Origin of the sequence: Peribacillus kribbensis DSM 17871 (assembly GCF_000430765.1) — a bacterium.
Taxonomy (GTDB): Bacteria; Bacillota; Bacilli; order Bacillales; family DSM-1321; genus Paraperibacillus; species Paraperibacillus kribbensis.
In genome coordinates this window covers 1-56790 of sequence record NZ_AUMQ01000038.1, presented here as the reverse complement: position 1 = coordinate 56790, position 56790 = coordinate 1, and the positions used below count along the sequence as shown (strand labels likewise).

51 protein-coding genes and 1 pseudogene are annotated in these 56790 nt (G+C 45.2%); 36 read left to right on the top strand and 16 right to left on the bottom strand.

Annotated elements, in window-relative coordinates; genetic code table 11:
- Positions 1-270: 270 nt before the first annotated feature.
- Together H539_RS0108370 and H539_RS0108365 are read right to left on the bottom strand one after the other, a co-directional pair.
- Complete coding sequence (locus tag H539_RS0108370; protein WP_026693136.1) at positions 271-3165, bottom strand: DEAD/DEAH box helicase; 2895 nt, start codon at positions 3163-3165, stop codon at positions 271-273.
- Complete coding sequence (locus H539_RS0108365) at positions 3155-4768, bottom strand: hypothetical protein (RefSeq protein ID WP_026693135.1); 1614 nt, start codon at positions 4766-4768, stop codon at positions 3155-3157. Before H539_RS0108365 ends, H539_RS0108370 begins: the two co-directional genes overlap by 11 nt.
- Before the next feature lie 182 nt (positions 4769-4950).
- Here H539_RS0108365 and H539_RS0108360 point away from each other — a divergent pair, with 182 nt between their 5' ends.
- Positions 4951-5331, top strand: coding sequence for a hypothetical protein (locus tag H539_RS0108360; protein ID WP_155889973.1), 381 nt, complete (start codon positions 4951-4953; stop codon positions 5329-5331).
- A 484-nt stretch (positions 5332-5815) separates the two neighbouring features.
- Here H539_RS0108360 and H539_RS0108350 read toward each other — a convergent pair whose 3' ends face one another.
- From H539_RS0108350 to H539_RS0108340, 3 genes are read right to left on the bottom strand one after another with little or no spacing between them, the layout of a single operon-like run.
- Positions 5816-7063 (bottom strand): efflux RND transporter periplasmic adaptor subunit, encoded by a 1248-nt coding sequence (locus tag H539_RS0108350; protein ID WP_026693133.1) that lies wholly within the window; start codon positions 7061-7063, stop codon positions 5816-5818.
- Positions 7064-7077: 14 nt separating this feature from the next.
- Positions 7078-7734 carry a hypothetical protein gene (locus H539_RS0108345; protein ID WP_026693132.1) on the bottom strand — a complete coding sequence of 219 codons (657 nt, stop codon included), beginning with the start codon at positions 7732-7734 and terminating at the stop codon, positions 7078-7080.
- Positions 7731-8645, bottom strand: coding sequence for a helix-turn-helix domain-containing protein (locus tag H539_RS0108340; RefSeq protein ID WP_026693131.1), 915 nt, complete (start codon positions 8643-8645; stop codon positions 7731-7733). The genes H539_RS0108345 and H539_RS0108340 overlap by 4 nt, the downstream gene beginning before the upstream one ends.
- A 752-nt stretch (positions 8646-9397) precedes the next feature.
- Here H539_RS0108340 and H539_RS0108335 point away from each other — a divergent pair.
- The 5 genes and pseudogenes from H539_RS0108335 to H539_RS0108320 all read left to right on the top strand — a co-directional run bounded on the left by H539_RS0108335 (position 9398) and on the right by H539_RS0108320 (position 14536).
- The gene (locus H539_RS0108335; protein ID WP_026693130.1) at positions 9398-10015 is read left to right on the top strand and encodes a cell wall hydrolase; all 618 of its coding nucleotides are present in this window, start codon (positions 9398-9400) and stop codon (positions 10013-10015) included.
- Positions 10016-10555: 540 nt separating this feature from the next.
- Positions 10556-12766, top strand: coding sequence for an alkaline phosphatase D family protein (locus H539_RS0108330; protein ID WP_026693129.1), 2211 nt, complete (start codon positions 10556-10558; stop codon positions 12764-12766).
- A gap of 456 nt (positions 12767-13222) precedes the next feature.
- A complete protein-coding gene (gene gpGT, locus H539_RS33420; protein WP_425414701.1) occupies positions 13223-13378 on the top strand; it encodes a phage tail assembly chaperone GT in 156 nt (51 codons plus the stop codon).
- A 180-nt stretch (positions 13379-13558) separates the two neighbouring features.
- Positions 13559-13823, top strand: a pseudogene (locus H539_RS32790) (HIT domain-containing protein); the annotation flags it as partial.
- Positions 13820-14536 carry an alpha/beta hydrolase family protein gene (locus tag H539_RS0108320; protein WP_026693128.1) on the top strand — a complete coding sequence of 239 codons (717 nt, stop codon included), beginning with the start codon at positions 13820-13822 and terminating at the stop codon, positions 14534-14536. The pseudogene H539_RS32790 and the gene H539_RS0108320, both read left to right, overlap by 4 nt.
- A 223-nt stretch (positions 14537-14759) precedes the next feature.
- Here H539_RS0108320 and H539_RS0108315 read toward each other — a convergent pair whose 3' ends face one another.
- From H539_RS0108315 to H539_RS0108295, 4 genes are all read right to left on the bottom strand, one after another.
- Positions 14760-17474, bottom strand: coding sequence for a glycoside hydrolase family 70 protein (locus H539_RS0108315; RefSeq protein WP_035322188.1), 2715 nt, complete (start codon positions 17472-17474; stop codon positions 14760-14762).
- A 629-nt stretch (positions 17475-18103) separates the two neighbouring features.
- Entirely contained in the window at positions 18104-18271 is a 168-nt protein-coding gene (locus H539_RS31405; protein WP_155889970.1) for a hypothetical protein, read from the bottom strand.
- Positions 18272-18297: 26 nt separating this feature from the next.
- The gene (locus H539_RS30690; protein WP_245602145.1) at positions 18298-18444 is read right to left on the bottom strand and encodes a TetR/AcrR family transcriptional regulator; all 147 of its coding nucleotides are present in this window, start codon (positions 18442-18444) and stop codon (positions 18298-18300) included.
- Between the two features lie 155 nt (positions 18445-18599).
- Positions 18600-18896 carry a DUF3159 domain-containing protein gene (locus H539_RS0108295; protein ID WP_026693126.1) on the bottom strand — a complete coding sequence of 99 codons (297 nt, stop codon included), beginning with the start codon at positions 18894-18896 and terminating at the stop codon, positions 18600-18602.
- Positions 18897-19248: 352 nt separating this feature from the next.
- Between H539_RS0108295 and galE the strand changes: the two genes are divergently transcribed.
- The 6 genes from galE (at position 19249) to H539_RS0108265 (ending at position 28677) form a co-directional block, all read left to right on the top strand.
- Positions 19249-20259, top strand: a complete 1011-nt coding sequence (gene galE / locus H539_RS0108290; RefSeq protein ID WP_026693125.1) for a UDP-glucose 4-epimerase GalE — start codon at positions 19249-19251, stop codon at positions 20257-20259.
- Between the two features lie 63 nt (positions 20260-20322).
- Positions 20323-21111 (top strand): ABC transporter permease, encoded by a 789-nt coding sequence (locus H539_RS0108285; RefSeq protein WP_026693124.1) that lies wholly within the window; start codon positions 20323-20325, stop codon positions 21109-21111.
- 23 nt (positions 21112-21134) lie between these two features.
- A complete protein-coding gene (locus tag H539_RS30105) occupies positions 21135-22772 on the top strand; it encodes an ABC transporter ATP-binding protein (protein WP_051348510.1) in 1638 nt (545 codons plus the stop codon).
- 437 nt (positions 22773-23209) lie between these two features.
- The gene (locus H539_RS30100) at positions 23210-24379 is read left to right on the top strand and encodes a glycosyltransferase family 4 protein (protein ID WP_051348509.1); all 1170 of its coding nucleotides are present in this window, start codon (positions 23210-23212) and stop codon (positions 24377-24379) included.
- On the top strand, positions 24376-27039 hold the full coding sequence (locus tag H539_RS30095; protein WP_051348508.1) for a bifunctional glycosyltransferase/CDP-glycerol:glycerophosphate glycerophosphotransferase: 2664 nt from the start codon (positions 24376-24378) through the stop codon (positions 27037-27039). Before H539_RS30100 ends, H539_RS30095 begins: the two co-directional genes overlap by 4 nt.
- Before the next feature lie 99 nt (positions 27040-27138).
- A complete protein-coding gene (locus H539_RS0108265; protein ID WP_245602146.1) occupies positions 27139-28677 on the top strand; it encodes a glycosyltransferase family 2 protein in 1539 nt (512 codons plus the stop codon).
- Between the two features lie 228 nt (positions 28678-28905).
- On the opposite strand, the gene H539_RS0108260 is transcribed toward H539_RS0108265, so the two are convergent.
- The gene (locus H539_RS0108260; protein WP_051348507.1) at positions 28906-30543 is read right to left on the bottom strand and encodes an alkaline phosphatase; all 1638 of its coding nucleotides are present in this window, start codon (positions 30541-30543) and stop codon (positions 28906-28908) included.
- A gap of 380 nt (positions 30544-30923) precedes the next feature.
- On the opposite strand from H539_RS0108260, the gene H539_RS0108255 reads away from it, so the two are divergent.
- The gene (locus tag H539_RS0108255) at positions 30924-31280 is read left to right on the top strand and encodes a DUF4064 domain-containing protein (RefSeq protein WP_026693121.1); all 357 of its coding nucleotides are present in this window, start codon (positions 30924-30926) and stop codon (positions 31278-31280) included.
- 270 nt (positions 31281-31550) lie between these two features.
- Here the strand turns inward: H539_RS0108255 and H539_RS0108250 are convergent, their stop codons facing one another.
- Both H539_RS0108250 and H539_RS30090 read right to left on the bottom strand, forming a co-directional pair.
- Entirely contained in the window at positions 31551-31898 is a 348-nt protein-coding gene (locus H539_RS0108250) for a YjgN family protein (protein ID WP_051348506.1), read from the bottom strand.
- 27 nt (positions 31899-31925) lie between these two features.
- Positions 31926-32681, bottom strand: coding sequence for a hypothetical protein (locus H539_RS30090; protein ID WP_051348505.1), 756 nt, complete (start codon positions 32679-32681; stop codon positions 31926-31928).
- Positions 32682-33164: 483 nt separating this feature from the next.
- Between H539_RS30090 and H539_RS30085 the strand changes: the two genes are divergently transcribed.
- Positions 33165-33377 carry an MBL fold metallo-hydrolase gene (locus tag H539_RS30085; protein WP_026693119.1) on the top strand — a complete coding sequence of 71 codons (213 nt, stop codon included), beginning with the start codon at positions 33165-33167 and terminating at the stop codon, positions 33375-33377.
- A gap of 16 nt (positions 33378-33393) precedes the next feature.
- Positions 33394-33639 carry a ComEC/Rec2 family competence protein gene (locus H539_RS30080; protein ID WP_026693118.1) on the top strand — a complete coding sequence of 82 codons (246 nt, stop codon included), beginning with the start codon at positions 33394-33396 and terminating at the stop codon, positions 33637-33639.
- Between the two features lie 202 nt (positions 33640-33841).
- Here the strand turns inward: H539_RS30080 and H539_RS0108225 are convergent, their stop codons facing one another.
- The gene (locus H539_RS0108225; protein WP_218970914.1) at positions 33842-35020 is read right to left on the bottom strand and encodes a YeeE/YedE family protein; all 1179 of its coding nucleotides are present in this window, start codon (positions 35018-35020) and stop codon (positions 33842-33844) included.
- Positions 35021-35290: 270 nt separating this feature from the next.
- Here H539_RS0108225 and H539_RS0108220 point away from each other — a divergent pair, with 270 nt between their 5' ends.
- On the top strand, positions 35291-36628 hold the full coding sequence (locus tag H539_RS0108220; protein WP_026693116.1) for an MFS transporter: 1338 nt from the start codon (positions 35291-35293) through the stop codon (positions 36626-36628).
- Between the two features lie 409 nt (positions 36629-37037).
- On the top strand, positions 37038-38162 hold the full coding sequence (locus H539_RS28130; protein WP_035322183.1) for an SH3 domain-containing protein: 1125 nt from the start codon (positions 37038-37040) through the stop codon (positions 38160-38162).
- Positions 38163-38891: 729 nt separating this feature from the next.
- Here the strand turns inward: H539_RS28130 and H539_RS31400 are convergent.
- Positions 38892-39035, bottom strand: a complete 144-nt coding sequence (locus tag H539_RS31400; RefSeq protein ID WP_155889969.1) for a hypothetical protein — start codon at positions 39033-39035, stop codon at positions 38892-38894.
- A 117-nt stretch (positions 39036-39152) separates the two neighbouring features.
- Here H539_RS31400 and H539_RS31395 point away from each other — a divergent pair, with 117 nt between their 5' ends.
- From H539_RS31395 to H539_RS28120, 3 genes are all read left to right on the top strand, one after another.
- Positions 39153-39329: a hypothetical protein gene (locus H539_RS31395; protein WP_155889968.1), complete on the top strand. Its 177-nt coding sequence runs from the start codon at positions 39153-39155 to the stop codon at positions 39327-39329.
- 432 nt (positions 39330-39761) lie between these two features.
- Positions 39762-39983 carry a hypothetical protein gene (locus tag H539_RS28125; protein ID WP_035322180.1) on the top strand — a complete coding sequence of 74 codons (222 nt, stop codon included), beginning with the start codon at positions 39762-39764 and terminating at the stop codon, positions 39981-39983.
- Positions 39984-40115: 132 nt separating this feature from the next.
- On the top strand, positions 40116-40370 hold the full coding sequence (locus H539_RS28120; RefSeq protein ID WP_051348504.1) for a hypothetical protein: 255 nt from the start codon (positions 40116-40118) through the stop codon (positions 40368-40370).
- A gap of 56 nt (positions 40371-40426) precedes the next feature.
- On the opposite strand, the gene H539_RS0108195 is transcribed toward H539_RS28120, so the two are convergent.
- Positions 40427-40732 (bottom strand): sensor histidine kinase, encoded by a 306-nt coding sequence (locus H539_RS0108195; protein WP_026693114.1) that lies wholly within the window; start codon positions 40730-40732, stop codon positions 40427-40429.
- 466 nt (positions 40733-41198) lie between these two features.
- On the opposite strand from H539_RS0108195, the gene H539_RS0108185 reads away from it, so the two are divergent.
- The 16 genes from H539_RS0108185 (at position 41199) to H539_RS0108100 (ending at position 56329) form a co-directional block, all read left to right on the top strand.
- Positions 41199-42746, top strand: a complete 1548-nt coding sequence (locus H539_RS0108185) for an N-acetylmuramoyl-L-alanine amidase family protein (RefSeq protein ID WP_026693113.1) — start codon at positions 41199-41201, stop codon at positions 42744-42746.
- A gap of 350 nt (positions 42747-43096) precedes the next feature.
- Positions 43097-44059, top strand: coding sequence for a 2-hydroxyacid dehydrogenase (locus H539_RS0108175; protein WP_026693112.1), 963 nt, complete (start codon positions 43097-43099; stop codon positions 44057-44059).
- 186 nt (positions 44060-44245) lie between these two features.
- Positions 44246-46654: an Ig-like domain-containing protein gene (locus tag H539_RS30075; protein WP_051348503.1), complete on the top strand. Its 2409-nt coding sequence runs from the start codon at positions 44246-44248 to the stop codon at positions 46652-46654.
- Between the two features lie 163 nt (positions 46655-46817).
- Positions 46818-47798, top strand: coding sequence for a quinone oxidoreductase family protein (locus H539_RS0108165; protein ID WP_026693111.1), 981 nt, complete (start codon positions 46818-46820; stop codon positions 47796-47798).
- A complete protein-coding gene (locus H539_RS0108160; RefSeq protein ID WP_342664003.1) occupies positions 47795-48379 on the top strand; it encodes a kinase in 585 nt (194 codons plus the stop codon). Before H539_RS0108165 ends, H539_RS0108160 begins: the two co-directional genes overlap by 4 nt.
- Positions 48380-48677: 298 nt before the next feature.
- Positions 48678-49475 carry a class I SAM-dependent methyltransferase gene (locus tag H539_RS28105; RefSeq protein WP_035322175.1) on the top strand — a complete coding sequence of 266 codons (798 nt, stop codon included), beginning with the start codon at positions 48678-48680 and terminating at the stop codon, positions 49473-49475.
- Entirely contained in the window at positions 49472-50011 is a 540-nt protein-coding gene (locus H539_RS0108150) for an HAD-IIIA family hydrolase (protein WP_026693109.1), read from the top strand. The genes H539_RS28105 and H539_RS0108150 overlap by 4 nt, the downstream gene beginning before the upstream one ends.
- Positions 50012-50025: 14 nt before the next feature.
- Positions 50026-50199: a hypothetical protein gene (locus tag H539_RS31390; protein WP_155889967.1), complete on the top strand. Its 174-nt coding sequence runs from the start codon at positions 50026-50028 to the stop codon at positions 50197-50199.
- Positions 50200-50214: 15 nt separating this feature from the next.
- Entirely contained in the window at positions 50215-50682 is a 468-nt protein-coding gene (locus tag H539_RS0108140) for an NUDIX hydrolase (RefSeq protein ID WP_026693108.1), read from the top strand.
- A 550-nt stretch (positions 50683-51232) separates the two neighbouring features.
- Positions 51233-51934 (top strand): response regulator transcription factor, encoded by a 702-nt coding sequence (locus H539_RS0108130; RefSeq protein WP_026693107.1) that lies wholly within the window; start codon positions 51233-51235, stop codon positions 51932-51934.
- The gene (locus tag H539_RS0108125; protein ID WP_026693106.1) at positions 51935-52864 is read left to right on the top strand and encodes a sensor histidine kinase; all 930 of its coding nucleotides are present in this window, start codon (positions 51935-51937) and stop codon (positions 52862-52864) included.
- A gap of 100 nt (positions 52865-52964) precedes the next feature.
- Positions 52965-53888, top strand: a complete 924-nt coding sequence (locus H539_RS0108120; RefSeq protein ID WP_026693105.1) for an ABC transporter ATP-binding protein — start codon at positions 52965-52967, stop codon at positions 53886-53888.
- Complete coding sequence (locus tag H539_RS0108115; RefSeq protein ID WP_026693104.1) at positions 53881-54555, top strand: ABC transporter permease; 675 nt, start codon at positions 53881-53883, stop codon at positions 54553-54555. The genes H539_RS0108120 and H539_RS0108115 overlap by 8 nt, the downstream gene beginning before the upstream one ends.
- 20 nt (positions 54556-54575) lie before the next feature.
- A complete protein-coding gene (locus H539_RS0108110) occupies positions 54576-55028 on the top strand; it encodes an ASCH domain-containing protein (RefSeq protein WP_026693103.1) in 453 nt (150 codons plus the stop codon).
- Positions 55029-55157: 129 nt separating this feature from the next.
- Positions 55158-55481: a helix-turn-helix domain-containing protein gene (locus tag H539_RS0108105; RefSeq protein ID WP_026693102.1), complete on the top strand. Its 324-nt coding sequence runs from the start codon at positions 55158-55160 to the stop codon at positions 55479-55481.
- Positions 55478-56329: an IS3 family transposase gene (locus H539_RS0108100; RefSeq protein WP_035322170.1), complete on the top strand. Its 852-nt coding sequence runs from the start codon at positions 55478-55480 to the stop codon at positions 56327-56329. The genes H539_RS0108105 and H539_RS0108100 overlap by 4 nt, the downstream gene beginning before the upstream one ends.
- 246 nt (positions 56330-56575) lie before the next feature.
- On the opposite strand, the gene H539_RS28100 is transcribed toward H539_RS0108100, so the two are convergent.
- Positions 56576-56790, bottom strand: a 215-nt coding sequence (locus H539_RS28100; protein WP_035322168.1) for an IS3 family transposase, incomplete at its 5' end; no start/stop codon positions are given.

The window sequence follows — 56790 nt, the reverse complement described above, 5'->3', positions numbered from 1 at the left end:
TCCTACCTAGGGAAACATTTAGTTTATACAAAACAAGCCATCATTTTAAAAGTTATCCTAAAATTAGTGTCCACTTTCTTGACGGAAGTCCAAACTTCCCCTTATTTTTCCTGAAATGGGCTCCATCCAGCAAATAATGGGAAAATCTCCCCTTATTTTGATTTTGCGGGTAACTCAATGTACTCCTAATAAAGAGACTCGCCATCGTTGGCGAGTCTCACATTTCATTTCGGCAAAGCACCTGAAAACGGCCAGCCCTTTCCGATAACACTAAGAAAGAGCAACAAGGTCAAGCAGTTCCTTGTCGGACAGTTCGGTGAGCCAGGTTTCGCCCTTGAGGATTTCTTCGTTCAAGGCCTGCTTTTTCTCAAGCATAGCATCGATTTTTTCCTCGAGTGTCCCTGTGGAGACGAGCTTATGGACATGGACGAACTTCTTCTGGCCGATCCGGTAGGCACGGTCTGTTGCCTGGTTCTCAACGGCCGGGTTCCACCAGCGGTCATAGTGGATGACGTGATTGGCTGCCGTCAGATTGAGCCCTGTTCCGCCAGCCTTTAAGGATAGGATGAAGATCGGGAATTTTCCTTCCTGGAAGTCGGCAATGAGTTCATCCCGTTTGGCCTTCGGCATGCTTCCGTTCAGGAAAGGCACATCCAGGCCGAAGCGTTCCTGCAGCAGATTCTTCATCATTTCTCCCATTCCGATATACTGGGTGAAAATGAGGCAGCTTTCCTTTTGATCCTGGACTGCATCAATCAGCTCGACCAGCTTCTCGAGCTTTCCGGAACGTGCCGCTTCATGCTGCTCCACACCTTCCTTCAGATAGAGAGAAGGATGGTCACAAAGCTGCTTAAGCTTGCCTAATAGAGAAAGGATCATGCCCTTTCTTTCCATCGCAGACAGCTTTTCGATCTGGGAGAAGGTATCCTGGACTAGCTGTTCATACAGGGAAGCCTGCTCGCTTGTCAGTGGAACAAATTCCTTCTGCTCCTGCTTATCCGGAAGATTGAGGGCGACTTCTTTATCCTTTTTGGTCCGCCTTAATAAGAACGGCTGAATCAGATGCTGAAGCTCCTTGATTTTCCCCTGCTGCTGCTCCCGTTCAATGGCACCCACATATTTCTCCTGAAACTGGCCGAGCGTTCCCAGATAGCCTTTGTTGATAAAATCAAAGATGGCCCAGAGCTCGCTCAGACGGTTTTCCATCGGTGTTCCTGTGAGGGCGATGTGGTGCGTACCCTGTAACTTTCTCACAGCCCTGGACTGCTTAGTGCCGGCGTTTTTAATATTCTGCGCTTCATCCAGAATGATGCTCGACCAATGGATGGATTCAAGCTCGGTGGTATCCTGATGGGTGATGCCGTATGAAGTGAGCACCACATCATAATCCTTGACCGTCTCATAAAACTCGGCATCCTTTGGCCGGCTGCTGCCGTAATGCAGATACACCTTCAGGTCGGGAGCAAATCGTTCAAGCTCCCGCTGCCAGTTTCCAAGAACGGATGTCGGGCAGATGATCAGGGATGTATCGAGGGCAGGCTTTCCGTCTGCCTCTTGGCTGTCCCCGCTGCCAGCACTCTTCACTTTCAAGAGATAAGCGATGATCTGAACGGTTTTTCCAAGTCCCATATCATCGGCGAGACAGGCACCAAAGCCATGCTCCCTCAGGAAGTAAAGCCAGCTTAATCCCTGGATCTGGTAAGGCCTCAATGTCCCGTGGAGGTTTTCAGTCGGAGAAACAACCGGAATGGATCTTGTTTCCCTGAGAGAAGACATCAGGCGCTTCAGCTCCATGTTCAGCTCAAACTGGATCCTCAGCATATCATCGTCTTCTCCTGCAGCGTCGTCTTCTTCCTCCGCCGGAGACAGCTCCTGATGAAGGAGATCGCTGAGCTGGAGCCCTTTTTTCTCTGCCTCGTGCATCATATCCTGAATCTGGCGGATAAAGGCGGGATCGAGCTTCACCCATTGCCCCTGTACATAGATGAGGCGCCGCTTTTCTTCAACCATCTTTTGAAACTCGGCTTCTGAAAAGTCGACTCCATTCATGGAGAAGCGCCAGTCGAAATCCATCAGTGCCTGCAGACCGACATAGGAAGGCCCACGCGAGGACGGCGTGCTTTTTACACGTGCCTTCACGCGGAAAGAAGCCTCGCGGATGGCCTGCCACCAGGATGGAAGCAGAATTTCTGCTCCGAGGAAGATCAGCTTTTCACTTTCATTCGTTAAAAAGTCCCAGGCCTCGGCCTCATCCAGTTCGTTGATAAAGGTGCCCTCTGCCCGTAAATAGGGAGCGAGCTTCGCCCAGTCCTCCACTTCCTGCTTTGCTTCATCCAAGAAGGGCTGCCAGCTTTTTGGCGGCTTTTGGCGGCCTTTTCCTGCAAAAGGAAGAATAGTTGTTTCATCTTTTTTGGATCTGAGCATGGTTTCAAGGATCCACGGACCTTCTCCGTTTTCAGGCTCTGTAAGCCGGAGAACGGTCGTGAACGGTTTCGTGTCCTCTTTTGGATTCAGCCATTTTTGCCAGCGCTCGGGAGTGAAGTATGCCTGAAGCTCCTCCGGAGTTGTACTTGCTTCAGAAAATCCCTTGATCGTGGATTGCCAGCGCTCTTCGCTTACCGTCCGCGCTAAGTATTGAGAGGCTGCCGCATTATACCAGTTTTCAAGAAATTCCCGGGCTTTGACGGTCTGTTCCCTGCCGGCATTCATTCCTGCTGCGGCCAAGGGAACGGCCAGCGGCTCCTCGAGAAAGCCTGAATCAAATTCATTCAGAATACCAGGAGGCAGGTCCCAGGCAGGTTCTTCACGCAGAAGGCGCGCAAAATCCGGGACAGGGACTCCCTGCTCGAAGCCTTCCAGCAGGGAATGGGCAGTCGATAGGCAGAAGGAGGCAAAGTCTCCCCAATCCCATTCAATAAAGCTGTTAAAGGTTTCTTTTCCGAACACACTCAGCATGCCCCAGGCATCGACAGGGACACCCGCCAGCTTTTCATAGCCCTTTGTTTCAAGCATCGTCCCGTAGAAGCTGGATTCATCCCAGGTAAAGAACAGCTTCCTTAAGGTCTGGATAGGGATATTATGATGATTTTCATCCCGGCCGGTTATCATAAACTGGCCATCTTTATGCATCTGGACATCTACAAGTATTTTTGATTTATTCCACATGGATCAGCTTACCCCTTTGCAATTCTTCCTGAAAGGCCCGCAGACGCTTGGTAGAGACGGTGAGATGGTTCAAGAAATAAGCCCATCTTTCTTCCTGATCTAATTTTTTATATAAGGTTTTCAGCTTTTTCAAGTAACGGACGGCCGTTTTATAAGCTGGCCGGTTCTTCTGCTCAAGGCTTGTAAAGACCACATGATGATAGAGCGGCAGCAGAAGGGACGGTTCTTCCTTCTGCAGGATCTTGATGGTCTCGTTTGACACCATGCTGAGTCCGTCGCCGGAAATCACCTGGAGCTCGACCCAGCGCCGGTATTCCTTCTGTTCCAGAAGCATCCTCGCATATTCGAGAAAGCTGTAGGGAAGCGTCTCTTTATAAAACCGTTCCAAAAGATCGGACTTCTTGGTCTCCTGGCAGAATACCCTGATCGGCATGGCGAAGGTCCTAACAAAGTCAGACCGCTCATAATAGGAGTGGAGGGCTCCTAAATAGGCTCCAATCCTGTTTATCACATGCTCCACAAAAAAGAGGGTCCGCTTCTCATTGCCCGTCTCGATGGCCCGCTGCAGCCATGAATAGAGAAAAGGGCTGGCTGAAGGGGGCAGTCCATCGATCAGGCTCCGGGCCTCTTCATCTTTACTCAGCAGAAGTGATAGGTGGATGGCTGCAACCTGAAGAGAAAGCTTCTCTATTTCCGAATGAGGCTCATCCAGCTCCGATTGAAGCCGGTCCCATTCAGCGGTGCGCCAGTCCTTGGAATTAAAAAGGTGCCTCCAGAGTGAGCGGTAGAGCTCCAGGCGTTCAAACTGAAGGGGATTGCGGCCGGAGAGAAGCTGCTCAGCTTCATCCTTGATCCCGGCAAGCATTTTATCGAAGGCGAATGGCTGGGACTGTCTTCCGATTGAAAGGACCATATCCTGAAGCTCCTCGGCCAGATCGGCGGCCAGGTCGTGGAAAAAGGAAAGAGAGACCTTTGGGCTCGATTCAGCATTTAAAAGCTTCAGGCATTCCAGAAATACAATATAATTTGTAATAAAGTCATATAAATGCCGCCATTCACGTTCAAGCGGCGCTTTTTCCCTTATGCGCTGATTAAAGCTTGAGAGCATCCGGTCCAGCATATATTCAGGCATGGTTTTATTTTCAAGGATATAGCTCTTAAAGCTGCTCTTCGTGAACTTTTTCCAGGTGGAGTAATCCCGGCTCATGGAGGTCTTCTGCTTCAGTAATTCCTTTGCACTAGTGATCGGAATCACATTGCTTAGCTCCTCGGCAGGAGACTTGGAAGTTCCTTTCCATGAGGACAGCCATGAAATCGCACTTGCCTTCCGGGCATAGGCTGTCAGGAAGACCGCAATCTGGTGCTGGCACATAAAGCCCCAATTACAGGAACAGCTGCTTTCCTGAGGCATGATGCAGTCGAGATACACCTTCTTTGTCCCCTCGTCCTGGACCGTGGCCGTAATTTCCTCGCCAAAATCCGCAAGACGATACACAAGCCCCCGGCTATGCAAAGCAAATCCCTTCTGGACTGCCTCCGCAGCCTCGGCATCATCCCGATCCAAAACCTCCAGCAAAAGCTCCCCAACCTTCAAAACATCCAAACCAAATCCTCCTCACTAGGGGGACTGTCCCCATTTCCTGAGCCAAAAACCCTATGAAACATACTTTTTTATGGGGTCTGACCCTTTTTTTCAAAATGTATTTGTAAAACGTGTATATTCAAAACCAAAAAAGGAGATAAACGAATAACTAGAAAATGCCATGCTGGCATTCCGGTGCACTTATGATCATCTGCGACGAAAATCGCCGTGCCGATCATTTTCTCGATGACAAGGTTCCGAATACGCAGCTGTCGATGCTGCCAGAAGCCAGTGCAATCAAGTCCATTCTCCCCGCGCGAAACCATCAGTGTCCAACCGCACCGGTCATGAAAAAGCTGAACACGAGGTACTTCTTCTATATTAATAGGCGCTACCAACAGGATGGACATGTTTTCCAAGGAAGATACTACGCCGAGATGCTTGGATCCATGGATCAATTCATCCACGAAAAGCCGCCAGTATTTCCAGGATCCGCAGGAAATTACAGGCTCTGCGCAGAGCCGAGGGCAGAAACCAGCTCTGCCGCATCACCCTTTCCCAAATATTTAGTTGAAAATAACTAACCATTCTCTTTTCCAGGGCGCCTGGAACCAGCAAGAAAATGCCGGCATCAGCAGCCGGAGGAAAAGAACGTATTTTTTCATTATACTACATTTTCAACTCCATCCCTATTCAAAAAAACTACGGGAAATAGGGACAGACCCCATAAAAAAGATAGTTAAAATCAAGCGGCACAAGGGTTGAAGGGCAAGGAAATGGGGACAATCTCCATTTCTCGAATTTTTTATGTTTAGACCTGAGGGATCCGGGTATATAGTAGCAAGTGAGTGTTCGGTCTGATGGGCACCAGGATGAAGGCAGGAGGGGTAGTAGTTGAAGTTTGCTTCTTTTAATGGATTATGTGTGAATCAATCGCAGCAAAGGAAGAGGCCTCTCCTTAAAAGTATGGCTTCTCAAAGTGAAAAGCGATTGACCAAAGAATTTCTGGATAAAATGAAACGAGTAAATAAATAAAAATTCCTGAGCAGATGCTGCCCAGGAATTTTTTTATCCATTTTTTACTCCGCTGAAGAAGGACAAGAGCCATTTCTTGCCTTCAAGGAGTTTTTTTAGCCGGGACGCCTGCAGGTCTTCGGCATGAAGCTGGGTAAAGAAGGGCCCTTTATTTTCTACAACCTCTTTGTAATTGGAGGCAGCCGCATCTCCAGACTTCAGACCGGATCTGATTTCCCGCTTGCCATCCACTGTAAATCCGGGCTCCACCTGCCTTTTATGCAGAAGACCGTCCGATCCGAGCGCAAATACATAATAACGCTCCTTTTCCTTCAGGAGAGCTTCCTCTGGTACAACGACAGCTCCCTTAGCCTCTTTTGTTATGATCTGCACATCCACATGGGAGCCGGCAAGCGCGAAAGGCTTCTGCTTGGCAATGGAAGTCTGGAACGCATAAGAGCTTTTAGATTTCACCTCAGGCTTTTTTTCAGGAAAGTTAGAAGCAGCCGTGATCTCGCCAGCTGATTCATGATTGCCCCTCTGGGACAGGATCCGCACCTCCATGCCTTCCTTGACATCCTGCCTGTTCTTTTCTGACAGTGAGCCGGCAACTGCCGTTTTTATGGAGCTGATGGTAATAAGCGGATTCTTCAGGCTCTGCTTTATATCCGAAACATAACCGTCCACTTCACTTTCGACACTCACCTCTGAGCTGTCAGTGCTTAAGGAGGACAGCTGGCTGTCAATGGCCGACACCCTTGCCTGCATCCGGGACTGATCGGCTTCCAGGCTGTAAAGATCTTTTTCAAGCTCGAAAATTTTTAAATCATTTGGGCTGGTTTGATCCTTGGCCGCCGGGTCAGCTGCTGCAGCATACGTATCGGTGCTGGAAGTTTCGAGACTGCTTTTATAGCTAGTCAGGCTGTCGATATGCTCTTTGATGCTCTGTAATTCTCCTTCAGCCGCAGACTTCTGCGACTCCAGCTGCTGCTGGAGCTCCTCGTGATCCTGAGGAACGAATGTGTAAAGCGGAGTCCCGGCCGTTACCTGGTCTCCTTTTTTAACAAGGAATTTTTGAAAGGTCCCTTTCTTGGGATCATGGTGTACATACTGTTCTTCTTCCGGAATGACGACCCCGGATGCCGGAAGCTCCTTTCGCAGCGTCTGCTTTTTGGCAGCCTGCCATTTATTGAGATAGGAGGTCCGCTTGATTTTATTATCATCTTTAAAAATAAGAAAAAGATTAAGTGCTATGAATGTAGCTGCCAGAATGGAAACTGCCGCAATGGCTTTTTTGTTCATGGCGGAGCCCTCCTCTACAGAAATTTGGCCAGATTAATAGAAAGTAAAATTGCTTCAATGATCCAGAACAAGACATGCAGAACAAGAACCCATATTGTAATGATGCCTGTCCTCTTTTGGGTCAAAGCGCGGAACATATAAATCTGGAACACGATTGCCGCTGCCTGAAAAAGGGAGATCTGGCCAAGAAAGTACAAGACGGGCTCGTAATTCGTAAGATAATGGCCGATGACTCCGAGAGAAAAAGGGGAAGCCGACACCGGGATCCCTCCCAGAGTACCCATCAGGGTGGAGACGGCTTTGCCCGCAAGACTGATCACGAGCACGATCAGCTGGACCGCCAGTATTTTGTGAAAATCAATTTCAAATAATATGTGAAAAAACAAACCAAAAAAGTAAAGAATGATAAGTGCATAAAACAGTCCGGATAGAAATTGGCCGCCCAGAAAAAACAATTTAATTCCTTCATAGTCGGCAGGACTCCATACAGCAGCCTTTCCGGATAAATGCTCAGAGCCGACTCCTAAAAAACCGCTCAGAGAAAATAAAAATAAACTTGATATAAAGGCCAGGACCACCCGCAGCGGCAGCCCGCTGACAGCTTCAGCTTCAGCCAATTCATTTCTTAGCTTTGCCGGATGCAGCAAGCCATCAAAGATACGAAAGATCATGAACCCGTTCCTCCAGTTGAATGAGGACCAGCCTCATTTTGTAATCTCTCCATTTTTTCACGTATGTAGGGTATTTGCCTGGTTTGCTTCTGAAGCGTGAATATCCGCACAGCCTTTTCGTAATATCGGAAAGCCTCCCTGGCTTGTCCCATGAACTCATAGTTATAGCCGATATTATAATGAAGCTCGCCAAGCAAAAACATATTATCATGCTGAATCAGCCATTCAATTGCCTGCCGGCAGCATTGAATCGATTCCTCATAATGGGAAGCACAGGTCAGCGCGTTGGAATAATTAAAGCAGAGCGAAGGCAGGATCGACTGGCTTTCAATATTCATTTTATTGGTTACATAGGCAAGGGTCTTCCTGAATACTTCAATTGCCTCATCAAGCCGGTTTTCCCCGCTGTAGATTGAGCCGATTGAAATCACAATCGCAAGCTCGGTCTCAGTCCAGATATTGTCCTTTTTATGTGTGATAGCAAGTGCCTGCTTTAGGGTCCCAAGGGCTTTGTCTGTGTTCTTATCAAGCTTATACTCAAAAATTCCTTTGTGCCAGAGTAAAAACTGCCGATTTTCCTGATTGTTCATGAAAATGGGATTCGAAAGCTCTGCCCTCACAAGATCTTTGATCAGCTGATAATCTTCATTTCTCCGCGCTGCCTTTAGCTGGCTCTTAACTTCATCCACATAATCCTGCCGCTGGGTGATGCCTCCTTCAAAAAAATAATTCAGGTCAAGCCCCAGTCTCTTTGTAATTTGATAAAGGGTAGGAGCGGAAGGATATACCTCGCCCTTTTCGATTTTGCTGATTTGCGCCTGGCTGCAAATTCCCGCGCAGACTTCTTTCTGGGACATTCCCAGCTGCAATCGGACCTCTCTGATTTTCTGTCCGATCAAGGAAAAGTCCATCTGAAGCTCCTCCTTCGAAATATTCATATAATTATACATTAGTAGCAAACACCAAATAAACTACTTAAAAACAAGAGTATTAACGAATTAATCCTATTATGCGGGGATTAAGCAGGTTTTGAGACTTTATGAAAATATGATTAAATATCTGTAATGACTTATAATTTCTGGTTAACAAGGAAAAGAACTGAATTTTTACTCTTTCTTCCATGTTAATATAATCCATTGCCTATGAAAAGCAGGACTACTTGAGAAATCAAAGTCAGCCGAATTGCACGATTCAGTAATTCTTCAACCCTAAGTTTTAGTACTCGACAAATGGACCGGGTGACACCGGCTCCAATTGCCCGCAGGAACCTCCTGCGGGATTTTTTTGTGCCTGTTGGGAAATGGGACCTGAATCCATTTCCCAACAGGCAGGAAAAGTAATTAAAAGGTCGGTATAACATTATATAAAATTCACTCTTCGTATGTTGCTTCTAGATTAATGGGTCAGCCCGTTCTAAAGGTGGATGGGCGCATCTTTAGGCACCGGGTTGATTATGCCGAAAAACTAACCGAGTCTCTTCTGGCAGTGTAGTAGAGGGTTCGCTGTTGGTTATGAAGGATATTTTTTGTAAAACTATGAATTTAAACCTGGTAAAATATTACCCTTTTAATTAAATTTGTTTAAAAAAAATAGCACAGGGAAACTACCTCAAGGAAAGGGGAGTATACATACTTAAAGGTATTACAATAACAAGGAGGACATAATGAAGCTTTTAAAAAATTTGATTTGCCTTGGGGTTTTTGTTTTAAGTTTTAGTTTCTCACTTAGGGCAGCTGAAGCGGCACAGTTATCTGTTGGTTCAACTGGGGAACAGGTTATACATACTCAGACAATTTTAAAGGAAATGGGTTATTTTAATTCTCATGTTACAGGCTATTATGGCCCTGTTACAGAAAATGCAGTGAAAAGATTCCAAAAGGATTTTAATATTGAGGCACTTGGAATGGTAGGTCCTAAAACATCAAAAAGATTTGAGGACATCAACATGATGGCACATGTTGTTTATGGAGAGGCACGTGGTGAAAGCTACGAAGGGCAGGTAGCAGTAGCTTCTGTCATTTTGAATCGAGTCCAATCAAATATGTTTCCTGATACCATATCAGAGGTTATTTTCCAAAGGAATGCTATTTCCGCAGTACAGGATGGCCAGTACTTTTTAACCCCTGATTCTTCAGCATACCAGGCAGCAAGGGATGCATACCTTGGGTGGGATCCGAGCCGTGGTGCGTTGTATTACTATAACCCGCGTCTTGCCAGTGATAACTGGATTTTCTCCCGTCATGTTATCAGGCAAATCGGAAGCCATTCATTTGCTATATAAAGATTAATTAATGGAAAGGGCTCCCATAGGAGCCTTTTTTACATTGTTTTATAGGTTTAGTGAGAATAAGAAGGGTGACAAGTTGGAGTATTGGTATAAATAGTTCTGGGAAAAGTGATTATATGTCGAGCCTTATACTGGATTCGGCAGGAAGAATAAATATTCAAATTGTAAAAGGCCATCCTGAAGCTACTAATTCACCACTTGCTTTTGGAAGATAGATACCAATCATAATGGACAAAGTCTCAACGGGTCAATCGCCCTATCATTCCTTCGCCATGTGAGGTTTATGATTGGAATGTACTGAATACAAAAACAGTTAGATGTGTATGATGATATTCCCCTTACCATAAGTGACTGTAAAAAATCGTTAATTGGGCATTTTGTCTTAGGAGAATAAATCTATCTTTCATTTGTAAACTAAGCGAAAAGTTTGATATTCCAGGATTTTACTAAAAGTTAGTATTCTTGTAAACAAAACTTAACGTTTCCCCTGTAGTTTAAAGTACGAAAGCAAAAATGAACTAGGGGTTGAAAAAAATGAAAAAGAGTTTTATAGCTGGGCTTGCTTGTCTGTCCCTAACAGTATCTTCAGGAGCTTCTATGGCGGTTTTCGCCTCCCCAAGTACAAGCAGCCAAGCAACATCTACGGACAATGGGCAAAGTACGTTACGTCCGATTTCCTCAAATGTTTCCGTCATTGCCCAACGGGGTGCATCCGCCTTTGGCCCAGAAAATACATATGCAGCCTTCAAGCAGGCAATTAATAGGCATGCAGATTACGTTGAACTGAATTTTCGAATGACGAAGGATGGCCACTTAATTTTGATGAATGATGATTCTCTAGCGGCAACAACAAATGCGAAGCAACTTTATCCAGACCGTGCACCTTGGCTGGTGAAAGATTTCACGCTGGAAGAAATTAAACGTCTGGATGCAAGCGGGGCACGTCATGAGGATAAAGAAAAGGAATATAAAGGACATCGTGTGCTCACTCTGGAAGAAGCGATTCAATTTGTAAAAGAAAAGGGTCATGGAAAAGTTGGCCTTTATATTGAAACAAAAGCACCAAATGTTGATCCTGGAATGGAAGAGAAACTTGTTGAGACTTTGAAAAAATATAATGCCCTCAATAACAAGAATCTTGTTTTTGAATCATTCAGTGAGGACAGCCTTCGTAAGTTGCAATCCCTGGCACCGGATGTAAAACGGATTCAGCTATATACGGCGGATATGCTGCAAGGTAAAGATGTATTCCAGGAATTCAAGCGGATTTCTGATTACGCAGCAGGTGTAGGACCAAGTCAAGATTTGGTCGTTCCAACCTTCATGGAAGCTGCCCACGAAAACCATCTTCTCGTTCAGCCGCGGACAGTAAATACACAGGATGATATGGTTTCCATGCTTTCTCTTGGTGTTGATGGAGAGTTCACGAGCAATCCTGGCCAGCTTGCAGATCTAATGGAAAAGCCTTTTATTTCACATGGGGTTGCAAGCGGTGATGTAACGGATTCTTCTGCCACACTATGGGCACGCACGAATGGCCCGGCCAAAGTGCAATTTGAAATTTCAACCGATAGCAGTTTTAGACATCCAATCGTAAAAACCGGCCTTGCACGATCGGAACAAGATTACACTGTCCATATGAAGGTCGATGGATTACAGGCAGATACGACTTATTATTATCGTGCACATGCCCTATCCAGTGACTATTCGGTGAAGGGATCATTTAAAACAGTGCCTGAGAAAAACAGTCTAAAACCAGTAACGATGGTCTGGGGCGGAGACACTGGCGGTCAGGGACAAATTCCGCCGTACAAATCGTTCCAGGCAATGTCTGCATTAAATCCGGATTACTTCCTGTTCCTCGGGGATAGCATCTATGCCGACAATAAGACACCGGCTGTTCCTAACCCTCCTTCCCAAACCGTACAGGATTACTGGGCAAAATATAAAGAGAATCGTACAGATGCAGGCTTACGCAGTCTTTTACAGAAAGCAGGAACGTATGCCATTTGGGATGATCATGAAGTGACCAATGACTTTTCTGGCCCCTCCCAACCGCTGACTCCAACCGGTTTGCGTGCATTTAAGGATTATTGGCCGATTTCAAGTGAACGCAGTGCAGGAGACAAGCTTTATCACAAGTATTCATGGGGCAATACGATGGATATGATCATGCTCAACAACCGCGGGTACCGCTCTCCGAACACCATGGCGGATGGCCCGGATAAAACAATGCTTGGCCAAGAACAGTTAAACTGGCTTGAACAGCAGCTGCTAGACTCAAAGGCTAAGGTGAAATTTGTCGTTACGACAGTGCCAATCTCCATTCCGACAGGAAAGAAAGACGTCAGGGATGGCTGGGCAAATGGAAATAATGCCGACCCTAATGACCCGACAGGATTTGAAAATGAGTTCAAAAAAATCTCGGATTTTATCATTGAAAAAGGAATCAAAAATGTCTATTTCGTCTCAACCGATGTGCATTTTGCCGAAGTGATCAAATACGATGCAAATCATGACGGCAAAACAGATTATCACGAACTGATCAGCGGTCCAATCGGGGCAGTAAAAATCAATCCTCCTGCATTGGATCCTACCTTCGGTCCTGAAAGCTTGTATGCGGAAGGTAATTTCTTCAACTTCGGTGTGTTCCGTGTAGATCCGGCTAAAAATCAAGCAGGCGTGGAAATACGCGATGAAAACGGAAAGGTTCATTACAGCCAAACGTTCCAACTTGAAAACTAAAAAAATAAAAGGGAGTCTATGGGTGTTGACAAATTAATTTGCCGCAGTTCAGGGCACGAAATAAAGCAAAAATAAGACGGTCCACTATCTATGATAGGGGTGAAGTCTTCTTTTTGCTTTGAACCTTTAATTGTGAACAGCCATTCCAAGCTATGCCCCCCCACAGTTGAATAGACGGTTCGAATGAAAAAACTAAAACCATGGAATCACTTCTATTTTTGAAGATTAAATCCCAGATTTTTAATACAAAAGTATTGTTTCTGACCAAAAAATTGAAGAAAGTGATTGGAGTTTCATTATTCTGGATTGGATGTTCCCAAAACTTGATGGCTTAGAGGTTTCCAGGAGGATTCGAAAACAAAGCAACAAAATGAGGTACTAAAATTCTACAAAGAGCGCCTTTTAAAAGTCCAAATGTTAACTTTTTATAACATATAAAAAAACTAATTATCAAACGTGATCGGCTGGAAGGAACTCAACCTCGATGTAATAAAAAATGGAAAGGATATCAACGAAGTCCTGAATATGCCATACCACTTTGTTATTGAAATCCTCAGAGAGAGAAATAAACCTAAGCGAGAAAGATCCTTAATTACAGCTTTTAGTGGTTAATTTTTACATCAACTTAATTTCTTCTCAATAAACCAGTGTTAAGTTTAGGCTGTAACGAGGCAGGATATTCTGAATAGGATGGTGTTAACATGAGGTTTACAAGAATTGCGGTCAACTTTGTTCTAATCATGTATCACTTCTATTTAGCTTAGATTCTCTTTAATTTCCATTGCTGTCCTTTATCATCATACAAAACCCTGCTGGCCCGTCCACATAGTCGTTATTCCCAAACGGCATATCGCCTCCCTTATCAGAAAAGGATACCCCTCTGCTGATCGAGCTTATGAGGGTGATCCAGGAGACTGCGGAGAAGGTGACCGCCCAGTATGGCGCCTGCCGGGTCCTTACGAATCTCGGAGACTATCAGGATTCCAAGCATCTTCACTGGCATGTGGTTTCAGGCGAGCCACATCCGTACTGTGATGGGAGAAAGAATAGATTATGAGTTTTATACATACTGAAATTGCAGGCATTCCGTGCTTTCATATCCAACCGGAAGGCACAGGCAAGAATGCAATGCTGCTGCTGTATCATGGCTGGGGAACCAGAGCGGAGGATCAGGCGTTTCTTGGGAACCTGCTGGCCAAGTGGGGCTATGAGGTCATCATCCTGGAAATTCTCTATCATGATTCACGCCAGTGCCTGTCCCGGCATTTTAGAAAGGATGTAATGGAGAAGTACTTTTGGAAAACGATTCTGGAAAGCGTGCAGGAAGGGGAAAATCTGGCCAGGCAATTAAAAAAGGAAAAAGAGAGGAAGCTCGTCCTTTTAGGAAGTTCCATGGGAGGCTTCATTGCAAGCGGAGCATTTGCCCAATCGCCTCTATATGATGGGCTTATCAATATCAATGGCTCTTCTGCCTTTGAAGTTTCTGAAAGAATCTTTCAAAACCAAGGATCACAGGCTTATCCTGACCAGGAAGAGATCCGGAAATATGACCCCATTCAATTCCTCCATGAATTGAAGGATAGAAGCATCCTGTTACTTCATGGAAAAGACGATACCTCCATCAATCCGGCAGGTCAGCAAGCTTTTTTTGAAGCAGCCCGAAGAGTAACGAATCAGGTGCAGCTTGAACTGTTTTCAAATGTGAATCACACCATTACATTGGGTATGCTGGAGCATACGCTTGCCTGGCTGGAAGAACATTTTTTTTAAAAGGAAGCGTATTTACAAACCGTCAATCGGCCCAGTACACTATATATACAAAAATCATTCATGTCGAGATGGCCTACATTTAACGAAAAGAAATACAATCTTTATCGTAATTCCGATCAATTCAACAAAAACCCAAAGGTCCTTTTTTCTTTCTATTCCTCGCATTAGTCATAGAAAAGAGCCAAAGAATGTGTTCTTTGGCCCTTTTTAATGGAAATGATCTTTACTTTACAGTAACTGTATATATCTTTGTTACCACATACCCGCCAACCGTCTTATAGCTCGCTGTTACAATTGCTTTGCCTTTGTTTCTTGCTGTAACTTGTCCGGATGAGCTGACCGTCGCGATTTTGGTATTTGATGATTTGTAAGTCACCGATTTAATTTTATCCGTAGAAAGTTTAACGGATATAGTTGCCTTGCTGCCCTTTTTTAAGGTAGCGCTATTATACTTAAGGGTTACAGCATTCGTCTTTACATTCACCTGAACGGTTGTGTAGAGAGTAAAATGATCTGCCGTTGTGACTGTAGCGGAAATAGTCGCTTTTCCTGTTTTCTTGCTTCCTGACACATTCCCAGCGCTGTCAACTGTAGCGATATCCTTGTTGGAAGTGCTGTATTTCGCGGAAGTGATCTTAGATGCTGAATTCTTTAACTGCGGCTGGATTTTTACTTTTTTGCCCTGATACACGTCATAATTGGATTTAGTCCATGAAATTGAAGGAGTTTTATCCTTGGAAGGTGTCCATACTCCGATATAACCTGTAACCTGAGGGTTGCTGGTTCCTTTAACGTGTACAGTCAATACACCTTTGCTGTCAGTCACAAGCTTATTTGTGTCAAATCCTGTTGCATCCTTGAATACCTGATTGGCGTGTTGTGTTCCCATATTTACCTTAATGATGGAATCTGTCTTCGGATTGTTTCCAATTACAGTTGCAATTCCAGTATTCCGGTCTTTGCCATATCGTACACTTGCAATCAAATCCTGGCCGGCTGTCTTAGTCGACGTATTGGTCTGATAAGAAGTGACTGCCTGTTTTCCATACGCATATGCTTTTCTTGCCTTTAGGATGTTCGTGATCGATGTATAATAAGGCGTCTTTTCCTTCATATATGAACTGTTTGTTTTAAACAAGTCCCCATAAAAAACTGTAGGAACGGTATCTTTGTTCGTCAGCAAAAATGCATACTGGCTGACTACGTTGCTCTGAGTATATTTTTTTACGATTTGTTTCATATCTTCATTATACATATTCAGGGCTTTTGTTTCGTTTTCCTTTGTATATAACGCATCCAGTGCTTTTTCCTGGCCTGGTGCATATTTTTGGTCAGGTTTAATGCCTGTTAGTCCAAGTATAATATTGTTAACACGATTTTTTTCCTGGTCATGGTTATTTACAAAAGACCAGTTCGGTGTCGGATCTACAATACTAGAGGCAGTTCGATTGACAACTGAATTAGAAGCGATCGTTTTTAATGCTCCCGGCTTATTTGTACCCCTGGCCAAGGCATTCTGTAATGAGTAGTATAAATTGTGGTCCATGACCAGCTGCCCATTACCATATTCCTTTTCAAATTGATTCTGGACATTCGAATAAGATTCTATATAGCTCAAATGATTATTTTGGTCCGATCCAAAATGATCTTTCTTAACATCCATTTCATCAAGCAGGACCTGCTTATCATAGTGGCTCGCTGCATCTATCCTAAATCCGTCGAATTTATAGGTATCGATTAACCAATTCATCCAGTTAATTTGTTCTTTTTGCACGGTCGGATTAGAATTGTCAATATCCATTCCCACTAAGAACTCGTTATTATTTCCGATGGTCCGATTAATGCCATGATTGGTCAGTCCATTTTCACCTACAAAAAGGAACTGGTCCATGCCGTCTATGCCTGAATTGTCATTTTGATAGGATCTGTCTTCAGAACCATATCCGTAAGCTGGCTTTGATTGGATATACGCGTCGGTCTTTTTCGCAATGTCACCATTATCTCCCTCAATAATGGAATCAATTGTCTCGTATCCATGTTCCTTCATATAGGCCTGGTAATCAGCACTGTAACGAGTCAGCATAGGTTTCCAGTATTGATCTGATGTTGCTGCATCTTTAGCAGCATACCAGCCATCAATCGATAAGTATCCATCCACATTATTTATTTTCCCTACATCGCCGGCTTCACTTAACCAATCAGGAAGATAATTATCACTCTTGCCAGGTCCTAAGTAGCGATATGGTGTACCATTTTCATCCGTCATGATCCGGCCCATTCCCTGACCTTGAAGCGATGTGCCATTGAAATAGTTTTTATTCCATTGTTTAATATACCCGTACTTCTGCTGCCCCTGGCCGCCTCCCTTAGTATAGGCTAAGTAAAGATCAGCACGGATTTTTGAGTAATTCCCGGTCATGAAAGGATTTCTGAACAGATTTCCATTATTGTCAGTGCGTCTTACAAGAACTGCTTCCCGGTCTGTTAGTCCAAGCATCTGGTTAGGGACTAAATCTTCCTGCACTTTGAGCCCCTTCGTATGCAATGTGTTTAAAACACTCTTTAACTCTTCACTAGTACCATATTTTGTTGCTGTTGTACCATTTGGCCCCTGATTAAATTCCCCTAAGTCATAGCGGTCACTGATTGCATATCCTTCCATGTAGCGCGCCATACCAAAGGAACGGTAGGCCGGCGGCATCCAAACATCTGTGACGCCCCATTCTTTTAACAAATCGCCTTTTTGTGACAATTCCTTATACATATTGCTTTCGTAAGGCTGATATAAGCTAAAACTTTGAAAAATCACACGGTTATCCAGAGTCTCGCTGGAAGTATAGGCTTTCGCTTTAGAAGGTGTGAACTGAAAACTTGCTGCTGTCAACAATGAAATCGTACCAATGATTAAACCTTTTTTAAAGTGGTTCTTTTTAAACATGTTTCTCCTCCATATTGTAATATCCCGATAGATAATTCGACCCACAAGAATAATTTGTCATAAAAACAACATTCAAATTGTACTATCACTAAGAGCCTATAGTAAAGTAATTTTTTTACATTTAATCTATTTTTTTAGTAAAATAGTAAAAATGACCTAAAATAAAATCTGTAGGTTTGTTAATCCACATGTGTTTAACCAGCCAAGACTCCAAGTATTAAAAACGAAGACGGAAAGCACTTACAATACTGTTGTTTCCGGTTATACAATCTATCAAGATTTCATCCGACTTGCCCTGCTCTTAATCTTTCCTATTGAAAATTAAGCCGTTAGCACAATTCTTGAAAATCTCTCTTATGGTGTTTTGTAACCCTTTTGGATTCTACGTACTATAAGAGGCACAAATTAGAAGAAGACTCCGCAATCCAAGTCTTTTACTTGGGAAGTAATCGGGAAATGGGGACAGTCCCCCTATGATCAGCCGGAAGATGTCCTCCGCCTCAAAGGAGTCCTCTTCAGGGATAGAATTTACTTGACCCGGAGGCCATAGGAGAAGGTCAAAAGCAGGGCTGCCATTTTTTCAACATTTAGATCTTTGGGAATAACGCCGCGCTGCTGGCCGTTTCGATTCACTGTCTGGCGATGCCCCTGCTGAACTGGTAGATGGAATTCGGAATGTCTTTTACCTTTTCACTATCCAGACTCAACAGGTAGACGAGGATCAAGCTGGTGACATCATCAGGCTTGCCTTCCATAAGAATGATCAGTGACCAGCTGGAACTTTCTCGCGGCTTCACCCTCTTTTTTCGGCTTCCAGATGGAACTAGTTGTTAATTTCCTGCAATTTATTCTGAAAAATCAGCCCGAAAAGCTCGTCCTTGCTGCTCACATAGTGATAAATGGCACCTTTAGACAGGCCGGACGCCTTAATTATTTCCTGAAGGGTCGTGTTCTTACAGCCTATTTCCAAAATAGTTTCTCTGTAACGGATAAGATGTGCTGAAAGCTGGGATTATCGTATATCGTTGCAGTAGTCACAGAAACCTGCTCCATTCTTATTGTATTTCAGATGCTGTTATAGCCTGGCCGCTGCACTCTTTCGATACAGGACCGTCCAGGCAATGGTTACTCCAAGTATCCATAAAAAAACTGAGGATACAGCGAGAAACGCAGAAACCGATAATTCAAACACCAAAATGGTACGGATATCCCATCCATAAGAAGTGCCGTCCCCCAGACACCGGTCACCAGCCTCAGGACAAAGCGGAAATAAGGATGATTCCAGCGCTGCTCGAATTCCTGCCTTTTCTCACGCAAATCACTCCCCATAAATCTCACTGCAGCTGACGCATTCGAACTGAAGAATAAAAATAAGAGCGGTAATAGAAAAATAATAGTACTGGCTTTCAACTTCCTTTCCATCCAAATCCCCCCAACTTGCATTTTTCTCCATAATATGGAATCCTCTCAAAACAACTTTAAGCATAAAGCTGGGATATGGGGTCAGGCCCCTAAGAAAATGCCTGTCACACCGGCATTCTAGGGGTGATGTAAGCCGAGGAAATGTGGACAGTCACCATAAGGGGGCCAATGAGGGGGGTACTCTGATGGGCGTCCCTATATTTTTTTGTCGGTTTCGGTTATAATTACATTTGATTTATGCAACAGCTGACAAGAGGCTGCATATTCTGACAAGCTGTATTTTATGTAAGGTTTATATGGAATTTAATGAATGATTGAGTTTTACATTTTGGGTTAAAGTGAGGTTAGGATGATGACAATTTTGGTTACTGGCGGTGCAGGCTATATTGGGAGCCATGCCGCGGTTGAGCTTTTGAATAGCGGATATGAGATTGTGATTTTGGATAATCTGTCCAACAGCAAGCAGGAGTCCATTGAACGCGTTAAGAAAATTACAGGGAAGGACTTCCCATTCTATAATATTGATTTATTGGACCGCGATGCACTGGAAAAGCTGTTCTCGAAGTACAGCTTTGACGCAGTCATGCACTTTGCCGGCTTGAAGGCTGTGGGTGAATCTGTGGCTATTCCATTAAAGTACTACCATAATAACCTGACTGGAACCATCAATCTGTGCGAGGTTATGGCCAAGCATGATGTGAAGAAGCTGGTCTTCAGTTCGTCTGCGACTGTGTACGGAAATACAACGACTGTTCCGATCGATGAGTCGTTCCCTCTTTCCGCGACTAATCCATATGGCCGCACCAAGCTGATGGTCGAAGAAATCCTCCGTGATTTGTTCGTATCTGACAGCACATGGAAAATTGCCCTTCTGCGCTATTTCAACCCGGTTGGAGCGCATGTGAGCGGAATGATCGGCGAGCATCCGAATGGAATCCCGAACAACCTGACTCCATATATCACACAGGTAGCTATCGGCAAGAGAGAAAAGCTGGCTGTCTTCGGCAATGACTATGAGACGCATGACGGTACAGGAGTGCGCGATTATATCCACGTAGTGGACCTTGTGAAAGGCCACTTAAAGGCCCTTGAATACCTGGAAACCCACGAAGGAGTAGAATCCTTCAATCTTGGGACAGGCACAGGCTACAGTGTGCTTGACCTTGTGAATGCCTTCCGTGAGGCTACAGAAAGGGAAATTCCGTACGAAATTACGGACCGCCGCCCTGGGGATGTCGCAGAAAGCTATGCCAACCCTGAAAAAGCTGAGAAGGTGCTCGGCTGGCGCGCTGAGAAATCCCTGGATGATATGGTGAAGGATTCATGGAACTGGCAGTCGAAGAATCCGAATGGATTTGAATAATTAAGGCTGCATGCCAGTCCAAAGCCCGGCAGATCCGGGCTTTTAACCAAAGGAGATACACGTATGTTTGATATTTATAAGGAAATGTGGCAAAGGAGAAAAATGGTCCACGCATTATCCTTGCATGAAATAAAAAGAGAATATGCGGGAACAGTCCTTGGATCCATCTGGGGGCTTGTCAATCCGCTGATGAGGATCGCTGTTTACTGGTTCGTATTTCAAATAGGTTCAAGAGCCGGAAAGCCTGTTGATGGGGCACCTTATATAGCCTGGCTTGCGATTGGAATGGTTTCCTGGTTCTTTATGAATGACGGCTTCCGTCTTTCATCAAGAGCCTTCCGGGGAAAGAGGCATATTATTAAAAATACGCCGTTCCCGATTGCCATCCTGCCGGCTGTGCAGATTATGTATTCATTTTATACCCACATCATCTTGCTGGTCGTCATTTTGGCAGTCATGGCCTTTTCCATTGATCCTTCGTGGTTCTGGCTGCAGGTGGTTTATTATGATTTTGCCGGCCTGATGCTCCTCCTTGGCCTTGGTGCGGTGACCGCTCCCCTTGTGGCCATAAGCAAGGATTTCGGCCGTTTTTTGGATACCGTATTAATCTTCCTGTTTTGGATGACCCCAATCTTATGGAATGTAGATAATGCGGGCCGTTTTGATAAAATCGTCAAATTAAATCCCTTTCATTACGTTGTCCAGGGATACCGTGATTCCATCCTTTTTAAATCAGGTTTTTGGGAGCATCCGGTATACACACTCTACTTCTGGATTGTAGTGCTGATTCTGTTTGCGCTGGGAAATTATATGTACAAACGCATGAAGCCGATCTTCCTGGACATAATGTGAGTTTCGCGAAAGGCGGATAATCAATGGATATTTCAGTTAGCGTCAAACAACTGACGAAAAAATATAAGTTATATGAAGATAAATGGGGCCCGATTAAAGAAGTCGTGACGAAAAAAAAGCTGCACAAGGAATTTCTGGCGCTTCATGATGTTTCGATCGATTTTCCGAAGGGTGAGGCCATCGGTGTTCTCGGCAAAAACGGCTCCGGAAAGTCCACGCTCCTGAAAATCATCACAGGCATCGCCGATCCTTCCTCTGGTACGGTAGATGTGAACGGGACACTGGTGTTCCTGGATGTAAGCTCGGGCATTGACCCTGAGCTGAGCGGGTATGAAAACATCTTTATGAAGGGTGTCCTGCTCGGATACTCCAGAGAACAGATGCTGGAAAAGGTGGATGAAATCATTGAATTTTCCGAGCTTGGGGAATTCATCAGCCAGCCTGTCAAAAACTATTCCTCAGGGATGAGGGCTAAGCTTGGGTTTGCCATTTCGGTGAATGTCGATCCGGATATTCTCATTGTCGATGAAGCATTGGCGGTCGGGGACTCTATGTTCCGCGAAAAGTGCATGAACAAGATGAATGAGTTCAAAGAGCAGGGGAAAACCATCATTTTTGTCAGCCATGATAAAAATGCCGTGGAAAATTTTTGTTCGAAAGCAGCCTGGATCAATCAGGGAGAACTCATCGCCTTTGGAGATTCCAAGCAGATCGGCTCCATTTATAATGAATTCATGAGCGGAAGAAAAAAGCTGGATGAAATCAAATCATCTCTTGAGTTCATCCATTCCATCGAGAATGTTTCTCCGGAAGCAGGCGAGAGCGGATTGTCGATCGGGCTGGAGGGATATTTGTACAGCAGTGCTCCCGATTTTAAGGGAAGCTATGAGCTGGTGGTAAAAGATACAAGGACAGGAGAAGCGATCGCAAAGCCGCTTGCACTCTCTTCTTATAAAGGAGATTCCTCTCTGCCGGATGAGAAAAAAGATACTTCCGGCTTCCGGATTTCGATCGATGAACAGGATTTTTCCGGCTTTTTAAAGCCAGGCAAATATTCTTTCCTTGTCCGATATAAAGAGGAACACAAGGAAGGGGAATTTCCTTTATGGGCCGGTAATTTAGATCTGAATATTACTGAGGATATGAAAAGCCGCTATATAAATAAGATAAAGGTCGAAAATAACACGCTTGCTTTACTCGTGGAAAACGTTGATAAAGTGCAGGAGCAGGTTAATAAGATCTGGTTTGAAGAAGGAACCCTGAATCTGGAGGGAGTCTGCTTTGTCAGAGGCTACGAGGTCGGCTCTCCTGAAGACGCCGGGGTGACCCTCCATGTGGTGAACCTTGAGTCATTTAAAGAAGAAATGTATCCCGTCGAATTAAGGGAGACGGATGAAATCACAGAAAATCCTTCCTTTAATCCACAGGGGAAGAACTATAATTTCGCTGGATTCAGGGCTGGTATATCTTTAGATCATCTTCGGCCGGGCAGGTATGAATACCGTATGACCTACCAAATGAAGAATAAACCGGGCCATGAGCTCCTGATTCCTGTGTGGGCATCCAAACGCCAGGAATACCCATCCGAGCCCTTCTTGTGGAAGGACCGCGAAATAGATATTCAGACGAGCACGAAATATCTTCGCATGACAGTTAAATAATGACCTATAGCCGGAAGGCGGGAAGTCTGTTATGCTTTCCGCCTTCCGGCCATATAGTGTCTTGGTATGTGAAGGAACGCACGAAATATTTCATTCATATTAAAAAAATTCGTGAGTATTGAGGAATAACGGCAGTCCCTGTTAAAATTATTGTCGGCTGCACCTGCTTATCCGGCCGATGCTGGGTATATTAAGCAGTAACTGGACCGTTTTTGTTTTTAAATGAGGAACTGGAAACGCTGATTTGAGAACAAAAGCGAGCAGAGTAAGGGATTTAGTAATGGCATTTTTGCCAAGGTTTTCCGTTTTGGAGACAGACTCAAATCATTGATACAAACCTTGCCCGTTCCTATCAAACTCTAAGCGGAACAAGGAGGTTCGAAAATTCAGGCTGCCTCCGCATGGATCTCTAAATATGGAATACGAGGAGTATAGGCATGCAAAAGAGAAATGTTGTCTTTGTTTTAAATGAATATAATGGCCACGGTGGTGCCCAGCGTGTTGCGTCAATCTTAGCCGAGGACTTTGTCCGGGATGGGCACAATGTTGCCGTGTTAAGCATAAATGAGCAAAAAGATGCTCCAAGCTACTTTTCAAAAGATATACCGGTACAGATCGTCCAGAAGAATGGATACCGTGCGACCGCGCCCAAGGAGCTTTCCTCTAATCTGAAGGCGTTCCGGCTTAATACGGTAGCCAAGGAACTGAAGCGCCGCCGGGAACTGGCCAAAAGAAAGCAGGAAGTCGAAAAATTCTTTGATAAGTATGGAGATCAGGAGGTTTTCGTGATTGTGATCCAGGTATGGGGGATGCAGTGGGTGCAGCCGCTTCTCTACAGACCGAATGTGAAAATCATCGGCCAGAGTCATGAGAGCTACATCGCTTCCAAAGCCTCCAGCCGCTATAAACGGATTCTCCGATATTACCGCCAGGTTTCCAAATTCCTTCTGCTGACCCAGAAGGATGCCGACCACTTTGAGGGCCAGGGCTTTTCGAATGTAGGAGTGATTTATAATCCCACTCCCTTCAGGAAACAGGTGGATCCAAAAGTGCTGTACAGCAGCAAAACCATTGTTTCTACAGGAAGGCTGATCGAAGCAAAGGGGTTTGATATTTTAATTGAAGCGTTTTCCCGTATTGCTCAGGATCTCCCTGGCTGGAAGCTCGAGATCTATGGAGAAGGACCTGCCGAAAAGTCACTTCAGACGCTGATCGATATTCTTGACTTGAATGACCGGGTTTTCTTAATGGGGCAGACAAAGGATGTACAGGCAGCCTTATCCGCTTCAAGCTTATTCGTTCTATCTTCCAAAGCAGAAGGTCTTCCCATGTCCTTGATTGAAGCACAATCCTGCGGTCTTCCGTGTATTTCGACAGACTGCGCGCCGGGCATCAGGGAAATTGTCGGCGATTATAAAAATGGCTATGTTACACCAGTGGACGATATCCAGCTTCTAAGCCGCCAGATGAAACGGCTTTTAACAAACCCTGAGCTATTTTATGAATTCAGCCAGCGTTCGTATGAAAGCAGTGCGAGGTTTGATAAAGAATACATTAAATCACAATGGTATGACCTATTTGAAGAAATAGGAGGAAATGAAAAATGACGAACAGCATGAACATCAATCAAAAGCCGCCTAAGCTTTCAGTAGTGGTCATTGCCTACAATAACGAATTGTATATTGAAGAAGCCCTTGAATCGCTTCATGAACAAACCTTTGAAGACATGGAGGTTTGTGTGGTCAATGACTTTTCCACGGACGCAACAGGAGAACTGATTGATAAATTTGTGGCGGACAAGCCAAAATTCAAGGCAGTTCACCTTAAGGAAAACAGTGGTGGCTGCAGTACACCACGGAACACAGGAATTGCCCATACAACTGGGGAATACGTGATGTTTTTGGATGGAGATGACTGGTATACCATCGATGCGTGTGAAAAAATGGTAGCAGCCATTGAACGGACCGGTTCTGATTTTGTCGGCGGCCAGGTCATCCGTACGAATAATTACGAGATCTGGTACCAGAGACAAATTTATAATATGGAACGGACCAATATTAACATTCGTGAATTCAGCATGATGCTGTTTGACAGCTTATCGGTGAATAAGATCTACAAACGTTCATTCCTTGATCAAAATCAGCTTCGGTTTCCAGAAGGAATTCATTATGAAGATATTGTTTTCACCGGGAAGGCTTATTTCCTTGCAGACTCCTTCAGCATTATTCCAGAGCCGGTCTATTACTGGCGGGTAGTGGAAAATGCGGATGTCAAATCGATTACCAACCGCCGGTTTGAGTTTGATAACTTCAAGAACCGGATTGTTGCGCACCGTCTTTTTGACGCCTTCCTTCGCGAGCATGGGGATATTCTTTATCAAGCAAACAAGAACAATAAGTTTCTTCGTCATGACTTGAAACTGTATACCAATGATTATCTGGAATTTGATGAGGATTACAAAAATAAATTCCATGAATTAATTTATGAGTACATGCATGAAGTCATGGATGCATACGCGTTCATCAGGCTTCCGGAAAAAGAACGGATCATGTATTATCTTCTGTACATCGGCGATAAACAGGGCTTCCAGGACTTCTTATCTTATAAGGAGCATCTGCCGACTTCGATTCCAAGAGTCTATTCAAAAGGCGGCTCCTATTATTTTAAAACAACAGCGGAAGGCAGGAACCATGAGAAATTCTTAAAGATGGAAAACCTGGAATTCTCCGTTTCCATTGATTCTCTTGAGTTGACACAGGATGCACTGACCTTTGACTGGAATGCCACGATGGAGTCTATTACAAATTCAGAGGCCTATTACTCCTGGATGCTGAAAAACCGGCAGACGGGGGCGGTCATTTATTCCCGTCAGACTTCCGGGGGGAAGGCGCTTCTGCCGCTGAATCATGTAGTACCCGGAAACTATTATTTATTCCTGAATGTAAGTCATCAGGGAAATCTTCACCGATATTTGGTGAAGAAACCTGTCATCGCCCATCTGCCAAATCTCAGAGTCAAAGACAGCACCTACTCAAGACAGCTGTTTATCAATAATAAAAACTCATTCGCGGTAAAAGTAGCGCCGCTCAAAAAGAAAGATCAGGCTGCCTGGATGCTGAATAAACGAAAAGCAGCGAGCAAAGAGCCTGGCATTCTGGAGAAGGTATTCAGCCCGTATGCGAAGAATTTCTTTAAAAAGCTTTCAGTTAAACCGAACTGGGTGCTATTTGAAAGCCATATGGGTAAACAATATAGTGACAGCCCTAAGTATATCTATGAAGAAATGCGGAAAAGCCATCCGCAGTATAAATTTATCTGGTCATTTGAAAATCCGGATGCGGTAGAGGTGCCAGGAAACGTCGTTAAGGTGAAAAGAAGAAGTCTCAAGCATTACTATTATCTAGTGCGCTCAAAGTTCTGGGTCGACAATCAGGGAATCGCGCATCTGACCCGGAAGAAAAAGGATCAGGTGTATGTGCAGACCTGGCATGGGACTCCTTTGAAACGAATGGGCTATGACCAGAAGAAGCTGCCATCTGATGAAGAGCTTGCAAAGCTCCGCGTACAGACCAATGCCTGGGATTACTTTGTATCTCCTAACCCGTACAGCACTGAGATTTTTAAACGAGCCTTCCGATATGGCGGGGAAATCATTGAATCCGGATATCCAAGGAATGACATCGTGATCCAAAAGCCGCAGGACGTCATCCAGAAGGTGAAGAATCACTTCCGTCTTTCTCCGGAGAAAAAGGTGGTGCTGTTTGCACCAACCTTCCGTGATTGGGATCCGAATTCCTTCCAAAAGACGCTTCGGGATATCCAGACCCTGAGCCAGTCTGTCAGTGAGGATACAGTGGTATTGCTGCGCCTTCATTATTTATTGTCCGAAAGAATCGGAAGCAAGGACCTGCCATCCAATATCAAGAATGCCTCTACCTATCAGGACATCCAGGAGCTCTACCTGATCGCCGACTCACTCGTTACAGACTATTCTTCTGTTATGTTTGATTACGCCCTTTTAGAACGGCCGATCATCCTTTATACGTATGACCTCGAAGAATATCTATCAAGAAGAGGAACGTATTTTGATCTGGTCGAAAAGGCTCCGGGACCTGTCTGCAGAAGCATCGAGGAAGTCATTGCCTTTATAAACGACCCGCAGAAGCTCCAGGCCTTTGACCCGGCCCTTCACAGCTTTGCTGAGGAATTCGGCAGCATAGAAGATGGACATGCAGCCCAGAAGGTCATCGAGAGAGTATTTAAGTAAAAAATCAACAGTGGAAAAAGAGCCTGCGTTTTAGCTGCTCTTTTTTCACGTCAGCAGATTCGAGGAAAATTTTATGAGATTGAGGTGAGGATTTTGTCCGTGCTCGTTTCCATTGTGATCCCTGTATATAACGCAGCTCCTTTCTTAGATGAATGCCTTCAGTCGGTCGAAAAGCAGACGTATCCTGATTGGGAAGCTGTCATCATCAATGACGGTTCAACGGATCACAGTGAGGAAATTGTAAAAAGATATGCCGCTGCAGAGCCCAGGTTTACCCTTTACACCCAGGAAAATAAAGGACTTGGCTTTACCAGGAATAGAGGCATTGCTTTAAGCAAAGGGAAGTATGTATTTTTCCTAGATTCGGATGATACAATCCCCGAAAAGGCTATCAAAAGCCTTGTGGAAGCTGCTGAGATGCATGAAGCGGATTATGCCGTCGGCAAAACACTGCGGATTTCAGGGGAACGTGATTACCTGACTAAAAGACAGGTCGATTTTCATTTGTATAAGGAAAAAGGTGTGTCATCCATCCGGGAAACGCCTGAAATGCTTCAGGACAGCATCGCCTGTAACAAGCTGTGGAAAAAGGAATTCCTGACGGAACATCAATTGTACTTTACGGAAGGCAAGTATTACGAGGATCTTCACATGACGATGAGAGGGGCTCTTCTTGCCGGCAAAATCGCGGTCACACCAGAAGTGGTCTACCACTGGAGAGTCAGGGAAAATGAGGACAAGCCTTCCATCACCCAGCAGCAGATGAGGCTGCAGAATACGAGGGACCGTCTCAGCCAGCTTCAGCTGAATCGGGAATGGCTGCTTGAAACCCAGGCTGATCCGAAGGCTGCGGCAGAGCATGACCTAAAAAGCCTTCTGGATGTGCTGGGCCTCCATGTGCTGAAATATGCACTTGTTGCCCCTGAGGAAAGGGAAGTATGGCTGAAGGAAGTCACAGACTTTATTGCAGGAATTCCAGGTGAAACAGCCCGGAGGCTTCCATATAGGGAAAAAAGGTTTTATGATCTGCTGATGAAGAGGGCGGATGAGGACCTGTTGCTCTTTTCACGGATGTACACCGGGACTGAGACCGAGCCAATCGTTTCTCAGAAAGGGCAGAACTTTATCCTGAAAGGCACTGCTGGTGAGTATGAGGTCACAAGGGATCTTAAGCCGGAAATCATGGTCAGGGAAGTCAGGGAATCACGTGGCTGGATACTGAAGGGGCAGCTAACGGTGCCGAAAGCATCTGGGGAATTCAAGGGGAGCTTTTATGCGGAAGGACGGAAGACAGGAGTAATTCCCCTTGGTCTTCCGCCGTTGAGGGCTGCTGAGTCAGAAGCGGTATATCCTTTTGAAAGCCAGGAATTCGAGCTCAATATCAATTTGCGTGCATTCGAGACATGTGATCCAGGGATCTATGACCTCTACTTCCGGTTAGAAGGGGACAAAGCCCAGCACCGCCCGGGAAGGGTCCGGATCTCCACCCGGATAAAGCCAAAATATCCGGCCGAGACCAAAAACCTATACGGAATCCTATACAAAACCAAGCACGGCAACCTCAGCCTGCGCATCACCAAAAACACCATAAAAACCAAAATCAAAAACACCATCAAAAAAATCATCGGCCGGAGCTGATGGTTTTTTTTGCGAAAGGTACTCTTGTTATTCATACTGGTTATTCGTGTAGGTATGAGAATTCACGCGGGGAATTTCCGGCTAATGTATATCGAGCGGGCGTAACATGTAAAAACCATTTTAGTCTTTTCCTTTAGTTTAACAGCTAATCTTGTTAAACTCTTTAGATATTTAAACAGCTTATTATGGGAAAAAAAGGGGAAATGGAGTCTGACCCCATTTCCCAAGTTATTTCCCAGTGCTTAGATAAAACTTACCCCGGACATAGACAGTCACGCCTTTTAGGGGGAGGGTTTTGCCGTTTTTGATCATGTTGTTTTTGTTGGCGGGAATCCGGATAACAGTCTGTCCCTTTTTGGCGACGAGCTCGGGGTTTGCCGGATTTTTGAGATTGGTGCTGACGGTATAGCCAAGAGCTTTATAATAGCCCGCACCGTCCTTGAATCTCCTGCCGCTCAGCTCATCCAAATTCACTCCCCAATAGCCTGCCGCAAGCGGGGCAATATCCACATTATTCACAAGTCCGTCCGGTTTGCCCGGTCCATAGGCATATAAAAAGACATCTTCCCCGGTGTGGCCGTACGTGGTAAAGCCAAGCTTAGCCCGGCTGCCAAGCATGGAGGAAAGCTGCTTCTGGAGCTCCAGGTCGGTCTTCGCTCCATTTAACGCCTTCCATTCAGCAGCAGTCAGGTCAGTGATTCCGTAGTGATCGGCCACTTCCTTCAGGTTGGAATGATCCTTTTTCAAAAGCCGCATGGCTCCTTCAAGAGTAACCTTCGCCTTCTTCAGCGGCTTGATGAATTCCTCTGGAGGGCTGACTGCGTAGGAAGAATCCGTTTTATGGCTGCCGATTGAAAGTCCGCTGTTTCCATGGTCCGTCACCGCTACCACCAGGGTATTCTTATCTTTTTTCGCAAAATCCAGTGCTTCTTTTACCGCGTCGTCAAAGCCTAAGATTTCGCTGATCATTCCTACCGGGTCATTCAAATGAGCCGCCCAGTCCACCTTACTGCCCTCTACGAATAAAAAAAACCCATTCTTATTCTTGCTAAGAGACTGAAGGGCCTTTTTAGTCATCCCAGCAAGGCTTGGCTGCTGGGGAAAATAACGCTTGCGGTCAAGCTCATTAGCGATATCATCAGGAGCAAAGGCCCCCCAGAGCTTTCCGCTGCCGGCCTGCTCCATCACGGTCCGCTTATCCGCAAAGGCATAGCCGCTGTTAAAGATCACCTTCACCAGATCTTCTCTGTCCCGCCTCCTTTCAGGCAGAAGAGAATTCATTCCGCCCCCGAGGACCACATCGATGCCCTGATACACCTGCTGCTCTGCGATGTCATCAAAATTTGCCCGGTTCTCCACATGAGCAGAAAATGCTGCAGGGGTGGCATGCTGAATAGGAGAGGTAGACACAAGTCCTGTCGCCTTGCCCGCCTGCTTGGCTGCTTCCAGAATAGAGGCCGCAGGTACCAGGCTGTTTTGAAGCGCACTTTCCGTAAGCTGCCGTCCAGGATTCAGGCTGCTTCCTTCCGTCCCAGGCTTCAGCATTCCTGATTGATCAGCCGGTGTCATACCGATGGAATGTATGATCGTCTTCCTGCCTGTGGCAAGAGCCGTGCCGGCCGCCGCTGAATCGGTTATGGCGGATCGATAGGAGTAGGTCCTCGCCCCTCCGGCCAGAATATCATCCAGGGCCAGCTTCCTGCCCTTATACCAGCGCGCCAGTGTGACTGCATCCGAGTTCGTCCCATCCATGACCATCATAATAAAATTCTTTGGCTTTCCTGTGCTTCCTTCAGCCTTCGCTGCTGACGGAAGAAGCGGCATACACAAAAAGACTGCCGTAAAAATCACCGAAAATCGCTTCATCAACATCATTCCTTTATGTACGTAGATAGTAGTAGAATGTGTGGAAATGGAAAAAATTATGCGGGGTCATGCTGAGCATGAATCCCTGAGAGACCGGAAATATCCTTAGCTCTGGAAATGGTACAGCTCCCGCGCTGGGAAATGATCCGGGAAGGGGAAGCCTGCTGCTCCTAAGCCTTCCCACACCGGCACCAGTAAAAGTCCCTGCTTCTGGCAGCATCTGCACAGAGGAGTTGTGGATGGAGAAATAGATTCTTTAGTTCATTGATCACGTACAAGATACCTGCGTGTTCTTCCCATCCGGATAAAGATTACGAATAGTTGAGACTTCGAAGGATTATAATCGTAAAAGGATGATGCAAACTTAAGGGGGAAGAGGATTGAAAAGATCAGCAGAGTTTACTTTATCGCTCATCGGTACGATCTTATTAACAATAGGATGGGCAATCGGCAATTTAATTACTTCGATGGCAGGATTTGCTTTAATAACTGATGAGGGCGCATCTAATTTCTCTTTATACAGTTTGGGATATTCCATTATTAGCATTCCGCTGCTGGTATTGATTTGGGTGGCCACCTTCAAAATCAAAAACAATAGCCGCGGCTGGGGAATCTTTATGTTGGTCATGGGCATTCTTTACACTTTATCGATCTACTTCATACCGGGCATCTTGCTTTTGATTGCTGGCATCATGATGGCTGCCAAGAAAACTGAAGGGAAAACAATATCTGCTTAATGAATATCAGTCTCGAGGATCTTATCAGTTAATGGGATTAAAACTATTCAAAGAGGTCCTTTCCCGGTTAACGCCAGGAGATTTAAAGAAGATCCGGACCAGGAAGCTGCAGCTGTTGCATACGAGTGGATTAAAAAACTTAAGAAGCTGTCGGGTTACTTCACTGAATCTAAAGTGGTTAAAGTGATTTATAATGGGAGAAAACGATATCACAGAAAGGGTAAAAACTGTATAAAGAGGCCCCTCTCAAAATTGAGAAGGGCCTTTATTTTAATTTTCGAACTTGGTGTGTTTTGCCTTCCATTTTTCTAAGGCAATGAATAACCAAAAACTATAAATTCCTATAGTAATGACACATAGAAACCACCATTTAATCCAATTGCCAAACAATCCAACTGCTGTTCCAGTGAATTTCAAACGTCGGCCTTCCACTATTGTATGGTTTATTTTCCATGCATAAATCATAGTTATTGACCACGGATAACAAATTCCGAGTGTACAAACGGTTACTAAAAACCCTAAGATTGACCATCCAATGTATTGAAAAAGTCCCCCATCGAATTTTGAATCACCGATAACCAAAGGTTCCGATTGTTGTAAAACAGCTTCAGAGCTCATCCTTCTACCCCTCATTCAAATCCTTATTTATATCTTTTCCACATGGGATCCTACAAAAAATTGTACGTTTGTTGTTCCACCTGATACATTTTTAAATGATGACGGCCCAGCTGGCACACCCCAGAATCGAATTCTATCATCTTCAAATACATCGCCAGCAGGCTTGAAAAGTAAAACTTGGTATGATTGCATTTCATTATCAACCGCATGAATCAGAGTTATTGTTTCATCATTTGACTTGGTCTCTTCAATAGAAACTACTGTTCCTGTAAAGACAGTCATTTTATTTAAATATGGATCCGCATTCTTGTTTAAATGCTTGGAGGATACACTTGAATCAGTGATCTTTTTAGCTTGTGCAATATCTGCAGCAGTTTTGGCCGGGAACAACTTGTAATGTTCAGTCATAAAAGATTTAGTTTTCTCGTTTAATTCTAAAGTTTCATCTGTTAATGATGGAATCATTTCCTCAGCCATATATGTATATTTAGTTTGTTCTGTAGGTAATTCTTCTTGAGTTTCATTTCCTTTTTCATCGTTAGTTTGTGTATCTTCACCTTTAACACTAGTATTCTTTTCAACATCCTCTGTTTTGACATTGCTTTGCGCAGTATCAGTTGTAGTTGGTGCGTTAATTGCTCCTACTATAAACAAGACTATTGCAACTCCTGCGAATAAAAAGAATCGCTTAGTCTTCCCCCACTTTTTAAAGATTGAAATAATTGCCAGTACCATAAAAATAAGAAAAGCCATTAGTCCAATAAAAGCTAAAGCATCCCACATTTGTATATTCTCTCCTATCTCGAAATTTACAGCTCTTCCATTCTACCTACAAATTTCTAATAAGTGGTGATTTTATAAAAAATAATTCCTAGTAAATAATCCCAAAAAGGACCCTCTCGATAATGAGAAGGGCTTTTTTTATGTCTTGTTCTGTAAAAAATTTCTATTATATTTACTAAATAAATATAGCAAGTATTATACAAAATGGTAATTTGATTGCTGGGAGGTTGAAAAATGAACATTCTTTTAAGTATTAATCTATTAATTTCTTTGACAGCTGGTACATCCTTATCTAAAGCAGCTACCAGCACGCTTTCAGTCATGTAATTAATGTTGGGCAAGATGATTCAATTTTTATTAAGTCAACTACTGGTGAAACTGTATTAGTGGATGCGGTAGATCTGGGGGCTACCGTTGTAAATTATTTAAAGAAACAAAAAGTAACAGCTGTGTATCTACCCATCCGGACGCTGTATAGGTGGTTTGGATGAAGTAATTAAAGCCTTTAATGTAAAATCTGTTTATGCTCCAAAGGTTTCTCATACTACCGATGCTTTTAAGCATTTCCTGACCGCAGTTAAAAACAAAAAGCTGACCATTAAAACCGCTCAAAACGGTGTAGTAATTCCTGATAAAGACAAAAATACTGAATTTAAATTCATCGCTCCTGTAAAAACGCATGCACAGTCTGAATGACTGGAGTGGCATACTCATGGTTAAACACGGAGCGAAAAAATTCTTATTAACTGGGAATCCCGAATTCAAATCCGACAATGATATGATGGCCAAAAAGTTAATCTCCAAAGTAGATGTATTGAAGGTTGGACATCGTGGGGCAAATACATCGACCAGTGCAAAATTCTTAAGTATTGCCAGGCCGACATACTCGGCTATTAGTGTAGCAAAAATTCATATGGGCACCCTACAGCAGAGACAAAAAAAGGTTGAATGCAGTTAAAACTACAAAAAAAGCCCCTCTCGACAATGAGAAGGGCTATTTCTTTGGATGAAAAGGGTGCTTATATTATAGCCATTTGTCCTTGTTTTAAACTTTCTTAACTGTAATCTCCTTCGCTCCTTCACTAACAGTCCCCCAAAGGGTGTTATCCCCAAAGAGGACCGCAGCCAAAAACCCCCGCACAAAGGCGGGGGTTCACAGTTTAGCATATAGAGTCATTCGATTTTGGTACGCTCAGTCCGAAGAGCGGGCGGATGTAGAGGGCCAGGAAGGTTCCGGCCATGGCCATGATGGCCCAGACCCAGCCGTGAAGGCTGAAAGAGGCGATCCCGCTGAAGTAGGCTCCGATGTTGCATCCGAAGGCCAGGCGGGCGCCGTATCCCATCATGAGGCCGCCGACGATAGCAGCTCCGGCAACACCAGGCTTGATTTTGCCAGGCTTGAAGGTTCCCTGTGCAGCGGCTGACAGAAAGGCTCCAAGGATGATGCCGAAGTTCATGACGCTGGTAGAGTCCATCAGGACAGAATTCTTCAGGGCTGCTCCGTTAGGTCCTGCAAAGTATACCCAATGAGTCACGTCCACTCCCATAGCCATGAGTGATTTGCCTCCCCAAAGGGCAAAGGCAGACGTGATTCCCCATGGATTACCGCGGACTGTTAAAGTCAAGGCATTTAACAGTGCCAGTACGATGGCTGCCGCGAATAAGGGCCATGAGCCGCGGAAGATCTTCTTAAAGCCGGTGGTAGTCGGCAGCGGCTTCATCATTGGCGGATTTTTTTTCTTGGCAATCTTCACGCTGATCCAATAAATCAAGGCAAATGCCAGCATTTGGACAACCCAGCCGCCGAAGTAGCCGAGGCCTGTGGATTCTGCGATAGAAATGGGCGGAAGGGCCGGTGTGTTTTGCCAGAATTCAAAGTTGTAGGCTCCAAGAACTGATCCTGCGACAAATGCGATCAGAGTCAGGATCATGGACGAAGATCCACCGCCCAGGGAGTAAAGAGTTCCTGATGCACAGCCGTTTCCGAGCTGCATGCCGATACCGAATAGGAATGCTCCGACTAGGACGCTGACACCGACAGGAGAAACATATCCTTTAGGCGTGATTCCTGTAAAGCTGAATCCTGAGCTTAAGATGATGGCGAACAATGTAGAAGCTACTGCGAACATCAGCATATGCGCCTGCAGCCCCTGTACATTTCCGACGCTCATCAAGCGCCTGAAGGCGGAGGTAAATCCAAAGCGGGCATATAAAAGGGTGATGCCGAGTGCGAGTCCGATGATAAACAATGTGCCCTGAGTCCAGGTAGAAGTGGTTACGATTGCAATATATAAAATAATGGCAATAAGGGCACCAAGGATAACCAAAGGCTTCTGCATGGGACTTAGCTTTTTGACTACAACAGTTGTAGACTTAGAATCCCAATTTTCATGAGTGGTTGTGGCGGGTTGTGCCAATGTCTTCTCCCTCTTTTCTTATGAATATAGTAGGAATTAACCTTACCTATAATATATCAATCTTTTAACCTTGTAAAGAACTCTGCCCACAATCCTTTTAATCCGTAAAATCATTAAATTACCATAGATAATATAATAGTGATAAAATTTTAACAGAAAGCGCTTACCATAACTTCAAGGGAGGAATCTTCATTGTCACAGTCTTTGGATCGCGCAGAATCGAGGCGCATAACCGGCAACATTTTTAAAGGATCAGTCGGAAACCTGATTGAATGGTATGACTGGTATGTTTATTCAGCTTTTGCTGTCTATTTTTCTTCGGTGTTTTTCCCGGCAGGGGATTCAACGAGCCAGCTCTTGAATACGGCTGCCATTTTTGCTGTTGGATTTTTAATGCGGCCGCTGGGCAGCCTGATCATGGGAAGATATGCGGACCGATATGGACGCCGGGCTGCATTAACCCTGTCCGTCACAATCATGGCGGGCGGGTCGCTGATCATTGCTTTTACACCGGGCTATAGCACAATCGGGATTCTTTCGCCGGTTATACTGGTCCTGGCGCGCCTGCTTCAGGGAATATCACTTGGCGGGGAATATGGGACGTCCGCTACATATCTGTCTGAAATGGCAAGCAGCGGGCGTCGCGGCTTTTATTCGAGCTTCCAGTATGTAACACTGGTTGCCGGCCAGCTTGTGGCTCTTGGCGTACAGATTATTCTTCAGCAGCTGCTGGATGAGCCTGATATGAAATCTTGGGGCTGGAGAATTCCGTTTGTGATTGGGGCACTGGGGGCGCTGGCTGTTTTATGGCTTCGGCGGACCATGGATGAATCGGAGCAGTTCACCAAAATGGATTCAAAGAGCAGAGAAAAGGCCGGAACCCTCAAAGCACTGAGGAAATATCCTAAGGCCGTGCTGACGGTAGTCGGATTAACCCTCGGAGGAACCGTGGCGTTTTATACCTATACCACATATCTGCAAAAATTCATGGTCAATACAGTGGGCCTTGAAAAAGAGACGGTCAGCTGGATCAACTTCTTTGCGCTTTTATTATTTGTCATCATCCAGCCGCTCGCAGGCATGCTGTCAGACCGGATCGGCAGGCGCCCGCTCCTTCTTTCCTTTGGCATCCTGGGAATGCTGCTGACGGTGCCGATTTTCCTGCTCTTATCACGTACAGACAGCCCTGTTACCGCCTTTTTGCTAATGATGGCCGGCCTCATTATTGTGACGGGCTACACCTCGATCAATGCCATTGTAAAGGCCGAGCTGTTCCCGACCGAAATCCGCGCCCTGGGTGTAGGCTTCCCGTATGCCCTTACGGTTGCCATCTTCGGGGGGACAGCAGAATTCATTGCTTTATGGATGAAAAGCATCGGTTCAGAATCGATCTTCTATTATTATGTGGCGGGATGTGTGGCAATCAGCCTGCTGACCTACTGGTTCATGGGGGAATCATCGAAAGACTCACATATCGAAGCCGAGCATAATGCTGCCAAAGAGGATCAGAAAAAGAATATCCATCTATAAAAAGAGGCTGCGCTCGGAGGAGCCGGAACCTGATGTCGGGGTTCCGGGTTCTTCTGTGGCAGCCTCTATTTTTTTGAATGAACAAAAGCCCGGCATATGGCTGAAGCATATACCAGGCAAACTAAGGGGTATTCACTCTATTAGACGGGCCATGAAGCAAAAATGTTTCATTTTTTTGTGAGATTTATTTACAAACTATAAACTCGTATTGTGAATGTTGAATATAGAGTAGGAAGGGCCTTGATTAAATTGTCCCTCTCTGCTCATGGGTTAAAGACTACTAGAGAACCTATGTCTTTCGATTCAATTTCCGCCAGTTTCTAGCATATTAGTAGACTAAAGCTGCCAAATCTTCTAACTTGATAAGTAGATTGCTAACATTCGAAAACTACTACAGGAGGAGAACAAAATGTCGCAGAAGTCTTTACGGAAGAACGTTACGAAAGGCGTCCTGGCAGCTGCCATTCTTGGAGGGAGCCTGATGAGCCCGGAACTTCCGTTTTCTAAGTCACACTCTAACAGCGTGCAGGCTGCTACAGTCACCTATACGGTCACAGCATCAAGCCTGATTGTCCGCTCAGGGGCGGGAACCAATTATGCGAGGCTCGGAAGCCTGCCAAAAGGAACCAAGGTCCAGGGACTGGAAAAGCTCAGCAATGGCTGGGTCAAGATTACATATCAAGGAAAAACCGCTTATGTAAGCGGACAATACTTAAAAGCAGCTGCAGCTCCTGCAGCGTCAACATCCTATTATATCGTTACAGCAGATGTCCTGAATATCCGCTCCGGTGCAGGTACGAACTATAAACTGATCGGGAAGTTTACAGAAGGCTCAAAAGTCACTGTCACCCAAAAGCTCAGCAATGGCTGGTCAAAGGTGAGCTTTTCCGGCAAAATCGGCTATGTCAGCTCTCAGTATCTCAAGCCTTACAGCTCTGGCTCCACCGCTTCTAAGAGAATCAATGTTCCGCTGATTTCCCAGCGACCTGAGCTTCCAAGCGGATGTGAGGCGACTGCTCTGACAATGGCGCTGAATTATTATGGAATCAAGGTCAGCAAAACCACCATCGCCAACAAGCTGCCGCGCGATACAACGAAGCTGGTCCGGAATTCCAACGGCTCAATCAAGATCTGGGGAGATCCGGATGTAGGATTTGTCGGTACGCCGTTTGGCAATGGCTATACCATCAACCCGGGACCACTGAAACGAGTGCTGGATTCCTACCGCAGCGGCGGCGTCAATTTAACCGGCAGAAGCTTCTCTGAAGTGGAATCATATGTACTAAAAGGAAAACCGGTACTAGTCTGGTTCACCATTAACTACAAGATGCCGAACAAGAGAACCTGGAAAACCAACGCCGGCAAGACCATCAACGCACCAACACCGCTTCACTGCATTACCGTAACCGGCGTCGATGCCAACTATGTCTACTTTAATGACAGCGAAGCCAATAAAAAGGACGTAAAGCTGTCCAAGTCGGCCTTCACCAGTGTGTACAATGCAATGGGCAAAAAGGCGCTGGTTGTAAACTGACCAGAGCAATAGGGTAAAATAAAGCAGGCGGAGATAAACAAATCGTTTTCTCCACCTGCTTTTGTTGTGTTCGGCGGGTTTCTCCATCTAGGACGTACCCGAGCGGAGAAATAGAGGGAGAAATTCCCCTTAATTCATCAAGTTGACTAAAAAGAGCTTAAATAAAGGGAGGAATTCCCTTTATTTACTTAAAAAATCCGAAGATGAGGTAAATTTAATACCATAACGGTAAAAACTCCCTTTATTCTTCTCGAAATGAGATACATTTTTGATATAGCGGGAAAATCTCCCCTTATTTTGGTTAGCGAATCAAGGACTTTTATTAAACACTTACAAGGGGCTGGTTGTAAACCTGACCGGAGCTATAGGGTAAAATAAAGCAGGCGGAGATAAACAAATTGTTTTGTTGAGGTTCGACTGGCTTCTTCATCTAGGATGCACCCGAGCGAATAAATAAGGGGAGAAATTCCCCTTAATTCATCAAGTGGCCTAAAACCAGCCTAAATAAAGGGAGGAATTCCCTTTATTTACCTAAAAAATCCGAAAATGAGGTAAATTTAGTACCATAACGGTAAAAACTCCCTTTATTTTTCTCGAAATGGGATCCAGTTTTGATATAACGGGAAAATCTCCCCTTATTTTGGTTACCGAATAACCCTAATTAAAAAAGGGATTGAGTTTTACCTCAACATTCAAGCTTCATTTTGAAATGTAAAGTCAGACAGTCCCTTAATCTTTAGAATAAAACTCCGGATCATTATGATCCACAATCCCCATATTCTCTGTTTCCGTATTATCCAGCTCCATGCTCAATTCATAATTAAATTCCTTGTCGTCGATCAGATTCTGAAAGATTCTTTTTAAAGGATTCATATGCCCACCCCGGTACTTGATATATACAACCAGTATGTCTAAACACGGGGTTATTTATGCCAGAGATCCATCTGGTGTTATTCAAGTTACAGATAAATAAAAAAAGGTGGTAATAGCATGATCAAGTATTTAAGAGGCTCTGGGCTGGCTTCCCTTGTATCTTCTGTTATTTTGTATCTTGGCTTTAGTTATTCATTTGAGCCGAGCGGGCCGAATGAGGATCAATCCGGTGAAATGACTATGAACCTATCATACTCATGTTTACCGTATATCATTTGTATCAGCGGGATTTAATTGTATGTTCAATTAAAAAAGTGGAAGGTAAATGTTTGGTACGGAATCTTGCTTTTTCTCGTTCTGGGAGCCTTGATGGGAACCCTGGTAGAATGGATAGCCGACTTGATATTTTTCCGTTATTTTTGCTGCCTGCGAGAGCAGGATCCATTGCGTTCTACTTAAGTACCTTTATAAAAAGTAGAATTTTAACTAGTATCATGTGTCTTCTTCCTTTAACTGCGTTTTTTCCTTTTATAGAGACTTGGAATTAGGTACTCCGATTTTGCTGTTTGGAACAAGGTTCCCTCGCTTTCCGCAAGGTCACACCTGTCCTGAAAAAAATTTCTTCTCTATAATTCCAAAAGAAAAAATCACGCTGAAATAATCCTGAAACAAACCATGGCTATACTATCCATATACCATCCTTTACGAACAGAAAGGGGAAGAAATATGCTGAATATGAAAAAGAAGATCATAGGGACAAGTCTCGGAGCAATGGTAGCTCTAGGGTCACTTGGAATCTCTGCTTATGCTGCTGATAATCAGAAGCTGGATAAAAACCAGCTGAAGCAGGAGGCGGCCAAGCAGGGGGTCAGTGTCAAGGAATTGAGGGGAAAGCTAAAGGCAGAGCGCACAGCAGACAGAGAAGCAAAACTCAAGGCGATTGCTTAAAAGAAAGGCATCAGTCTTGAGGAATTAAAGAAGAAGCGTGAGGAGCTTAAAAAGCAGGCTGCTGAAAAGGGCATCACGGTAAGAAAATGGAAGGCCGAGCTTAAGAAAGAGCATAAGGCCAAGCGTGAGCAATTGCTGAAAAAGACAGCAGAAAAAAAGGGCATTACCGTTGAAGAATTAAAAAAACAGATTGCTTCCCTTAAGGAACAGGCGAAAAAACAGGGAATTACGGTCAAGGAATGGAAAGCAAAGCTGAAGGCCGAACATAAAGAAAAACGTGAAGAGCTTCTCAAACAGGCGGCTGAAAAGAAAGGCATCACAGTCGACGAATTAAAGAAGCGGCGCCAGGAGCTGAAAGAGCAGGAAAGGCTAAGGGCATCTCTGTAAAAGAACTGAAAAAGCAGCTAAAGGCTGATCGAAAATAATATAAAAACAAGCTGCCCTCAAGGATGGGGCAGCTTGTCTGTTTTAACAGGGATCTGAAAGGTGAAAATGGCCTCTTCCGATGTGGATGCAGCCTCGATGCTTCCGCCCATTAACCCTACCAGCTGCCTGGTGATGGCAAGGCTGAGCCCGCTTCTCTCCCTGTGGGAAGAACGGGAGGATTCCTCAGTATAAAATCTCTCCCATATATGGGGCAGGACATCCGGGGCAATGCCGCCCCCTGTATTGCGGATTTCCACCAACAATTGCTGGTGAGAGAGTCTGGAATACAGGCTGATACGGCCCTTCTCTATGGCGGATCGCATTGTCGAGGAGGTTGAATAAAATCTGGTTCATTCTCTCAGTGTCAATCTCTGCAGCTTCCTGGTCTCCCTTGAAGGATAGCTCAAGGGAAATCTCCTTTTCCTGCATCCGGACATAAAGGCTTTCGGCCGCATCCCGCACAAAAGCTTCCCACACTACAGGCTGCGGCTTCAGCTAAAGTTTTCAGGAATAATATGGACAATCATAGAGAATCTCCTATTTTTGATTCTATTATACGCGTTAAATATTTCAGATTGATGAACAAGGTCTTTTCTCAAAAATTTACAAAATATCACAGGATTATTTCAATTTTATTACAATTTATCTTATCTCTAAAATTAACCTAAACATTTACCCTAATTACCCGATGATTAAACTGTTGCTGCCGTTATAACCAGGGCACACATCTCCTGAATAACTATGAAACTTTGTCATTGGAAAAACGAAAAGAAAGGTGGCAGCAAACTTTTGAAGAATATAGCAAAGCTGACAGTATCACTATCCTTATTGAGTTCATTCGCTTTTTATAATATTGGCAGTGCATCAGCAGCCACACAGATGAAGGTCAATGCAAGCTCTCTTAATATTAGGCAGAATCCAGGTTCAAACTATAAAGTTGTGGGCAGTTTAAAGAACAATCAAATTGTGACCATCCTCGGCCAGCAAGGCACTTGGACAAAGGTTCCCAACGGAAAATCAACCGGCTGGGTGTCCTCCCAATACCTTAAAGCTTATACGGCACCAGCAGCAAATGCGACAGGCACCACATATTATGTAACAGCCACGTCCCTGAATGTGCACAGCTCGGGAACCTCTAAAGCTTCCGTCGTCACAACCGTGAAGAAAGATGAAGCAGTAACGGTTACTGAGAAAAAGGGCACATGGGCAAAAATCAAGACGGCCTCAGGAAAAACAGGCTGGGTATCTTTATCATATTTAACGACAAAAGCCCCTGCCAAGCCTGCAGCCGCATTCAAGCCAGCGACTGCAGCAGCGGCATCTGGCACAAAATATTATGTAACAGCCACTTCCCTGAGTGTGCGAAGCTCTGGAACCACCAAAGCTTCTGTCGTCACAACTATAAAGAAAAACGAAGCAGTGACTGTTTACGAGAAAAAAGGCACATGGGCAAGACTCAAGACAGCCTCAGGAAAAACAGGCTGGGCATCTCTGAGTTATTTAACCACAAAAGCCCCTGCCAAGCCGGAAGCTGTATCTAAGCCGGCCCCGGCAGGAACGAAATATTATGTCAAAGCGTCTGCGCTGAATGTCCGCACCTCAGCATCGCTCACAGCTTCCGTCACCACCACGGTCAAGCATAATGAAGCAGTAATGGTCTACGAGAAGAAGGGTACATGGGCAAGAATTCAAACATTCGCTGGAAAAACAGGCTGGGTTTCTCTCTCTTATCTAACGACAGCTGCTCCTTCTGCAGCTTCAAATCCGGCAGCCGCTTCATCTGCTGCTAAAAAAGCTTTGTCAGGAAGAGTATTCGTAGTAGATCCAGGGCATGGAGGCGTCGATGTAGGAGCTGTAGGGAAAAATTCTTACGAAAAAACCATCAACCTAAAGACAGCAAACGAGCTGAAGGCACTGCTTACAGCAGCAGGAGCGAAGGTTATCATGACAAGAACCACCGATACTCAGAGGAAGCCGGAGCTGAGCGAGCGAACAGCGATCAGCAACAAGTATAAACCGGATGCCTTCATCAGCATCCACACCAATTCCGGTTCATCTGCAGCATCAGGGGTAGAGACCTACTACCACACAGGCTATGTGAACGAATCAGAGCTTGCAAGGGACATCCAGTCCGAGCTCGTCAAAGCAACCGGAATGAAAGACCGCAAAGCCCAGACAGAGAATTTCTATGTCGTAAAATACAACCATATGGCGGCGGTCCTTGTGGAAGTCGGCTTCATCTCCAACCCGTCCGAAGAAAAACTGCTCAACACCACAGCGTACCAGAAAAAAGCTGCACAGGGCATTTTTAACGGGCTGGTTAAGTTTTATCAATAAGTTTAATTTTAGAGAGGCTTCTCTTGAAGGGATTGAACATCCTTTTGAGAGAGCCTTTTTTTTATATCACCGAAAAAAGATCATATAGACATAATTTAAAGCGGACAGTGGTGCACCTCGATCAGCCGAGATCAAATAGCTAAAGACCGCTCAGCCCGGGAGCCTGGGTATCCGGGGGCCCCATTATGAACCAGGGCCAACTAGACTCCATTCCGGAATACTGAAAACTGGCCAGAATTAAGGAGCCCGCCATCCCTATGGAGGAGAAGTGCTGTCTCATGTAGAATTTAAAAAGGACCCGGAGCAGGCAGGGCATGCCTGTTCTTATCCATTGGAAGGGAGCGGCTTGGATGAGACCAAGAGTATATATAACAAGAAGACTTCCAGATGCAGTGTTATCGAGTATTGAAGCAGAATGTGAAATCAGAATGTGGAATGAGTCCGATATCCCGGTGCCCCGTGAAGTGCTCGAAAAAGAAATCGTGAATGCGGACGGCCTGTTCTGCCTTTTGACCGAATCGATAGACAGGGCCCTGCTGGAGAAGGCAGAAAAGCTGAAGGTTGTTAGCAATATGGCCGTCGGATATAACAATATCGATATAGAAGCAGCCAAAGAAAAAGGAATCACGGTAACCAATACACCCGGGGTTTTAACAGAGACAACCGCCGACCTGACCTTTGCCCTTATGATGGCAGCAGCGAGAAGAATCGTGGAATCCTCGGATTACCTGCGGAACGGAAAATGGCAGACCTGGTCCCCCATGCAGCTGACCGGGCAGGACATCTATGGCGCGACCCTTGGGATTATCGGCATGGGAAGAATCGGGGCATCACTGGCAAAGAGGGCGAAAGGCTTTGATATGAAGATCCTTTATCACAATCGGAGCCGAAAGGAAACGATCGAACAGGAGCTGGACATCCGATTCGAAGAGCTTGACAGCCTGCTGGAAAAATCTGATTTCATTTGTATCCTGACTCCGTACACACCTGAAACCAAAAACCTCATCGGAGAGCGTGAACTTTCCTTGATGAAGAAGACCGCTGTTCTCATCAATACGGCGCGCGGCGGAATCGTCAATGAACACGACTTATACCATGCTTTAAAGGAAGGAGAAATATGGAGTGCAGGCCTTGATGTATTTGAAGAGGAACCCGTCGCTTTAGATCATCCACTGCTCACCCTGCCCAACGTCACTGCCATCCCCCATATTGGCAGTGCCAGCATCCAGACACGCACCCGCATGGCAGAACTGGCGGCAGAGAATCTTTTGTTGGCGTTAAAGCAGAGAACGCCTAAGCATGTGGTGGTATAGAATAATAGTAAAACAGGGCTGTCCTTTAAGGGCGGCCCTTTCACTTGCAGCTTGCATATAAACAATGGCGGTTTTACGCCGATAATATACAAAAATAATAGAAACAGAGGTGTCAAACCTAAAACAATCATTCTGCCCTTTTTCAGTCACCCAGGATTATGGACGTTTTAATAGGGAGGATTAAAAATGAAAGTAAAATGGCAGATTCCATTTATTCTAGTAATCTGTTTATCAGCATGTACACTTTCTTTTACTATAAGAGCCCATGCAAATGGGACAAGCCTGGGGGAGTATCATGCCTCCGGGGAAGAACAGATGACGGACAGAGTAATAGTCCGTTTTAAGGATACACCGACCGCGGCCGATACAAAGGGCTTGGCTGTCGAGGACAAGCAGGTAGGCAGCAAGCAGACCATTTCCATCCATGTACCAAAAGGCAGGGATGCCGAGCAGGTGGCTGACAGCCTTGAAGCCAGGAAGGATATCGTTTCCGCAGAGCCGGATTATATGATAAAAGCGAATTACGTTCCAAATGACCCTTTTTATGCGTATCAATGGCACCTTCCGGCAATTCATGCCCAGCAGGCCTGGGACAGGACAAAGGGTGCCGGTATTAAGGTCGCTGTGCTGGATGCGGGCTTTGATATATACCAGGAGGATCTGGCAGGAAATATCGTTGCCTCTTATAATGCGGTCACCAATGACAGAGATGTTCCGGTGAGCGATCATGGGACTCACGTGGCCGGAATCATTGCGGCCTCCATGGATAATAAAAAAGGGTTGGACGGGATTGCCCCCGATGCTAAAATTCTCGCCATCAATGTTTTTACAGGAGATGGCGCCTATACCTCTGATGTTATCGAAGGCATTTATTATGCGGTTGCCCAAGGCGCAAAAATCATCAATATGAGTCTGGGAAGCTATCAGTATTCTGATGCGTTTAACCAGGCGATTCAATATGCCTATCAACACGGTGTCCTTATCGTAGCAGCCGCCGGCAATGATACATCAAGCAGCAGCAGCTACCCGGCATCCTATGACAATGTCATTTCGGTAAGCTCTACAGACAGATACAACAATCCCTCCACGTTCTCCAATTATGGAAAGAATGTGGATATAGCGGCACCCGGCACATCCATTGCTTCCACACTGCCTGGAAATGAATATGGCTACATGAGCGGCACCTCAATGGCTTCACCGGTTGTAGCAGGTGCTGCGGCCCTCGTCTGGGCAAGAGATCCCAGTCTCACGAATGATGAGGTGGCAAACCGGCTCTTTTCAACGGCTGATGACCTGGGGGCCCCGGGCAAGGACTGGTTTTATGGAAACGGCCTTGTCGATGCTGAAAAAGCCATTTTCATAAAAGAAATTTCGTCTCCTGTCCTTAATGAGATTTCGGATCAGACAACCATCATCACCGGCAGGGCAGAGCCAGGAGCGACAGTAACCATCCAGACATCCGGCGGTACATGGAAAGCAAGCGCTGATGCGAATGGGAATTTTTCAATAGGAGTACCAAAACTGGCCGCTGGAACAACCGTCCAGGTCACAGCAGCTGATGCAGCCGGCAATGAAAGCAAGACGGTCACTGTCAAGGTAAAGGATCAAACGCCCCCTGCCGCGCCGATCGTGAATGTATTCTCCGATAAGGACAGTACTCTTACAGGAAAAAGCGAACCGGGTGCTGCGATTCAGGTAAAAGCGGGCACTTCCATTTATAAATCAGTATCAACGGACACTGGCAGCTTTACGATGGTTATTCCAAGGCAAAAGGCAGGTACAGTTCTTGAAGTTACAGCGAGTGATAAAGCCTTGAACACAAGCGCAGTAACAAAAGTTATTGTAAAAGACAAAACACCTCCTGCACCGCCTGTAGTGAACTTAATTTCTAACAGAGACAGCCGTCTTACAGGCAAGAGCGAACCAGGGTCGACGGTTCAGGCAAAAGCGGGCACTACCGTTTATCAAGCAGTATCAACGAATACAGGCAGCTTCACGATTGCCATCCCGAAGCAAAAGGCCGGCACCATCTTCGAAATTTCAGCGAGTGACAAGGCCTTGAATACGAGCGCAGTAACAAAGGTCATTGTAAAAGATCAAACGCCGCCGCCGATTAAAATTAACAAAATATACAATACAGCCTCCTTTATTACAGGAAGCACAGAAGGATACGCATCAGCCGCTGTAAAAATCGGCACAAAAACGTATACGGCCAAAGCAAATGCGGCTGGCAGCTTTACCATCTCCATTCCCCGCCAAAAGGCGGGAACGATCATTTATTATTACGCCAAAGATGCAGCAGGCAATCAAAGCAGTGTGTATAAAACACCTGCAGCAAAAGCTATTCCTGCACAGCCAAGGCTGAATCAGGTGTGGAGCACATCCAGCACCGTCAGCGGACAGGCGGCCGCACATTCTGCTATTGAAATCAAAATCAATGGCAAAACCTATAAAACAACTGCCGATAAAAACGGCAAATTCAAAAGGTCCATATCACCGCAAAAAGCCGGCACAAAACTATACGCAGCCGCAATGGATTCTGCAGGTACCCGCAGCGCCTCTGCAGTAATCATAGTAAAGCAGTCCTCTCGCTGAGGGCTGTTTTTTTATGGAATAGGAGGAGGAATCTCGGAGGTCGACCAGGTTATATCCCGGCAAGAAATAAGATTCGCTTATACACCCATATAAAATATTGCAATTACCCCATAATATGGTTGATGAAATATACTGGAAGTAACAGTAAAAAGGGGGAGAGAGTATGAAAGCAGTCTTAGTTACGGAATATGGCGGTCCGGAGGTCTTGAAATATGCTGAAGCTGACCGGCCTGAGATCAGTCCTGATCAGGTACTGATCCAGGTGGAGAAGACTTCCGTGAATTATGCGGATATCAACTCGCGGTATGGAAAAAAGGGGAAAGGGAAGCTTCCCTATATTCCGGGGCTTGATACGGCGGGGCTGATTGTGGAGAGAGGTGCCAATGTCAGCCATTTTGAAATTGGCCAGAGGGTCATCGCTTTTCCGGCCTCAGGGTCCTATGCGGAGTATGCAGCAGCTAATAAGAATCTTACTTATGCCATTCCAGATGGACTTTCTTTTGAAGAAGCCGCTGCCTGTCCGACGGTATCGTTTTTGTCTTATAAGCTGCTGCAGGATCTTGCCCGGATCCAGAAAGGCGAAACGGTTTTGGTTCATGCAGCTGCAGGGGGCGTGGGGACTACAGCGATCCAGCTTGCAAACATTTTGGGAGCGGGAAGGGTAATCGGGACAGTCGGGAATGCTGGCAAGGCGGAAATCGCCAGGGAGGCTGGGGCGGATCAGGTGATTTGCTATGAAAATGAACCTTTTGCCGAAAAAGTAATGGAGTGGACCGATGGAAAAGGCGTCGATATTATCCTCGATTCCATCGCAGGACGGGTGACCGAGGAGAGCCTGGACTGCCTGGCTCCATATGGGCGTCTCATTCATTTCGGTAATTCCGGCGGAGCGCCGGGAACCATCTTGACCAAGGACCTCCATTCGAGCTGCCGTTCTGTCCTAGGATTCAGCCTTGGCACGACCAGAAAGCAGCGGCCGGAAATCCTCCAGGAAACAGCCGCAAAGGTTCTGGCTCTTTTAGCGGAAGGCAGGCTGCAAATGAAAATTGGCCGTCATTTTGCTCTAGAAGAGGCAGCCGAGGCTCATCGATGGGTTGAAAGCCGGAAAAGTACAGGCAAGGTCATTTTGGACGTCAAGGGGTGATTCAAATAAAGGAGCTAATCGAGAGCATTCATAGATTACACAAATCGGGAAGAACCATTATCGGCATCGACGGCCTCAGCCGTTCAGGGAAAAGCACCCTGGCCTGCAGGCTGGTATGGGAGCTGCAGGATGTTCCTGTTGTCCTTCTTCATATCGACGATTACATACAACAACGGGAAAAGCGCTATAACACCAGCCGGGAGCCATGGTTCGAGTATTATGGCCTGCAGTGGGATGTGGAGGGCCTGCGGAATGATTTATTCGAAAAGCTGAAAAAAGAGGATAAGCTTTCTCTTTTTAAATATGATGGAGAAAACGACTCCTTAGTTGAACAAACGATCCAGCTTCCGGATCAAGGCGTGATCCTCATTGAAGGCGTTTTCCTGCAGCGCGAGGAATGGAAGAGCTTCTTTGACTTTATCGTATTTTTAAAGAGTGATAGAGACACAAGGTTTGCCCGGGAGAGCACTGATGCCCAGGGTGATATGCAGAAATTTGAGACACGGTATTGGAAGGCTGAAGACTATTATATAAGAGAGGTGGAGCCGGAAAAGAATGCTGGCTTGGTTTTAGAGAATTAGAGGGAATTTATAATGTGGAGCTTGCCGCGAAACAGCGACGATTATGAGCAAATCAGAGTCTTTAATCAAATGTTTGAATAATGCGAGAACCAGCATCAAAACAGCGTTTCTGGATTAATTAAACGATTGATTAACTGAATCCTGTACCCGTTCAGCTTTACGATTCCATGGGATGATTGAGAAAATATCTGGCTTTCTTTAAAAATATCAAGGCTGCAGAAATCAAGTAAGAAAATAAAAAGGGTTTTTGTCTGCCATGCCGAATGAGTATGAGTGAATATTTTTAAGGAGACATAAAATGAACGCAGAGCAAACGACCCTACAATATAAAAATTCAGGAAATTTGGATGACCGGATCCAATTTCATCAAACATACAGTCTGAATCCAAAAGACTGGCATGTCTGGCTTTTTGAATCCTATCACATTCCGTCTCATGCCCGAATATTAGAGCTGGGCTGCGGAAACGGCGCCGTCTGGGCGAAAAACAAAGACCGAATTCCTGAAAGCTGGGATATCACCCTTTCGGATTTTTCCACCGGGATGCTGGCAGATGCCAAGAAGAATATAGGTGAAGCAGCGAACATAGATTTTCAGCAGCTGAATGCCGCAGACATCCCTTTTGCAGACCACTCCTTTGATGTGGTCATGGCAAACCATATGCTTTATCATGTTCCTGACCGAAAAAAGGCACTACAGGAAATAAAAAGAGTACTGAGGCCTGGAGGAGTATTGTATTCATCGACAAATGGAGTAACACATATGGCAGAACTTAATGAGTGGGTTGCTGAATTTGATTCTGAGCTGAGGTTTCCTTCCACCTATGAGCATGCCGTACAGTATGGCCTGGAAAACGGGCGGGAGCAGCTCGAGGGATTTTTTCCGGAAGTGGACCTGCTCTTATATGAAGATGGGATGGCCGTACCCGATACCGATGCCGTGATCCGCTATATCTTATCCGCCGGAATTCTAAACGACTATTTAACTGGTGAAAAACTGGCTTCTTTCAAGGGATTTCTTGAAACCAAACGAACACTTGGCGGAGGGATATTGAAGATTACCAAATCCTCCGGCCTCTTTGTGGCACGAACAAAATGAAGGATATTCAGGCTGTTTTTATAGACAGAGATGGAACCATCGGCGGCGGAGATGGTGTCATCTATCCGGGAAAGTTCAGGCTTTTTCCGTTCACCTCTTATGTGATGCAAGAACTAAAGCAGAGAGGGCTGCTGCTTTTATCGTTTACCAATCAGCCGGGAATTTCTAGAGGCGAGGCGTCCAGCCGCGACTTTGAAAAAGAGCTGCTCAAATTTGGTTTTGATGACGTGTATATCTGCCCTCATGATCCGGAGGATGGCTGTGCCTGCCGCAAGCCCCAGGTCGGGATGCTGAAAGAAGCAGCCCAAAAGCACAGGTTAAATCTTGGAAATTGTGTGGTGATCGGCGACCGCTGGAAAGACATGGAGGCTGCGGGACAGGCGGGCTGCCTGAAGATCCTGGTGCTGACAGGGGCCGGGAATGAAGCGTACAAAAGATATGTCAATGAGGAATCCTCCGGCGCAGCTCAGCCGGATTATATTGCCGAGGATTTAACGCAGGCCCTTGAATTTTTAGAAGAAATCATGGATAGCTGATGGGAGGGAAAAGGGTGTTTACCGTAATAAGCTTCCTGGCCATTTGGGCCGTCTTATTTCTCGTCGTTAGATTGTTCAGCTTTCTGGCAGGAACATGGAGCCCCTTCGGAAAAACCTACTGGAAAAAAGATGTGATCATCACGCTTGCCCAGAGTGTGGTTATTTTACTGCTGCTTGAAATCATGTAATAAAAAGGAGAGCGTATGGATTATATAAACAAGCTGCGATCGATGGTGGGCTGCGAAAAAGTCATTATGGTATGTGCCGGAGCCTTCGTGTTCAATGAAGAAAATGCCCTCCTGCTTCAGCAGAGATCCGACAATCAGCAATGGGGACTCCCTGGCGGTTTTATGGAAATCGGTGAAACCCTCGAAGAAACCGCATACCGCGAGGTCTACGAAGAAACCGGCCTGAAACTTGGGGAGCTCGAGCTCTTCGGCATCTATTCAGGCCCCCAATACGACAAAACCTTCGCAAATGGCGACCAGGCATCACTGGTTCAAGTCATCTTCACCTGCGAAAAGTACGAAGGAAACCTGGCCAGCCCCAGCCCAGAAACCGCCGCCACCGCCTTCTTCAAACTGGACCAACTGCCCCAGCCCCTATTTACCGACCACATCGCATTCATTGAAGAAATGCTTACAAAGCGGGAGCAGATCTCTCATATATAGAATGGAAAGAAGGAGCATCGTGGCATGCTCTTTTATTTTGAGTGGGATGAATGCGGATATTGGTTGGAATGCTGGGGTGTTGGAAAGCGGCGGACTATCCTTCTCAGGAGAATCAAGACATAGACCAGCGCCCTCTTCGTCCGGTCCAGCGTCTGCATGCGCTGATTTCATAGAAACGTGCGCGATAATGGGAGGAACATGCGCGATTTTTTCGTAACCATGCTCGATAGTGCCTGGATGATGCTCGGTTTCGAAAGAATCATGCTCGAACCAGGGAATGAAGCCTAAATTAAGAAAAAGTGCAGGTGCCGGCCAGCACGGCATTTTGTTTAAAAAAGCATGCGCTATTTTCATAGAAACATGTGCGATAATGGGAGGAACATGCGCGATTTTCCCGGGATCACGCTCGATATCTCGGGAGGATGCTCGAGTTTCATAGAATCATGCTCGAAACCCCCGGATAAGCCCCAAACACAGGCTCATCAGCTGGCTCAGCAAGCAGTAAATCAAACATACATAATCTATTAAGAAAACGAAAGGAGGACACCTCATGCCAAATAAAATTCTGCTAGTGGAGGATGACACAGCCATCAGTGAAATGGTTTCGACTCAGTTTGTAAAAGAGGGGTTTGATGTAAAGGCGGTTTTTGATGGGGAGGAGGCCTTGCGGACTTTCTGGGAGGGAGCGTTTGATTTGATTCTCCTGGATTTGATGCTGCCGAAGCTGAATGGAATGGAGTTTTTGAAGAGAGTCCGGGAGAAGAGCTCCGTGCCGATTTTAATTATGTCGGCAAAGGATGGAGATCTGGATAAGGCTCTTGGTCTCGGTTTTGGGGCAGATGATTATATTGCGAAGCCTTTTTCGATGATTGAGCTGGTTGCCCGGGTGAAGGCGGCGATCAGGAGGGCGACGAGCTACTCGCAGCAAAAGCCCTCCCAGGAAGAAAGAAGGACCCTTGCTGTCGGGGATTTAATCCTCGATCTGGACAATTTTTCGCTGGAAAAGCAGGGGAAGGACATTAAGCTGACATCAAAAGAGTTCCAAATTCTCAGGCTATTTCTGTCTCATCCGAACCGGGTCTATACGAAGGCACAGATCTACAGCATCGTGTGGGAGGATGAATATTATGGAGATGAGAATGTCATCAATGTGCATATGAGGCGGCTCCGTGAAAAAATTGAGGAACAGCCTTCCCAGCCCCGCTATATTAAAACGCTGTGGGGCATCGGCTATAAACTGGGGGACCTTTAGATGACGATCATTCTAGCGGGAGTACTGGTCCTGCTTCTCGCTTTTATATTCATTCAATATAGAAGGAACCGGCATTACAAAGAAAGTTTGTCCTACATCCAGCAAAAGCTGAAGAAAATCATCGATTCGGATACGGATGAGAAGCTGCTTTTCCACACGGATGATGAAGCGGTGAAATCCATTCTGACAGAAGTGAACCGGCTGCTGGAGCGGAATCAAAAAGCTCAGGCCCACTACAATAAAACCGAGCTGTCCATGAGGAAGATGCTCTCGAATATATCCCACGACCTCAAAACGCCGCTGACCGTTGTCCTTGGCTATGCCGAAATGCTGCAGTCGGAACCGGACCCTAAGGAATCCCGGGTACTTCTCCAAAAGGTGCATACCAAGACCCAGGAGGTTTTAGGGCTGATTCAGAAGTTTTTTTACCTGGCCAAGCTTGAGGCGCAGGATAAGGATATCGCGATCACCCGGATCAATATCAATGAAGTATGCCGTAAGAGCCTGCTGGACTATTATGAACTTCTCACCAGCAAGGATTTTGAAGTGGCGATCGAGCTTCCTCCTCAGGATGTCTACGCGCTCGGAAATGAGGATGAGCTTGGGCGGGTGCTTGGCAATCTTTTGAGCAATGCCATTTCCTATGGAAGTGCAGGAAAAACGGTTGGGATTCAGGTCAGGGAGGATGACCAGTGGATCTTCATGGATGTTTGGGACAGAGGGAAAGGCATCAGTGTCCTTCATCAGGATCTGGTGTTTGAGCGGATGTACACGCTTGAGGACTCGAGAAATAAGCTGTACCAGGGAAGCGGGCTCGGCCTTACGATTTCAAAGCGTCTGGCGGAAGCCATGGGGGGAGGCATCTCCCTAGAAAGCAAACCGTATGAAAAAACCACCTTCACAATAAAGCTGAAAAAAGCCACCTATTGAATCCATTTTCCTTACTTAAGAATTTTGTAAGATTTGATTAATAAAAAAGAAAATTTCAAGGATTAAAATAAAATCAAATAAGACGAAGGGAAGTAAGGAAATGGACTATATCATTAAAACGAATGAATTGACCAAAACCTACAAAGGCCGGGAAGTTGTCTCACGCGTCAACATGAAAGTACGAAAAGGAGAGATTTACGGCTTTCTGGGACCTAATGGCGCCGGCAAGACGACGCTTATGAAAATGCTGACCAATCTGGTGAAGCCCACCAGCGGAGAAATTGAACTGTTCGGAGAAAAGCTGCAGAATGTATCCTACGAAGTTCTTAAAAGAATGGGCAGCATCATTGAATACCCGGCCTTTTACGACAAGCTGACGGCAAGGGAAAATCTGGAGCTGCACTGCGAATATATGGGCTACTATGATTCTAAGGCCATCAACTCCGCTCTGGACCTTGTGAAGCTAAAGGATATTGAACATAAATCGGTCAAGGATTTTTCCCTCGGCATGAAGCAGCGCCTCGGCATTGCGCGGGCCATCATTACGAAGCCTTCGCTGCTGATCCTCGATGAACCCATCAACGGAATGGATCCGGTCGGGATCAAGGAGCTGCGGGATCTGTTTCACATGCTGAGCCGGGAATATGGAATTACGCTGCTGATTTCCTCTCACATCCTGAGGGAAATGGAGCAGATCGCAGATACCATCGGCGTGATCAGCGGAGGGAGGCTCATCCGCGAGGTGTCCATGCATGAAATCAAGGAGCAGAATACCGAGTATATCGAGGTTGTGGTCAATGATCTGCATAAGGCGATTTATGTGGTAGAGGAAGTCCTGCGTTTAAAGAATTTCAAAGTCATGGATGATGAAAAATTAAGGATTTACGATGCTGGCGTCGAGCTTGGGGAGCTTTCAAAAGAGCTGATCCTGCACTCGGTCGTCATAAACGGCATGCACCGGAAAAACTCATCGCTTGAGGACTATTTCCTGAATTTGATCAATGGAGGCGAAATCAGTGCGTAAACTCATAATGCTTGAAATCAAAAAGTTTCAGCTACAAAAATATTGGAAGAATGTCATGATTGCCAATATGGTGGCATTTGTCCTCTTGATTTCCATGAATTTCACAGAAGAAAAATTCGCAGATTATCAGACCGCATTTGCCGCTGTAAGCGTGCTGGTCCGTGCCATCTTTACCATTTTCACCGCAGTAATCATCTCTAAATTGATTATCGACGAATACAGGAGCGGCTCCATTGCCTTAATGTTTATGTATCCGATTCAGCGGAAAAAAATCATCCTATCAAAGCTGATCATCGTGGCTGGTTTTGCTTTCAGCTCCATTTTTCTCTCCACCATCTTTGTGGATGGATTCTACTATCTAGCAAATAGTCTTCTGCACCTGGTTCCTGGACAGCTGACTGCAGAGGTGATTGCGACGAGTGCAAGGGATGCTCTGGTGATCGCTGCAGTCTCCGCAGGAATAAGCCTTATTCCCCTGTACTTCGGCATGAGAAAAAAATCGGTGCCTGCCACCATCGTAACCGCTGTTATTTTAGTATCGTTAACATCTTCAACCATGGGAGAACAGACCGCGTTTTCCTTCATGGCAATTCCGACTGTTCTTGCTATCGTGGGCTTTGCAGCAGCCTGGCTGTCTTTTAGAAACATCGAAAAAGCTGATATCTAATTGAAAAAGGAGTCTTTATGATGAACGAAGCATCACAGCAATATTGGAACACCTACTGGCAGGAGCAGGGGAAGCCGCAGCCGGAAAAAGTCACCGCATGGAGCTTCGGCGGCGAGCCGGACCAGCTGCTGGAACTGGTCGTGAAGGGCATTAAAACCGCCACCTGCTCGGGCTATCTATTTTATAAAAGAGAAAACGAACCGCTGCCGGCAATCGGGGATTACAGCATCGTCCTGAGCAGCGAAGAGGTTCCTTCCGCCATCATCCGTACGACGGAGGTGACCATCCTTCCGATGAACGAAGTGCCCGAGGACTTCGCAGTTGCCGAAGGAGAAGGGGACCGCACCTATGCTTACTGGAAAAGAGTCCACGAGGAATTTTTCACGAAAGAGCTCAAGCCCCTTGGATTGGAATTTAAAGAAGATATGCTTCTTGTCTGCGAGCGCTTTGAGTTAGTGGATGCGAGGGAATGAGGGGAAAGCCGCATGTTCCGACTCAAGTAAAAACCCGCCAAGAGTGATATTATCCCCTTTAAGTAGATAGTGTAAAAAAGCCCAAGATTTTACCTTGGGTGTTACACTCTATTTGGAGGGGATTTTTCTATGGCTAAAAAGGGACAAACTTTTCAAAAGTATACAGAGGAATTTAAGTTGAAAGCTGTTGACATGTACATGAATGGTGAAGGCAGTTACGATTCTCTGTCTGCTCATTTGGGGCTGCGTAGTCCTACTCAGCTAAAAAATTGGGTGAATAAAATTGAGGAAGGTAAGAAACTTAGTGATCAAAGGGGAAAATTGGCTACTGGACGTCTAAAAACCAAGTTTCAAAGTGTAGAGGAAGAACGGGATTATTATAAGGCGCAGGTCGAATACTTAAAAAAGCAATATCCAAATCTTCACGGGCAGGTGAACTCAGAAAAGCAGTGAGATTCGAAATCATTCATGAGATGAAAGGGTCATATCCTATTACCTGGCTTGTTGAAATAGCGGAGGTACATCCATCTGGCTATTACAAATGGATGAAGACAAAGGAGTCTCGTGAAAGAAAAAAGGAAATGGATCAGGATTTAATGGATTTGATGCTCTCCATCCATCTCAAACACAAGGAGTATGGCTATCCAAGAATGGTAGTGGCCCTTAAGGAAGAGGGATGTAAAGTGAATCATAAGAAGGTATATCGATTAATGAAAGGGATGGAAATCCAGCCGGTCATTAGAAAGAAATGGAGATACTTTGGTAAAAAGGGATCCAAAGTGTACCCTAATTTAGTCAACAGGGAATTCAAAGAGAGAAAAGAAAATGAAGTCCTGGTAACGGATATAACCTACATTCCCTTTCAAAATCGTTTTTATTACCTGTCTGTTATACAGGACCTTTATAATAATGAAATCGTTTCATGGAGGCTATCAGACAGAAATAACATGAAACTAGTTTTGGATACTTTGGAGGAATTAAATATAAAAAGAAACGTGCACGGAACCATCCTCCATTCGGATCAGGGATTCCAGTACACGTCTAAGAAATACAACAAACGATTGAGCAAATACGGCATTAAGGGCAGCCACTCTCGCAAAGGAAACTGCCTGGATAATGCCTGCATTGAATCGTTCTTTTCCCACTTCAAAACAGAAATGTTGTATCAAACAGATTGTAAAACAGAGGAAGAATTAAAACAAGCGATAGAGACATTTATATATGAATACAACTATAAAAGGTTCCAAAAACGACTAAACCATCGTGCTCCAATTGAATATCGAATCACGATGGCTGCATAGTCTTTTTAGAGCTGTCTACTTGACAGGGGTAAGTCCAAGAGGCGGGTTTTTTTATAAGGAAAATAAGGGGAGAAATTCCCTCTAAATTCAGAATGGAGCACTTTTCAGGGGAAATAAGGGGAAGATTGGACTTCTGTCAAGAAAGTGGACACTGTTTTTTGAGCTGCTTATTTAGCGAAACTACTACCGCACTTCGTTTGGTAAAGCTTGAAAAGTGACAAGTCCTACACCGGGACTCACCACTTTTTAAGCTAAATGGTTACTTAAGGAGCTCTGTTTCTCTGCTTTCAGAAGATGCTTTCTCTCAAAATTATTGGGAGAACAATAGCCCAAGGTCGAATGTTTCCTTTTTTCGTTATACCTGCTTGTTATATAGTTCGTGATGGACTGGACGGCTTCTTTTCGAGTGGTATATCTTCTGCGATAGATTAATTCCTTTTTGATGGTCGCATGAAAGGATT

Bases quoted from the DNA above. Each gene is read 5' to 3' on its own strand.
- galE (WP_026693125.1), top strand. From the start codon at position 19,249: ATGACAATTTTGGTTACTGGCGGTGCAGGCTATATTGGGAGCCATGCC.
- H539_RS0108140 (WP_026693108.1), top strand. From the start codon at position 50,215: ATGGATTATATAAACAAGCTGCGATCGATGGTGGGCTGCGAAAAAGTC.
- H539_RS0108110 (WP_026693103.1), top strand. From the start codon at position 54,576: ATGAACGAAGCATCACAGCAATATTGGAACACCTACTGGCAGGAGCAG.
- H539_RS0108250 (WP_051348506.1), bottom strand. From the start codon at position 31,898: ATGAGCTCTGAAGCTGTTTTACAACAATCGGAACCTTTGGTTATCGGT.
- H539_RS0108320 (WP_026693128.1), top strand. From the start codon at position 13,820: ATGAGTTTTATACATACTGAAATTGCAGGCATTCCGTGCTTTCATATC.
- H539_RS0108150 (WP_026693109.1), top strand. From the start codon at position 49,472: ATGAAGGATATTCAGGCTGTTTTTATAGACAGAGATGGAACCATCGGC.
- H539_RS0108350 (WP_026693133.1), bottom strand. From the start codon at position 7,063: ATGAACAAAAAAGCCATTGCGGCAGTTTCCATTCTGGCAGCTACATTC.
- H539_RS0108340 (WP_026693131.1), bottom strand. From the start codon at position 8,645: ATGGACTTTTCCTTGATCGGACAGAAAATCAGAGAGGTCCGATTGCAG.
- H539_RS0108360 (WP_155889973.1), top strand. From the start codon at position 4,951: ATGATCATCTGCGACGAAAATCGCCGTGCCGATCATTTTCTCGATGAC.
- H539_RS0108370 (WP_026693136.1), bottom strand. From the start codon at position 3,165: ATGTGGAATAAATCAAAAATACTTGTAGATGTCCAGATGCATAAAGAT.
- H539_RS31395 (WP_155889968.1), top strand. From the start codon at position 39,153: ATGATCAAGTATTTAAGAGGCTCTGGGCTGGCTTCCCTTGTATCTTCT.
- H539_RS0108165 (WP_026693111.1), top strand. From the start codon at position 46,818: ATGAAAGCAGTCTTAGTTACGGAATATGGCGGTCCGGAGGTCTTGAAA.
- H539_RS0108120 (WP_026693105.1), top strand. From the start codon at position 52,965: ATGGACTATATCATTAAAACGAATGAATTGACCAAAACCTACAAAGGC.
- H539_RS0108295 (WP_026693126.1), bottom strand. From the start codon at position 18,896: ATGGAAAGGAAGTTGAAAGCCAGTACTATTATTTTTCTATTACCGCTC.
- H539_RS0108125 (WP_026693106.1), top strand. From the start codon at position 51,935: ATGACGATCATTCTAGCGGGAGTACTGGTCCTGCTTCTCGCTTTTATA.
- H539_RS0108315 (WP_035322188.1), bottom strand. From the start codon at position 17,474: ATGTTTAAAAAGAACCACTTTAAAAAAGGTTTAATCATTGGTACGATT.
- H539_RS30100 (WP_051348509.1), top strand. From the start codon at position 23,210: ATGCAAAAGAGAAATGTTGTCTTTGTTTTAAATGAATATAATGGCCAC.
- H539_RS28125 (WP_035322180.1), top strand. From the start codon at position 39,762: ATGCTGAATATGAAAAAGAAGATCATAGGGACAAGTCTCGGAGCAATG.
- H539_RS0108335 (WP_026693130.1), top strand. From the start codon at position 9,398: ATGAAGCTTTTAAAAAATTTGATTTGCCTTGGGGTTTTTGTTTTAAGT.
- H539_RS30090 (WP_051348505.1), bottom strand. From the start codon at position 32,681: ATGTGGGATGCTTTAGCTTTTATTGGACTAATGGCTTTTCTTATTTTT.
- H539_RS30105 (WP_051348510.1), top strand. From the start codon at position 21,135: ATGGATATTTCAGTTAGCGTCAAACAACTGACGAAAAAATATAAGTTA.
- H539_RS0108345 (WP_026693132.1), bottom strand. From the start codon at position 7,734: ATGATCTTTCGTATCTTTGATGGCTTGCTGCATCCGGCAAAGCTAAGA.
- H539_RS0108260 (WP_051348507.1), bottom strand. From the start codon at position 30,543: ATGAAGCGATTTTCGGTGATTTTTACGGCAGTCTTTTTGTGTATGCCG.
- H539_RS0108195 (WP_026693114.1), bottom strand. From the start codon at position 40,732: ATGCGATCCGCCATAGAGAAGGGCCGTATCAGCCTGTATTCCAGACTC.
- H539_RS0108285 (WP_026693124.1), top strand. From the start codon at position 20,323: ATGTTTGATATTTATAAGGAAATGTGGCAAAGGAGAAAAATGGTCCAC.
- H539_RS30075 (WP_051348503.1), top strand. From the start codon at position 44,246: ATGAAAGTAAAATGGCAGATTCCATTTATTCTAGTAATCTGTTTATCA.
- H539_RS0108175 (WP_026693112.1), top strand. From the start codon at position 43,097: ATGAGACCAAGAGTATATATAACAAGAAGACTTCCAGATGCAGTGTTA.
- H539_RS0108105 (WP_026693102.1), top strand. From the start codon at position 55,158: ATGGCTAAAAAGGGACAAACTTTTCAAAAGTATACAGAGGAATTTAAG.
- H539_RS28130 (WP_035322183.1), top strand. From the start codon at position 37,038: ATGTCGCAGAAGTCTTTACGGAAGAACGTTACGAAAGGCGTCCTGGCA.
- H539_RS28105 (WP_035322175.1), top strand. From the start codon at position 48,678: ATGAACGCAGAGCAAACGACCCTACAATATAAAAATTCAGGAAATTTG.
- H539_RS0108130 (WP_026693107.1), top strand. From the start codon at position 51,233: ATGCCAAATAAAATTCTGCTAGTGGAGGATGACACAGCCATCAGTGAA.
- H539_RS30080 (WP_026693118.1), top strand. From the start codon at position 33,394: ATGGTTAAACACGGAGCGAAAAAATTCTTATTAACTGGGAATCCCGAA.
- H539_RS30095 (WP_051348508.1), top strand. From the start codon at position 24,376: ATGACGAACAGCATGAACATCAATCAAAAGCCGCCTAAGCTTTCAGTA.
- H539_RS0108225 (WP_218970914.1), bottom strand. From the start codon at position 35,020: ATGCAGAAGCCTTTGGTTATCCTTGGTGCCCTTATTGCCATTATTTTA.
- H539_RS0108330 (WP_026693129.1), top strand. From the start codon at position 10,556: ATGAAAAAGAGTTTTATAGCTGGGCTTGCTTGTCTGTCCCTAACAGTA.
- H539_RS31400 (WP_155889969.1), bottom strand. From the start codon at position 39,035: ATGAATCCTTTAAAAAGAATCTTTCAGAATCTGATCGACGACAAGGAA.